The sequence below is a fragment of the Vibrio sp. B1REV9 genome (genome assembly GCF_905175395.2).
GTDB classification, from domain to species: Bacteria; Pseudomonadota; Gammaproteobacteria; order Enterobacterales; family Vibrionaceae; genus Vibrio; species Vibrio alfacsensis.
The window spans coordinates 1-53,077 of record NZ_CAJIMW020000687.1; the positions used below are offsets into that span (position 1 = coordinate 1).

Below are 53,077 nucleotides of genomic sequence, written 5' to 3' on the forward strand. Positions count from 1 at the left end.
AGTATGATCGTTAACCTGACATTCTCGAGTTTAGTGGGAAATCAATGAATGATATTGATTACTTATTTTCCATCAGGCAAATCAGTACATAATTTCAAACATTGTTAGACGGATTAAAGCGCCTAAAGATAAAGCGCCAAGTGATATTGTGAGTTTATACGGAAATCAAAGTAGTGCATCTATTCCTTGCGCCATCTCTCATACTTTAGGTGGAAAGGTGGTATCTGTGAATGATGTTGTACTCTCTGGTTTTGGTGTCGGCTTGTCTTGGGCAAGCGCGGTGCTGTCATTAAACAATGCATACGTGTCTGAAGTCGTAGTGTTATAAAAGAGAGAGAAAAAATGAATAAAGAGCAATTTCTTGAAGAGCTAACAGATGTTCTTCAGCTAGAAGACGCAATTAATGAATCGACAAATCTCAAAGAGCTTGAAGAATGGGATTCGATGGCTCATTTGGGTGTGATTTCGATGTTTGATATTGAGTTTTCAAAGAATATCACCAACGCTGAACTTAAAAACATTGAAACTGTGTCTGATTTGATGGCTCTAGCCGGTTTATAAGGCAGTATCGTGTCAAAATTGTATTTAGTCACAGGTGCAAGTTCGGGTATTGGATTAGCGATTTGTCAACAGCTATTGGCAGAAGGTCATCGTGTTATTGGTGTTGCTAGAAGTGAAAAGATCGATGTTAAGGTTCTTATAGAACGATACCCTAATAGATTCTTTTTTCACTCTAGGGATCTCTCTGAGCAAATAGATGATATTCCGAAGTGGATGAAAGAGCTCGCTACAACTTATGGGTGTTTTTCTGGCGTTGTATGCGCTGCTGGATTATCTAAAGTTATGCCAAATCGCTTTAATACCTATGAGCAAATGATAGAGGTATTCAACCTCAACCTATTCTCATCCCTAGCGGTAGCAAGAGGGTTAGCTCAGAGAAAAGTTATTGACGAAAGTGGAGCTAGCATCATCTTTATTGCTTCAGTGGCTGCAACTATCGGAACAAGTGGTTTAGTTAACTATGGTGCGTCTAAAGCTGGGCTGATCGGTGCGGTTAAATCTTTAGCTAAAGAGTTTGCACCTATGCTAACTCGAGTCAACAGTATTTCTCCTGGATTGATTAAGACTGATTTGACACAGAATATTTATGAGCCCGAGTACTTTGAAAAACTAGAAAAACTCTACCCGCTAGGGTTAGGTAATGTTGGTTATGTAGCTGATGCTGCATTGTTTTTATTGTCAGATAAAGCAAAGTGGATCACTGGCATCGATATGGTCGTTGATGGTGGTGTATCTCTTGGTTGTAATGAGTAGGTAGTTATAGATGGAAAAGTATATTGAGCTAGTTTTGTCCACTCTGCATGAAATGGGTGAGGATGAAGATAATGAGGCTTTAGTTGAAGCTCATGAAAAAACAAAACTGTTTGGTGCAAGCGGCGTTCTAGACAGTGTGGGTATCGTATTCTTGATCACTGAACTTGAAGAGAAGATTAGTGATGATTTTGACGTTGATGTCACGTTGGCAGATGAAAAGGCCATGAGTCAAGTGACCTCTCCTTTCCGAAATGTTGAAACGCTGGCGAAGTATATTGCACAGTTGGTAGAAGAGTAGAAACTAAATTATGCCGTTGAATATTGTTATTACAGGTTCTAGAAAAGGTCTGGGTAAAGCATTAGCAGAGCATTATCTGGCACAGGGGCATACCGTCATTGGTTGTAGCCGTCAGGAAAGCAGCGTTGAACATGAGCGTTACCATCATTTTGAATTGGATGTAACCGATGAAAAGGCGGTTGTTTCCATGGTGAGAAGTGTGAGAAAGCAATTTCGTACTGTTGATGTATTGGTGAACAACGCAGGCATGGCAGCGATGAACCATTTTCTGACAACGCCTTTGAGTAGTGCTGAGAAGGTGATGGCAACCAATGTGTTTGGTACCTTTTTGTTTTCTAGAGAAATAGCAAAATTAATGATGAAACAAAAATCGGGGTCTATCGTTAATTATTCAACGGTCGCTGTACCATTAGATCTTGAGGGTGAGGCGATCTACGCAGCAAGTAAAGCGGCAGTAGAATCATTGACCAAAATATCAGCTAAGGAGCTGTCTCCTTACGGTATTCGAGTTAATGCTGTTGGTCCAACCCCAGTACCAACAGACTTGATCAAAGCCGTGCCAAAAAAGAAGATTGAAGAGCTTATTGAAAGCCAAGCAATCAAACGACTTGGGAAAGAAGACGATGTCATTAATGTCGTTGATTTTTTCATCTCACCAAGAAGTGAATTTATTACTGGTCAGGTGATCTACTTGGGAGGGGTGTTCAAATAATGGAATATTTAGATAAGCTGTCAGGTTATTCTGATGAAGTCGCCTTGAGCTTCAACTCTGAACAACACAGTTACAGTGATCTCAATCAGAATATTAAGCGCTTTGGGAATGACCTAAAACAAATTACTCAAAGCCAAGTCGTTTGCATTGTTAGTGATTATTCATTTGATGCTATTTCTTTATTTTTTGCTCTAGTGAAGAAGAAGTGCATCATTGTCCCGATTGTGAGTGAGAACCAGGAAGAAGTTGAAAAACGAATTGCTGTGATAAAGCCTGACGTGGTGATTAACCTACGTAAGTCAACAGGCATTGCTTTTGAGCAGTTTGAGCAAGATACAGCTAATCGTCATCAATTGATACTGGATTTGATATTTCGCGAGCAGTCGGGTTTGGTTCTCTTTAGTAGCGGCAGTACTGGTGAGCCTAAAGCAATGATCCATAATTTAGATGTATTGCTGGCTACTTATGTAGATAAACGACCGAAGTCATTGTCTATTATGGTATTTCTGATGTTTGACCACATTGGGGGGTTAAATACGTTACTCAATTCTCTTTCGATGGGCGCTAAAATTGTTATCCCAGAAAAGAGAGAGCCAGAACATGTCGCGATGTTGATCGAGCGTGAGAAAGTCAATTTGCTTCCTGCCTCACCAACATTTTTAAATATGATGCTCATTGCTAATGTACATCAGCATTACGACCTTAAGTCTCTAAGAATGGTGACATATGGCACTGAAGCGATGCCTGAAAGCTTGTTGCTGCGTTTGAAAGCAACCTTACCTCGAGTTAAGTTGCTGCAAACATTTGGTACGAGCGAAACAGGAATTGCTCAAACGTCTAGCCGCTCTTCAAGCAGTCTAGAAATTAAGTTTGATGACCCAAATCAAGAGTACAAGATCGTCAATAATGAACTTTGGTTGCGCAGTAAAACGCAAATAATGGGTTATTTGAACCATGATATGAGTAGCTTTTCTGAAGATGGCTGGTTCCAAACAGGTGATTTGGTCGAGCAGTCGGAAGATGGTTACTTAAAAATTATCGGTCGAGCAAAAGAAGTCATTAATGTCGGCGGTGAAAAAGTGTTGCCGAGTGAGGTAGAGTCAGTACTACTTGGTATTGATGGTATCGAGGATTGTGTGGTTTATGCGGCAGCGAATGCAATTACAGGGCAAACCGTTGTAGCTAATGTTACACCTAGTGCAGGTACAGATCTAAAAGAGTTGAAAAAACAAATCCGTAAGTGCTGCAGAGCTCAGTTAGATACCTATAAAGTACCGACTAAGATTAATTTCAATACAGATACTGGTGTTAGTGAACGATTTAAAAAAGTTCGTATTAATAAATACAATAATTAATTATCTGAGCAAGGTAATCGAAGAATGATCCCTTTTAATAAGCCTCCAGTCGTGGGTACTGAGACTACATTTATTCAACAGGCACTTTGTAGTGGAAAACTGAGTGGTGATGGTGCATTTGGTCATCGATGCCAGGCATGGTTTGAACAGCAAACCGGTTGTCAAAAATCGCTACTCACCCCATCGTGTACTCATGCACTTGAGCTTGCTGCATTGCTAATAGATATTCAGCCTGGTGATGAAGTTATCATGCCAAGTTATACTTTTGTAAGCACAGCCAATGCGTTTGTGCTTCGTGGGGCTAAAGCGGTCTTTGTTGATGTTCGTCCTGACACTATGAACATTGATGAAACCAAAATTGAAGCAGCGATCACGAAGAAAACTAAAGCTATTGTGCCAGTTCACTATGCAGGGGTTGCCTGCGAGATGGATACAATTATGGCTATTGCGAAAAAGCATGGTTTATTTGTTGTTGAGGATGCCGCTCAAGGGGTAATGTCAACTTATAAAGGGAGACCTCTAGGTTCAATTGGTCATTTAGCAGCGTATAGTTTTCATGAGACTAAAAACTATACTTCTGGCGGCGAGGGTGGCTTATTGCTTATTAATGACAAAGCCTTTGTTGAGCGTGCGGAAATTCTTCGAGAGAAAGGCACCAATCGCAGCTTGTTCTTTAGAGGGATGGTTGATAAATACACTTGGGTTGATGTAGGAAGCAGCTTACTTCCGAGTGAGATTCAAGCTGCATATCTATGGGCACAATTAGAAAGTGCAGACGCAATTAATAAAAAAAGAATCCAACTCTGGAATAAGTACTATGATGAGTTGAGTGTATATACCACTACTCATGGTATCGAATTACCTACTATTCCATCTGATTGCCAGCATAATGCTCATATGTTTTATCTAAAGTTGAAAGACTTAGACCAAAGAATGCAATTTATTGACTTACTTAATAAACAGCTAGTCATGTCAGTATTTCATTATATTCCTTTACACTCTTCACCAGCAGGAAAGGAGTTCGGTGAGTTTATTGGAGAAGACGATTATACGACAAGAGAAAGTGAAAGGTTGGTTCGGTTGCCTCTCTATTTCAACATGGAAGATAAAGAGCAATCTGATGTTATTAAAGCAATAAAAGTTGTTTTAGACAAAGTGGAAAAGTAGTTATGTTATCTCATGATATTAAACATGTATTTTTGGTATCTAGTGCAGAAGTTTTTTCACCACTATATTTGGATGCATTACTATATAAGGCGAATATTCTACCGGAGTCAATATGCGTTGTATATTTTCAGAGTAACGCTAGCTTTGTTAAAGAGCCCAAGAGAATTGGTCATATTAATTATGTAAATTTTTCCGAAGTTGATCGTTCAATATTCATTAATGCTAAAACGATAACCTATTTCTCATTGAGTCCACTCAATTCTTCGCATGTAAAGGAAGTATTGGAAATTGATTCTAATATTAAAAATAAGTGTTATATGTTCATTACGGATGATGAAGTTGAACGTTGGTTAAAATGTATTGATAAATATGGATGCATCAAACCAGACGCGAAACTTTTGATTAGTGATAACGACGTATGGGTATTGGGCCGACAACAATATTTTATCGCTCTAGATACTACGTTTCGAAACAAGTTGAAAAGAGTCTTAGAACGATCAGATATTAAGATTGTTGATGCTGGTGTTATATTTGACACCTTACCAACACTTTGTTCGGAAAAATTAGAAAGTGCTATTAATTTAGAGTCAATTCATAAAGTAAAAAGAATAATGTTAGGTTCTAAGCCCAACGCTTTTAATTATAAGGAAATAAAATCTTTTCTTAGTGAATTTGTCTCGAGAGGAATTCACAAACAATACAAATTTATTGTTATGTGGCCGAGTCAACAGTGGCGAAAACGCGTTATTTTGGAACTCTACTTATTTTATTTACGAAAATTTAAGAAAGAGGTTGTTGACCTCTCTGTAATTACTTCGCTTTCTCCTTTGTCATATACAACTTTAGTTATGTCTAATACTCACTTAGTTCTTCAACCTCGTGGTGGTGCAAGTACGGCCAGACAATTCATGAAGTGGGGGCAAGGCGTGGTTTGTGTTGCCAGTGACAGCCATAATGATCAATTTTTTTGTGAGTCTCAGTCTGTCGATCTGATTCGCTACAGAACTTATAGTCAACTTATTGACCAATTAGAAAGAGACGTTGATATAGTAAGTAATGCTAATAAAATTAAAGCAGAAGAAAAGAGATCGTTGGATATGTTGATTGAACTTTATAGCTAAACAAGTTTAAAGCATCATTTAAAGAAAAGTGCTAAAGTAGATACAATTAAATCTAGGAAAATCAAGGTCTTTAGACTTTCTTAGATTCTATATTCAGAAAAAGAGCATATTATGTTGAATTATAAATCAATTTTAATCACTGGCGGCACCGGTTCGTTTGGTAAACAGTTCATCAAAACCATTCTGGAACGTTACCAGGATGTTAAAAAAATCATTATTTTTTCACGAGATGAGTTAAAGCAATTCGAACTCAAGCAACAGTATCCAGCCAAAGACTTCCCTCAATTGCGCTTCTTCATCGGCGATGTTCGCGATCAGCAACGAATGATCCAAGCTTGTGAGGGGGTTGATGTAATTATTCATGCCGCAGCTATCAAACAAGTTGATACAGCAGAATACAACCCAACAGAGTGTATCCGCACAAACATCACCGGTGCGGAGAACGTCATTAACGCAGCTCTACAATGTGGCGTGAAAGATGTGGTTGCTCTATCTACTGATAAAGCTTGTGCCCCTATTAACCTTTACGGTGCCACAAAGTTAGCGTCAGATAAGCTATTTACAGCCGCAAACAATATTAAAGGCTCTAAAGACATCCGTTTCAGTGTTGTTCGTTACGGCAATGTAATGGGCTCCCGAGGTTCTGTTATTCCATTTTTCTTGAATAAGCGAACTGAGGGTGTATTGCCTATTACTCATGACGAGATGACGCGTTTCAATATCTCACTGCAAGATGGCGTAAACATGGTGATGTACGCACTAGAAAACCATTTAGGCGGTGAAATCTTTGTACCAAAAATTCCATCGTACAAAATTTTGGATATTGCAGAAGCGGTTGCTCCTGAATGTGAAACTAAAGTTGTTGGTATCCGCCCTGGTGAAAAGTTGCACGAAGAAATGATCACGGATACTGACTCATTGAACACTATTGACTTAGGTAAATACTACGCAATTCTGCCATCTGTATCGTTCACTTACACAGAGCAAGAATATCTAGAACACCACAAAGCTGAAAAAGTACCGTTTGGTTTCAAATACAACTCAGGTACGAACACAGAGTGGGAAACAGTAGAAAGTTTACGTGCTCTAGTGAAAGAGCATGTCGATCCAAACTTTACAGTGTGAGAACAGCAGTGATTCCTTACGGTAAGCAAGACATTAATCAGCAAGATATTGATAGCGTTGTTGATGTATTGAATTCAGACTTTCTGACTCAGGGGCCTCAAGTCCCTGCGTTTGAACAAGCACTTATTGATCATACCGGTGCTCAATATGCACTAGCAGTTAATAGTGCGACATCAGCGTTGCACATTGCCTGCCTTGCACTTGGTTTAGGAGAGGGAGACTGGCTCTGGACCTCTCCGATTACTTTTGTTGCATCAGCAAACTGTGGTTTGTACTGCGGTGCTCAGGTCGATTTTGTTGATATTGACCCTGACACTTATAACATGTGCCCACAACGCCTAGAAGAAAAGCTCATCAAAGCGAAAGCTGAAGATAAACTTCCTAAAGTCGTTGTACCGGTACACCTGTGTGGCCAACCGTGTGATATGTCGGCGATTGCTAAACTGGCAAAAGAGTATGGCTTCAAAGTAATTGAAGATGCTTCCCATGCTATTGGCGGTAAATATCTGGGCTTACCGATAGGGAATTGTGAATACTCTGACATCACGGTATTTAGCTTCCATCCTGTCAAAATTGTAACCACAGCGGAAGGTGGTGCGGTAATGACTAACCAAAAAGCCTTATCTGACAAGATGGCTTTGCTTCGCAGCCATGGTATCACCCGAGACCCTGAGCAAATGGAAGGCGAGAGCCACGGTGGTTGGTACTACCAACAGATTGATTTGGGTTTTAACTACCGCATGACAGAGCTTCAAGCGGCATTGGGTGTTTCTCAGATGAAGCGTTTAGACGACTTTATTGCAGCACGTCATCACCTTGCTGATCGCTACAATGAGTTATTGAAGTCCCTACCAGTGGTATTGCCATATCAATTGGAGAATACTTACTCTGGTCTTCACCTTTATGTGATCCGTTTACAGTTAGAACAAATCTCTTTGACACACAAAGAGGTGTTTGACGCCTTGAGATATAGGGGGATTGGCGTGAACTTGCACTACATCCCTGTCCACACTCAACCGTATTATGAAAAAATGGGTTTCAGTGTGGGGGATTTCCCTGAGTCAGAGCGCTATTACAGTGAAGCGATTTCTCTTCCTATGTTCCATTGCATGACGGAAGCACAGCAAGATACGGTTGTTCAGGTACTTACTGAAATTTTGCAGGGGCGCTAATGAAAGTCGCGATTATTCCAGCTCGAGGTGGTAGTAAGCGCATACCGAGAAAAAATATCAAAGCGTTTCATGGTAAGCCTATGATTGCTTATTCTATTGAAGCAGCCATCGCCTCTGGCTGCTTCGATAAAGTGATCGTTTCAACAGATGATGAAGAAATTGCAGCTGTGGCTAGGGCTCATGGTGCTGAAGTACCGTTTCTACGCCCGGCAGAGATTTCTGATGATTACGCGACAACAATGGATGTCATGGCTCACGCTATCCATTGGTGTCAAAATGATGGTTGGGACGTAGAAGCGGTTTGCTGTTTATATGCAACGGCACCGTTTGTATTACCAGAGGACTTACAGCGAGGTTATGCTCTTTTACGAGACACTGGCGCACAATTTGTCTTTAGTGCAACCTCATTTCCATTCCCAATTCAGCGTGCTATTAAACTCGACGAGTTCGGCTCGGTTTCGATGTTTTCGCCTGAAAATGAACAAGTAAGATCGCAAGATCTAGAAGAAGCTTATCATGATGCTGGTCAGTTTTATTGGGGGAAAACCAGTGCATTTTTAGCAAGGCTTTCTATGTTCTCCCCTCACAGCAAAGCCGTGCTTTTACCTCGTAACCGAGTTCAAGATATTGATACTCCTGAAGATTGGGAGTTGGCAGAAGCCTTGTTTTCTGTACTAAAGCTAGCTAAGTAACAAATAGGTTGAGCCATGAAAGTTGTTTTCCGAGTTGACGCCTCTTTATTGATCGGAAGCGGTCATGTGATGCGTTGTCTCGTCCTTGCTGATGAGTTAGGCCAAAAAGGGTATGATATTGAGTTTGCCTGCTCCCCGCTTGATGGGGACATGCGGGCGTTTATTCGTGAGCGAGGATTTAATGTTATCACCCTTGCTAAGCCTCAACGTATCATCGCACCACAGCATGACGCTGATTATGAGGCTTGGCTTCAAAAGAGTGTCACAGAAGATGCACAAGACTTCTTAGCAGCGGTCAAGGCGGCAGATCTTGTTGTTACGGACCATTACGCTATTGGCGCTGAATGGCAAGAAAAAATTGTTGCAGTACTAGATTGTTGCTTACTTGCTATCGATGATTTAGGACGATGCCATAGAGCTGATTTAGTTCTAGATCAAACTTTAGGGCGAAGTGAAGTTGATTACGCTTCGTCCAATACCGAGGCTCTCGTTGGCAGTGAGTATGCGCTGTTGCGAATGGATTTTTCTAATAAGCGAGAAGCCGCTCTTTCTAGACAACTATCTGATGCGCCCCTTAAAGTGCTTGTCTCTATGGGGGGGATTGATGCACCAAATGCGACACTGAAAGTTTTAGAGAGTCTTTGTTGTCATATTAATGCCGACTTTACCGTTTTGTTGTCCCCTAGAGCGCCTCATTTTCAGCAGGTGAATGCATGGTGTTTAACGCAACCCAATGTTCGACATCAAGAATTTGTTTCTGATATGGCGAGTGTAATGCTAGAGCATGATATTGCGATCGGAGCACCAGGAACTACAAGTTGGGAAAGGGCTTGTCTTGGATTGCCAAATATTATTGTCCCTCTTGCCGAAAACCAACAACTTATTTGTGAGCAGCTCGTAAAGCATAATGCGGCTATCCATGTTGATATCAAAGATATTCCATCGACGTTGCATGGTGCTTTTCTGAAAGTGATCGAGGAATGGTCTCAATTTAGAGAGGCTAACCTTGCTCTTTGTGATGGACGAGGAGTTCGTCGAGTTATTTTTGAAATAGAGCAATTAATTAGCAAAAAGCGCGATGGTGTGTCTTTGCAATATGCATCTCAAGACGATATCGCACTTATCTACGAGTGGCAAAGTCACCCAGAGACCAGAAAATATGCACTGAGCCCAACTATTCCTACTTGGGATGAACATCAGGCTTGGATGCTGAGAAAGCTAAAGTCGACTTCTGATTACTTTTATATGGTCGTTGATCGAACAGATAGAAGTAAAGTTGCTGCTGTACGTTTAGATAGAGTAAAAGCAGGGCATTACCTTGTTTCTATATTTGTTGATCCTAAAAGTTATGGGAAGGGAATTGCACTTCAAGCGCTAAATGCAATTGATGCGATTCACCCTGATGTCACGTTGCATGCAACGGTATTGAAAGCAAATGTTGCATCTCAACGATTATTCAAAAAAGCTTGTTATCAACAAGTTGATCAAGAAACTTATATCCGACAACCATTTGATTGAGGCAAAAATGAAGCCATATATAACCATTGACGGCCGCAAAATCGGACCGGATCACCCTCCATATATTATTGCAGAGCTTTCCGCGAATCATAATGGTGATATCAACCGTGCTTTCCAAATTATGGAAGAAGCGAAAAAAGCGGGTGCGGATGCGATTAAATTACAAACTTATACCCATGAAACCATCACAATAGATTGTGACTCGGAAGAGTTTCAAATTCATGGGGGTCTATGGGATGGCCAGACTTTGTATGAATTGTACAAGGGTGCTCATATGCCATGGGAGTGGCACAAGCCATTGTTTGAAAAGGCGAAAGAGCTTGGTATTACTATCTTCAGTTCTCCATTTGATTTTACGGCTGTTGAACTTTTGGAAGAGCTTGACGCTCCAGCTTACAAAATCGCATCTTTTGAAGTGATTGATCTACCGCTTATTAAACGTGTTGCTCAGACCGGTAAGCCAATGATTATCTCAACGGGTATGGCCAATGAAGAAGAAATCGCTGAGGCAATTAAAACAGCGAAAGATAATGGCTGTCAGGAATTAGTCGTTCTTCATTGTGTCAGTGGCTACCCTGCTCCTGCAGAGCAATACAATCTAAGAACGATAGCCGATATTGCAGAGCGTTTTGATGTATTGTCTGGTCTATCGGATCATACAATTGATAACGCAACAGCAGTCGCATCAGTGGCAATTGGCGCTTGTTTAATCGAAAAACATGTCACAATGGATCGTAACGGGGGCGGCGCTGATGATAGCTTTTCTCTTGAACCGCAAGAGTTAAAAGCATTGTGCCAAGATGCAAAAACAGCGTGGCAGGCTCTTGGGCATGTTAGCTATGAACGGAGCGAAGCCGAAAAAGGCAATGTGAAATTTCGCCGCTCTTTATACATAGTGAAAGATATTCAAGCTGGTGAACGAGTCACGGAAGAGCATGTCCGCAGTATTCGTCCAGGTTTTGGTTTAGCACCAAAATATTTGGATGATGTGATTGGTATGAGTGCCAAAATAAACCTCTCAAAGGGTATGGCATTGTCGTGGGATATGTTGAAAAACGAATAATCCTTAAGGGTATGAATAATATAAACAAGTTGGAATATGAGGTTAATCCAACTTGTTTAATAGTACTTCGGTAGTTTTAGAAGTTGTAATTACCTAATTTCCAATCATATAAATCTTTATGCAGATCTGATAATAGAATATGAATATCTATATTACTATTAACTTCTTTTAGATTAAAAAGAGAAGTGGAGTTAAGAGTGAATAAACTTATATTTTCTCCATTAGGGCATATCATAGCTTCTGCAGGTATATACTTGTCAATAATATCACACTCAAAATATAAAGAGTAATCCGTGTAATCACGAGGGTGAGGTTTGATCATGTTTATCTTATATTTTTCTATAATCTCTCGATATACTTGAACCTTTTCAATCTCAGAAACAATGGCTGCCTCACTAATTGGCTGTGTGAACAAAATATTCTTATTGTTCAATTCTAATGTAAATTGTTCAAAAACTAGCGCTAAACCGTATGATCTAGTATAGGCAAGAAAATCAGGTATTGTGAATGGTACTACTTTATTACATAATAGAGGGTCGGCTTGTTCGGGTTTTGATAAATAGACGTGCTGTATTTTCTTGTCATAACCAAGAGGAGATATAACACGGCCTTTTATTGCGCGCTTAAATCTTTTAAGTATAGGTATTTGGCCATTATAGTTACCTATGCCATCCTCAAGTATAGAGCCATTTTTAAAGTCGAAAAGAAAAGCATAAGTGATATGGTCATGTCCGAAGAAAGTCTTGCCTTGGATAAACTCAGTAACGTCATACTTTAATAGGCCAAGTTTATATAGCAAAGAATCCCAATTGCCATTGAGTTTAGTGTTAACAATAATGACATTATCCAACTGACTGTTTTTAAGAAGTGCTTCAAAGTCGACGTGGCTGACAAAAACGGTATTTTTGCTACCTTTATTAATATAGAGGTAAAGAAATAGAGCAAAGATAGAGTTTACATAACATACGTTACTATAATCAGAGCGTATTCTTTTATACGTGATAATTTTTTTCATTTATTTATTCTAAAATAAGAGTTGCGAGTCTATTTGCAATGTTCGTGTAGTTGGATAAAAATTTGGACTTCTGAAATTTTTCTGTGTCGCTTGGTACTTCTGAAATAAAATGTTGAGATAGTTTATTAGTGATATCTTTAATGTTATCGCCCACTTCACACAGTGAATGCGCTACGAGTAAGTCGACAATCTCTTTGAAATTGTAATAACTTGGCCCAGTGATTACCGGCACACCAAGCGCTGCAGGCTCCAACACATTATGCCCACCAATTTTGTCTCCAGCTAGACTTCCACCCATAAAACAAACATCCGTGGCACCAATAAGAGTGAGCATTTCTCCCATTGTGTCCCCAAGGTAAACTTGAGTCGATTCCGTTACTTCGGTTTGGCTTGTTCTCCGAACGGTGTTGAACCCTTGCTTTTGGCAAAGTTCAAATACGTTGTCGAAACGTTCAGGATGGCGAGGAACAAGCACCAATAGTGCATCAGGGTGTGACACTAGAACTTGTCTATGCGCTTCAAGAACTTGCTCATCTTCGCCCTTGTGAGTGCTGGCAGCAATCCAAACAGGGCGGTCGTGGCCAAGCTCAGTACGAAGTGCTTTAGCTTTTTCTCTTACGTCCTGTGAGATCTGAATATCAAATTTAATCGAACCTGTAACTTCTAGTCTTTCTTTGCTAATACCTAAATGCTCAAAACGTTCGGCATCTGATTCGGTCTGACAAAGTACTTTATCTAGACAAGGGATGAATAGGTTAAACAGGGGCTGAACTTTGGCGTAGTTCTTACATGATTTTTCAGAAAGGCGAGCATTTACCACGCTGATTGGAATATCTGCTTTATGGACTTCGTTTAACGTATTTGGCCAAAGCTCAGTTTCAATGATTAACATTTGCTTTGGTTGGCTCGCCTTTAAAAAGCCTTTAACTGCAAAAGCGAAGTCAATCGGCATATAGCGATGTTCAATCAAGTCGCCTAATTTGGCAATTTGCTCTGCGCCAGTACTTGTCGTCGTCGTGACGAGGATCGGTTGCTCTGGTCTTTTCTCTTTCAAAGCTTTGATCAGAGGTATTGCCGCAATACTCTCACCGACTGATACCGCGTGTATCCAAATTGGTCGTTCAGTCGATTCTAACTTCGGCGTAAAGCCAAAGTGCTCTTTCCAGCGTTTGCCAAATTTAGGCTTGTTTGGTTTGCTTTTGTACAAGCCAAACAACAAAATTGGTGAGGCAAGTGCTAACAGTAATGTATAGATAATACGAATTAACATGGGCTTACGGTAATCGCTTCAAGTTTTTGGATACTGTTAAGAACTTGCTTTGGCGATAACTCCGTCAAACACTTTAAGTGTTTAAACTGACACTCGCGTTTAAAGCATGGACGGCAGTCAATGTCGGTATGAACAATTTCGACTTTTTCTGCCAGTGGCGGGGTGTATTTCGGTGATGTTGAACCATATACAGCCACAACGTTACATCCAACAGCCGCGGCTACATGCATTAGGCCTGAGTCATTAGCCACTACAGTTTGGCATGCGGCTAGAAGATCGACCGCTTCAATCAGGCTTGTTTGCCCAGCCAAAACATGAATTTGGTGCAGGTATTCTTGTGGGACAAGCATTTTGATGTTGTTGCAGGTCTCGAGATCTTTTTGTGATCCGAATAACCAGATTTGATGCCCAGATTTTGCCATTTGAGTCGCGACTTCTGCATAGTGCACTTCCGGCCATTTCTTGGCTGGACCAAACTCTGCTCCTGGACACAAACCAACAACAGGGGCGTTTTGGTCTAGATTAAATTTGTCGATAGTGGCGTGTTGTTCTTTTTTATCAATAAACAGACTTGGGCGAGGTAGGGTCTTTAGACCGCCTAAAGAAGAGGAATCGATCATCTCGGCTTCGGCGTACGCAAGTGCCACATAACGTTCAACCATGAACTGGAACGATTTCATGTTTGGACGCAAGTCATTGAGCAGACCGTAACGCATTTCACCTTTCCAACCAGTGCGAAGTGGGATATCAGCAAACCAAGGAATCAGCGCTGACTTTGCAGACTTCGGCAGGATGTAGGCGTGGTCGTACTGTTTTTCTTGTAATGATTTACCAATTTCTCGACGACCCAATAAGTTGAACTCACCATGACCAATAGGCATTTCAATGGCTTGGTGGATCTCTGGCATGCGCTCAAGAATTGGTTTACACCAACCTGGTGCAATTACATCAATTTGGCTTTCTGGATGAAGTTGCTTTAACACGATGTACAGTGATTGTGACATCACCATATCCCCCACCCAAGATGGGCCGATAATTAAGATTTTTTTCATTTATCTACTTGCCAGTCAGTAGTGTATCTCTGTTTAAAGAGATGGTAATAGTTATTGCGATCTTCTTGAGAGTGCAGCAGTTGTAATACCCACATGTATTGTTCAGGTTTACTTTCTACAAAATACTCAATGGCTTGATTGCAGGTACGTGCATCTTGTTCTTCACCTTGGTCTAGCTCAAATGCAGGTAGGATCTCAATATCAAATGACCCATCTTCGGTATTCATGGAAGCGAACATAGGTAACACTTTCGCACGTGATAACTTAGCTATTTTACCTAAACCCGGCAACGTTGCTTTTCTTGTCGCGAAAAAGTCGACAAACACACTGTGCTCCGGGCCGTGATCTTGATCCGGTAGGTAGTAACCGATGTAGCCATCGCGAATCGATTTTAAGAAAGGCTTAATGCCACCGGAGCGCTCATAGACTCGACCACCATATTGCACGCGTTGTCTGTGCATCAACCAGTCCGCTACTTCATTTTTCTGTTTTTTTGCCATTGCAGAGACGGGCATACCCATCGAAGCCAGCAAAATTGCAGGAATGTCGATTGCCCAAGAGTGGGGCACCATTAGGATGACGTTTTCATTGTTGTCGATGTGTTGTTGCAAAATATCAAGGCCACGGATCTGACAACGTTGCTGTAACCACTTTGGTGAACGTAAGCTGAGTAAACTAAAGCGGAAAAAGAATAGGGCTGCTGTATAAAGGGTTTTCTCAATAAGGGCTTCACGTTCTGCGAAAGTCTTTTCAGGAAAGCATAATTCAAAGTTCACACGAGCACGATGAGCAGGCCCTTTGTGGGATTTCGCCAGCTTTTTTGCGATGGTTTTTGCAAGCCATTGTTGAGCTCTTAAAGGCAATATCGCAAGCGGTAAAGAAAGCACTACACCTAACCATGTTCCCCAATATTTTGGCGCAAGAAAGTGACGCTCAAACTCAGGGTTATAAGCTTTAGGATCGAAATCATCACGTTGTTCAGTCATGAAATTTAAGCACCTATGGTTTGGATAGAGGCAAAAGAAGATGTTAGGAATGATACTAGTAATTGTATCAGAGTAAAGGCGGTAGATTTCTCTACCGCCTTTGAAAGGCATTAGCGGTTTTGAATGGCTAGGTATTCCGCCACACCCTCGGCAACGGTTTTAAATACCACATCACAGCCAGCAGCACGAAGCTTAGTCAGGTCTGCTTGAGTAAACTCTTGATATGCGCCTTTTAGGTGGTCAGGGAAAGGAATGGTTTGGATTTCACCTTTACCGTGGTGAGTGATCACCGCTTTCGCCACTTCTTCAAATGATTCTGCATTACCAGTACCACAGTTAAAGATGCCTGATACGCCATTTTCTAGGAACCATAAGTTAACTTTACTTACGTCACCCACGTACACAAAGTCACGCTTGAATGATTCACTGCCAGCGAACAATTTTGGATTCTCGCCCGCATTGATCTGATTGTTTAAGTGGAATGCAACTGATGCCATGCTGCCTTTGTGATCTTCACGTGGGCCGTAGACGTTAAAGTAACGGAAACCGGTAATTTGCGACAGCTTCTCGCCGTGCTCTTCGGCATCTTGCCATAGGCGACGTACATAGTTATCAAATTGCTGCTTTGAGTAACCGTACACATTTAGTGCACCCTCGTACTCGCGCTCTTCGATAAAGGTATCTGTCTCGCCGTAAGTCGCAGCAGATGAAGCGTATAGGAACGGAATTTCACGATCTAAACAGTAGTGAAGTAGCTCTTTAGAGTACTCATAGTTGTTTAGCATCATGTATTTGCCATCCCACTCGGTTGTTGCAGAGCAAGCACCTTCGTGGAAAACCGCTTCGATAGGTCCGAAATCATCACCAGCCATGATTTGGGTAAGGAAGTCGTCACGATCCATGTAATCAGTGATATCAAGATCAACTAAGTTTTTAAACTTCTTGCCATTTTTTAGGTTGTCGACAACCAGAATATCGTTAATACCTGCTTCATTCAGCGCTTTAACAATGTTGCTGCCGATCATGCCAGCACCACCAGTTACGATGATCATAAGACTTCCACCATAGATTAAAATTTTCTCAGGAATTTTAGCAAGAAACAGAAAATAGCGCTATGGATGGGGATAAAACAAGTTTATAGGTTTAAAGATAGGTTCTAGAGAAAAGCAAGGTCCTAGGTTCTAGGGCCTAAGCTTTTGGATTACGGCTTACACGCAATCGTTGTTTTTGAGTGGTAAGGAAATACTCGTTATTCTGAACAGTGAGGAACGAACGTGATTCAGAATCTACTGTAAGATAGTGATTCCACTAAGGTGATAAATTGAAATGAATCAGTCCGCTGGTAATAGATCCCTAGTCTCGCTAAAGCTTGCTGAAATGGCGCAATTGGTGAGTATGTATTTTTCCGTAAGCGAGGCGCTCCGTATTCACTATTCCTAACACTTTCTCAAAAACTAATGAAATCCACAAACTTCCAGCGCGTGCCACCTAGGACCTAGGCGCTAAAACCTAGGCCCTAGTTTCTTTATCCTCTAATACCAAACGTTGCGTGCGTTAGTCACATCAAACAGTTGGTATTTACGGTTCAGAGTTTGGCCGCCGTCACGTGTAATTGGTTGCCAAGCAACAGTACCGCGACTTGTGCTTGGTTTTACTGTCATCACATCAAACGGAATTGATACATAGAAGCCTTTGTTGTAGCTGCCTTCACCGTATTCTTCCGTCGTTAGGTCTGTCATTGTAGCAAACGCGCCCACAATCATGCCTGATTTGAATTGCTTAGAAAATTCAACACGAACGCCGTTATCACCACCTAGGAATTTACCCGCACTCACTTTAAACAGCGTATCTTCTAGCCAAGACCACTGTGGCATGTAGTAACCAGCAAGCTGCCCTGTTGTACCTTTATCTAAGACGTATGCTTGGCAGTGAACTTGTCCAGGTTTACAGTTTGAGGCATTGTAGCCATCGTAATAGAAGTACGGCTCATTAAATGTACCAAACCAGCTATCAGGATCTCGCTGAGAGATAAGGTTTGCGTCTAAACCAATCGCCCAGTTTGCGTTGAGTGGACGATAGAGAACCTCGCCACCCACACCTGCGAACATGCTTTCCAAGTAACCACCGTAAGCTTGGGTGTAAATGTTGTTTGCTGGCTGCTCGAACCAGGTTAATTGCAAACGGTTTAAGCGCACTGGATTATCATGTACATAAGCGCGGAAGAGCGTGCGCACACGAGGGACAGCAAAGTTAGAAATGTGTGGGTTTTGTTCAACATAGTTAAACTTGTCGTAGTTATCGACAAGGTTAAAGTAAATCGAACCACTTATTTCTAAATTGTCAGTCAACCAAGCATTCGCATCGGTATTAAACCCAAGATTAAATAAGTAAAAATCTTCTGGCCCACCAATTGATTGCGCGAGTACTGGAGAGATGCCTGCATTCCAACGGTGTTTGTTGGTTGCGAGGTGCATTGTGCTCTCTTCTGGTTCAGGATTGCTGACTTTAGTTGCATCATTTAAGTGTGCACCAATGTAATCGTTATTCACCACTTTTTTGTATTGGCTAGCATCAATATCGGTACTAGTTAACTCAATACCATTGCGGTTTTCAACGATGCGGTAAGTCGTTACATCTTCAGATGTATTATTCGCAAGAATACGAGCCGCACGATCCAGTGCTTCTTCGCGGTTGCGATACTTCACTTGCTCACCAGTTACCACAACGACACCATCAATTTGCTCAATAGTGCTTTGTTTATAACCCGCATTGGAGCGCAGTTCTTTTGCAACTTGCTCCCAATCGGTATTTTCACTCGACGGGCGCGCCATTACCGTTTGTTTTGGCTCATCACGCCAAATGGCTTTCATATCGTTAAAGTTGGTGTAGAGGTTAAAGCCAAAGGTTAGTGTATCACCACGTTGATAACTCAGTTTTGCATCACCCCAATCGCCAAGTTGATACAACACGCCTACGTTCCACGGTGTGTGCTGAGGCATTGGTTTTCCGCCGCGAGTGTACGGGAAATCCCCTGTATAATCGTTAGCATCGTATTCGAGTTTTAAGCGAAGTGGTTGATACGGCGTTTGGTATTCAATACCACCATAAATCGAGGCTGGGCCTTTAAACCAACGCTCAAAATCAACACTGCCGCCTTTGCCTTTATAAGCACCATCACGATCGCAGAATTTATCGCTGGCTTTACAGAATGGGTTGGTGATGTTGCCACTTTGGCCGATGTAGCCCCAACCAATACCCATAGTGAAGTCTACCGGACCAAAGCGTTTGGTTGCGGCAATAAATTCACCATCGAATAGGCCTGTACCGCCAAAGTCTCGAACACCAATGGACGTTTCAGGCAGCCAGTAGCTTTCTTCCAATAGACGGATCTTAAAATCGATGCCTTTATCGGTGTATATGTTGTCACCGCTATAATCTGGGTTTGAGTTGTACAGCATATCCGGTACGCGGGTGTAACGGATGGTTGTCTCTAACCAAGGCATTAATTGCAAAGAGGTGTAGTAGTGATGGTAATCATCATTGATGTTAACCCCAATATTGAACTCCCCCTCAGGAGCCATGCGACCAGATGGCATTTGCATGAGGCCAACACCGCCAAAATCGGTTTGCGAGGCGCGAAGCGTGACCGGTTCAAGTTTAGAAGCGAAACCCACCTGACTAAAAGGAAGTAAAGCGATACCAAAGAGCGCCGTACTGATATGAGATTTAGAAATATTGCGGCTCATTGTTAGCGTTTCACCATAGTTAGAAGAGAGATAATGTCTTGCTCTAAATCAGCAAGCTCACTGCTGCTTGAATCAAACCCAACAAAAATAATACTGCCAGGAATGACATGACTATGTTGGTTGTTCCAATATGCGATGCCGACTTTAGATGTCGTTCCGTTTGGCGCAATGACCCAAGCAAAACTTTGGCTTGCCTGATGAATGAGTTTGCCTTGCTCTAAATAGTTAGCAACATCATAAAAAGAAGAGAATGTCACAGGTTTTGGAGCCGCTAAGCCCGCCAAATAAACCACACTTGGGCGCTCACTGAGCGAAAGCTCATAGTCACCAGGCATTTTCGGGTTGCGTGATAAGTCCAATCGTACTTTGTCGATATCAAGTGAGGTAACGATTCGGTAAGCATATTGATAGGATTGAATTTGCTGTAATAACTGTTCTGCTGCAGTTGAGTAGTCATCATCTGCTGCAAGTTTTTTTAGACGCAGAACCACACTGTTGTAGAGTTCATCTGTAATCTCTTGCTTGTTGGTATCAAAAAGGCGATACCCCTCATCAAACGTGTTGGTTTGCTTTTGAATTGCAGTTTGTTTGAGAGCATCGCTCAGGACTTGATCTAAACGAACCGCCTCTTGATATTGAAGCTGTGCGTTGTGTTCAAGCAGTGTGACGTTGGTGGTCTCAGTTGCCCAAGCATGGGTGGAAGCACAAAGAAAAGAGAGAGTTAATGTCAGCAGTTGTTTTGCACGCATAGTCGATAAAAGAAGCATCAGGTTACTCCGTGTAAGGCTTTAAGATACTGAATTCAATGCGAGTCATCTTTGGTCCAATGTATTGAACGCTTTTTAATACGTTATTATCGGCATCGATCCAATAGCTGTTTTTTATGCTGTTATTCAATGCGGCAAAATTAACGCTTTCTTCCCAAACAGTGAGTTCTTTTGTCCAAATAGGTGTTTGGATGGTTTCTTTCCCTTGCAGGGCATACTCACTCTCTGCATTGAAACCGTAGTTGCTTGCGGGCCAATCGTATCGACTGCGTGAATGGTCCGTTTCTTGCCATGCACCATCTAAACTGGCTCGTTCTGCTAAATTGTATTCAGGAAGATTAAGTGTTTTAACGATACGGCCCTGTTCGGTCACGATCATGGCTTTATCTGAGGATACCCATTTAAGTTGAGTCTGATTATTTTCAGGGTTTACATCAGCAAATGCGAGCACCATAAAAATTTGTTGGCCGTCATTAATACGAAAATACGCACTAGCATAAGGTAATTGTTCAATTTGTTCCGTTGTCATATTGACGTCATCAAAGCCAAAAATGGCTTCTTTAAGCGTGTCGTTAACGGTTTCAAACCTTTGAGAGCATCCAGACAATAAAATAGTCATAGCGACTGCCGGAATCATTCCTAGTTTCATTCAAAAACCTTATTTGAGTGAGCAAATCGAAAAAATGATGGTTAGGTTAGCAGGAATTTACGTGTAAAAACAGATTGGGGGGAGAGAGGCATTATTTTGAAAAAGAATAAAATTAGGGCCTTACCGAGAAAGGTAAAGCCCTTGATTCAAACTTAGTTTGTACCAGTAGAACCAGTAGAACCAGTTGTACCGTCGTTGCTGTCGCTTGCTGCAACTGCTACCACTGTTACTGCTGCTGCTGCGCCAACTGCTACTGCTGTTGTTGTTGCAGAGCCTGCTGCTGCGCCTGATGCTGCAGTTGTGCTGCCAGCTTCAGTTGCTGCAAATGCAGTAGATGCGCTTAGTGCCATAAGAATAGCTAGAGCTGTATTCTTCATTATTAATCCTTGTATTTCTAATTTTAAAACATCGATGTTTGATGCATTTTAGGTGCATCACGTAACATTTTAGTTAAAAAACAACCAGCATGTAAATAGTTTCGTATGAAAAAGAGAGGAAGAAACTGCTGGTCCTAGGGGAGAAGAGATAGGTCCTAGGTAAAAAGCAGGTCCTAGGATCCTAGGTTCTAGGGCTCAATGTTTTGGATTACGGATTACGCACAAACGTTTTATGCAGTGTAAAAATACTTTCTCAGGAACTAATGAAATCCACAAACTTCCAGCACACGCCACCTAGGATCTAGGCCCTAAAACCTAGGCCCTTTATTCAAGTATTCCGTAAGCGAAGCGTTCCGTATTCGGTATTCAACAACATACGTAAATAGTCATTGAGGTACACTAAAGTCCCAACAAACTCCCCTAGGACCTAGGTCCCTAATCCTTTTTTCTTCCGCCTAAAAACTGCGCGTTTTACCGCACATTCACACAATTCCAATCAGCCGCCTCTTGCCGTTTGACGCCAATCCATGCATAATTTGCCAAATTTTTTGACTTTATTCGCTCCGTTTTTTGAAGCGAGTCATCAAATTTAGGCTTAATAAAACATATTCATAATAAACCGACTTATCGGTGACCAGCGAACAGTGGCTAACGCGTAATGCCGCCGGGCGGTAGCGTGGGAACGCACAAGAAAGTTAACAAATAATCACTGAACGCGTCTTCTCTATTATAGTTCAGTCGATACCCAAGGGATAATTTCGTGATCAACAAACGACCATGGCTAGGGGCGTTGAGTGCGATAAGCGTAGGCTTGTGCTCATTTTCTGCTTCAGCAAACTTCTATTCCGGCGCATTGGTTAGTTACTCTAACGCCGAATATCACCACACCTCATCTCAAAACACCCAGTCTACAGTAAGTGAAGGCAATCCATTTTTATTGCAAGCACAAGCTGGTTACTTCTTCAATGATTACCTCGCTTTAGAAGCGCGCTACGGCACCTCTGTCCAACGTGATAGTGGTCTTGCTGTCGACAGTCTAGCTAGCGGCTTTGTTAAGCTAAACATGCCAGTAGCTGAGCGTATCGCGTTATATGGATTGGCGGGTTACTCTAGCGTTCAGATCGATAAACAAGGTGTTGGCTCACTCAAAGAGCAAGGCTTTAGCTTTGGCTTGGGTATGCACTATGCGCTTGATAAGCACAATGCCGTTGTGTTTGAGTTTATTGACAGTGCCTCTGAAGACCAAGTTCGTTTAAACGCGCTTACCATCGGTTTTCAACACCGCTTCTAACATCGAGATCGAGCGCAATCGCGACGATTTTTCACTTCACTCTTTTTATAGCGAATGACCATGCTTAAAGGAACTTTTTCCATTGCCGCTTTTGCATTGGCAAGTATGTTTGCGCCATTCTCGTATGCGCAAACTCCAACCCCCGCTCAGATCCAAATGTTTAAGAGCTTACCGGCTGACCAGCAACAAGCATTGGCAAGTCAGTACGGAGTATCTTTACCATCTGGCGCTTCTCAACCAAGCAGTTATGAAAACCCACAAGTAGTGGATGCTCGCCCAGCAACGAACGAAACAGAAGAAAGCACCAGAGGCCCAGAGGACGATGCACAAGCTAAAACAGGCTTGAAACGTTTTGGTTTGGACCTGTTTGCGGGCTCGCCAAGTACATTTGCTCCGATCAGTGATGTACCTGTTCCTGCGGATTACACGGTAGGTCCAGGGGATGAGATCGTTATTCAGCTATTTGGTAAAGAGAATACCACTAACCGTTTACGAGTAAGTCGTGAGGGCGTGATAAACTTCCCATCACTTGGTCCAGTTCAAGTGGCGGGTATGACGTTCTCAGAAGTGCGTGATTCTTTAAACCAACGCGTGAGAGAACAAATGATTGGCGTGCGCAGTGATATCTCACTGGGTGAAATGCGCACTATGCAAATCTTTGTGATGGGTGATGCTTACAAGCCAGGTGCTTACACGGTGAGTGCGTTAACCACTATCTCTCAAGCGATCTATTACAGCGGCGGTTTTAGCGAAAGTGGTGCACTGCGTAATGTACAGCTAAAGCGAAATGGCCAAGTGATCCGCAAGTTAGACATGTATGACTTACTGCTGCGTGGCGATGCCCGTAATGATGTTCGTCTATTACCGGGTGATGTGGTGTTCATTGGCGCGGTCGGTAATACCATTTCGATTGATGGTGAAGTGAACCGCCCTGCGATTTATGAAATCAAATCAGGCGAGACCTACAAGCAAGCATTTCAGCTAGCGGGTGGCTTTACCGCCAATGCTTACCGCGATCAAATTGAAGTAAAACGTTACGCAGCAAAAGGCGGACGTGATTTAGTGACACTTAACTTCACTCAATCTCATGACCAACAAATTAAAGTCAAAGATGGTGATACAGTGAGCGTACCAACGAAGAGTGAAGAGTTAACGCGCTTTGTTCAAGTTGAGGGTGATGTTCGTCATTCAGGCTTTTTAGAGTGGAAACCAGGCTTACGCATTGCGGATCTATTCCAATCTGTTGATACCGCGTTTAAATCGACTGCAGATGTCAATTACGCGGTTGTGGTACGTGAGGTCAACGCTCAGCGTGATATTGAAGTTTTCCAACTTAACTTGGCGAAAGCGATTTTAGCACCAAACAGTGAAGACAACTTGCAACTGCATTCTCGTGACCGAGTGTTGGTGTTTAACCGCTTAAGTAATAAAGGCATCGACTCTTTATTAGAAGTGGATGAAAAAGCCAAGAGCTTTGAGCAAGCACAGCAACAAGCACAAGAGCAAATTCAACAAGAAGAGCAAGACCTCAGCGCAGCAACCAGCACGGTAACCGGCAAAGAAGTCCGTATGATGTGGCAAGGTGAAGAGGTGACTCCTGAACAAATCCAAGACCTCAAGCAGAACACACGTTCTTCATTACTGGCACCAGTACTGCTTAAACTTCAACAGCAATCTCGTTTAGGCTTAGCACCACAAATTGCTGAAGTCACAGGTGAGGTGAAATACCCTGGCCGTTACCCAATTACGCCGCGTATGAAAGTGTCTGATTTGTTAGAGGCTGCGGGGGGGTTAACTTACGGTGCATTTACGATTAACGCAGAACTTGCACGCTCGGTGATTAATAACATTGATGAGCGTGCGTCTATTGATATCGAGCGTATTGATCTTCGCAAAGCGATTCAAGGTGATGTGAATAACGATGTGATCATTGTTGGCCGTGACAGATTGAACGTATTGCAAAAGCCGAACGTGAAGCTACAAAGCACAGTCATGCTGCAAGGTGAAGTTCGCTTCCCTGGTTCGTACACGGTTCGCCAAGGCGAGACAATGAGTGAGTTACTAGAACGTGCTGGTGGCTTAACCGAATTTGCTCACCCAATGGGCGCAATCTTTACTCGTGAAGCGCTGCGCTTGCAAGAGCAAAAACTGCTAAACCAATACGCCGCAGATATGCGAGCAGAAACGGCGAAGAAGACATTCCGCGCAGACAGCAATCTTGGTTCTGTCATCTCTGATCCGGATAAAACGTTAGCCTTTGTTGAGGAGGCAAGCCGCAGCAAAGCCCTTGGCCGTATGGTGGTGCAACTTAACCGTATCTTGAAGCATGATCGCTCGGCAGACTTTATGCTGGAAGACGGTGACTTCCTGTTTGTACCAACGTTCCGCAATACAGTATCCGTCATGGGTGAGGTACAAGTACCGATCACTTACTTACTTGATAACAAGTTAGATGTGGACGATTACCTAAACAAAGCGGGCGGCGCGAAGAAGCAAGCCGATGAAGATCGCATCTTTGTTGTGCGCGCAGATGGCTCGGTTTACAAACCAACCTCTGGCTACTGGTTCGGCAACAATAACCAAGAACTCCAAGCTGGCGACACAATCGTTGTTCCAATCGACACCGATTACCGCGATGCGCTAAGTACCTGGACAGCCGCAACACAGATCCTATACCAAACTGGTGTAGCGATTAACGCGTTGAAATAACGGGAAAGAAAGGCCCTAGGAAAACACAGGTCCTAGGGCCTAGAATTTTGGAATATAGATTACGGAACGCTTCGCTTATGGAATACAGGCTCTTGCACGTTTTTCCAGCGAGCAAAGCGAGACTAGGAATCTACTTGCAGCGAGTACTTAGTTAAGTAGGAATACAGAATACTTCGCTTACTGAATACGGGCTCTTGTCTGTTATTCCAGCGAGTCGAAGCGAGACTAGGAATCTACTTACTGCGGGTACTCAGTTAAGTAGGAATACCGAGTGCTTCGCTGACAGATTACAGAAATGTAGATTTGGAATATCGAAATCATAAAATTCCGTATTCCGTATTCCGTATTCCGTATTCCGTATTCCGTATTCCGTATTCCGTATTCTGCAACCTTTAGATAAGGATATCTGTTGAGGTTTAAGCAACTTAGAGTATGGCAACAAGCTTGCCGACTGTCTTGTGATATATACAAGATGATGGAAACATGCCGAGACTTTGGTTTTAAAGATCAAATCACCCGTTCTGGATTATCAATCCCATCGAATATTGCTGAGGGAGAAGAACGGGAATCAATTAAAGACCAAATTCGGTTTTTAAATATTGCAAAGTCGTCAACGGCAGAGTTCATTACTCAAGTCTATATCGGCATTGAAATTGGATACATCGAGAAAGCGTCCGGTTTGGGTCTCATTCAAGAGGCTGAATCCATCGCAGCGACTCTTGGACGGTTGATTAAAACAAAGAGAAACCGTTTAAATGAAGATGCTGCAGAGTACGATGTCCGTAATCCGTAATCCGTAATCCGTAATCCGTAATCCGTAATTATTTTTTCGATCCTAGAACCTAGGATCCTAGGACCTTATACACCAATGGAACCACAAAAAGAACACCCACAACATTACCTACCGTACCCACCACACAGCCAACAACCTGCGGATGACGAAATCGACTTGCGCGAACTGTTCGTTGCATTGTGGAAAGGTAAGTGGATCATCATAGCAACCACATTTGTCTTCGCCGTTGGTGCGGCACTTTACGCACTAAGCCTACCAAATATCTACAAATCGGATGCGTTGCTTGCTCCTGCAGAAAGCTCGGGTGGTGGTGGCCTTTCAAAAATGGCAGGGCAACTGGGCGGACTAGCGGCTCTAGCTGGTGTGAACTTGGGGGCAGGTGAATCCTCTCAAACCGATTTAGCTGTTCAAGTAATGAAGTCTCGCCAGTTTGTTGAAGCATTCATCAACAAACATGATTTACTTGTGCCATTAATGGCAGCTAAAGATTGGGATTTAGCGAACAATAAGCTGATTCTGGATGAAGAGCTTTATAACCCAACTACAGGTGAGTGGTTGCGTGAGGCAAAAGGCCTACGTGGTGCAACACCAACGGCACAAGAAGCGTTTGAAGTGTTCAGTAAAGAGGTCTTGAGCGTTAGCCAAGACAAAGAAAGCGGCTTGTATACGGTCTCAGTTAAAAACTACTCACCATATATAGCGCAGCAATGGGTTAATTGGTTAATTGAAGACATCAATAAAGTAATGCGTGAACGCACGATTGCGGAAACCTCACAAAACCTAGCTTACCTAAATACCCAGTTACAAAAAACAGCCGTGGCTGACATGCAGAGCACGTTTTATAAACTGATTGAAGAGCAAACCAAGAGCCTGATGCTAGCTGAAGTACAAGAAGAGTTCATCTTTAAAGTCGTTGATCCGGCAGTGGTCCCTGAGCTGAAAGATGGGCCGAAACGCGCACTGATTTGTGTGTTAGGTACATTGCTTGGTGGCATGTTGGGTGTGGCGATTGTTCTAGTACGCTTTGCGTTTCGAAAAGAAGATACAGAGGGCTGAGAACCTAGGACCTAGGCTTTGCATTACCTATTGGGGCTAGTTTGGCAAGATGTTTGAAATCAAACAATTACAACGAGATGGCTAAGTCTGGTTGTCTCATTTTGAATAAAAAGTGTCTCAGGTGGTTTTGAATATCTGAGATGGAAAATGGAAGTTTTGAAGCACTCTAAGTAGTGTTGTATAACGTTGGTAAGTTAAAAAATGAAAATACTTGTGACTGGCGGTGCGGGCTTTATTGGCTCTGCAGTAGTGCGCCACATCATCGAAAACACCTCGGATAGTGTTGTTAATGTCGATTGTCTAACCTATGCAGGCAACCTTGAATCTTTAGCTTCAGTAGAATCAAGCGAGCGTTACGCGTTTGAGCAAGTAAACATTTGCGATAGAGCAGAGCTTAACCGAGTGTTTGACAGTCACAAGCCGGATGCAGTGATGCACTTAGCGGCAGAATCACACGTTGACCGTTCAATCACAGGCCCAGCTGCTTTCATTGAAACCAATATTATCGGTACGTATACACTACTTGAAGCGACGCGCGAATACTGGAATAAGCTCGATGAGACGGCGAAACAAGCATTCCGCTTCCACCACATTTCTACGGATGAAGTGTATGGTGATTTGCCACATCCAGATGAAGTTGAAGCGGGCACGGTGCTACCGATGTTCTTGGAAACCACTCCGTATGCGCCATCAAGCCCTTACTCCGCATCAAAAGCATCCAGTGACCATTTAGTTCGTGCATGGCTGCGCACTTATGGTATGCCGACCATCGTGACTAACTGCTCGAACAACTACGGTCCTTATCACTTTCCTGAGAAATTGATCCCACTCGTTATTCTTAATGCCCTAGAAGGTAAAGACCTTCCGATTTATGGTAAAGGTGACCAAATCCGTGATTGGCTATTTGTGGAAGACCACGCCCGTGCACTATACAAAGTAGTAACCGAAGGTAAGGTTGGTGAGACATACAACATTGGCGGTCATAACGAGAAGAAAAACATCGAAGTGGTGAACACAATTTGTGACATTTTGGACGCGCTAGTACCAAAAGATACCAAGTACGCTGAGCAAATTACCTACGTTCAGGACCGTCCTGGCCATGACCGTCGCTATGCGATTGATTCAAGTAAAATGCAAAAAGAGCTCGGTTGGGCACCGGTTGAAACGTTTGAAACCGGACTTCGAAAGACCGTTCAATGGTATCTAGATAACCAACAGTGGTGCCAAAACGTTCAAGACGGCAGCTACCAACGCGAACGTTTAGGTATTAACTGATCGCACTCTATCTTCTACAAATATTTGTGGCTCTAGATCCTAGTTTTTCCTAGGAACTATGCCCTACCAACCAAGGATCTATTTCTAATGAAAGGTATTGTACTTGCGGGCGGTTCTGGTACTCGTCTTTACCCATTAACGCGCGGTGTATCTAAACAGCTTTTGCCGATTTACGATAAACCAATGGTGTTCTACCCAATTTCAACTCTGATGCTGGCGGCTATTCGCGATATCTTGATCATTACCACGCCAGAAGACCAAGCTGGCTTCAAGCGTTTGTTGGGTGATGGGACTGATTTTGGTATCAATTTAGAGTATGCGATTCAACCAAACCCTGATGGTTTAGCACAAGCGTTTATTATTGGTGAAGAATTCATTGGTGATGACAGTGTGTGTTTGGTGCTGGGCGATAACATCTTCTATGGCCAATCATTTTCAGACACGTTAAAGCGCGCAGCAGCGCGCGAATCTGGTGCGACGGTGTTTGGTTATCAAGTAAAAGATCCAGAGCGTTTTGGCGTCGTGGAGTTTGATGCCAACATGAAAGCCGTGTCGATTGAAGAAAAGCCATTAACACCAAAGTCAAACTATGCGGTTACGGGGTTGTACTTTTACGATAACCGTGTGGTAGAAATGGCTAAGCAAGTGAAGCCTTCTCATCGTGGTGAGTTAGAAATCACCACGCTCAACGAACTGTATCTAAATGATGGTTCACTCAATGTGGAACTTTTAGGTCGCGGTTTCGCGTGGTTAGATACAGGCACTCACGAAAGTCTGCATGAAGCCTCTTCTTTTGTTCAAACCATAGAGCATGTACAGGGCTTGAAAGTCGCATGTTTGGAAGAAATCGCATGGCGCAATGGCTGGTTATCGGATGAACAAGTGTTAACACTTGCAGAGCCGATGATGAAAAATGATTACGGACAGTATTTAGCCCGCTTGGTGAATGAAAGAAAAATTAAGGCGAATGTATAATGCGAGTTTTAGTCACAGGTTGTAACGGGCAGGTAGGTCATTGCCTAACAGAAATTCTTTCCAACACTGAAAACGTTGTCTTGTTGGCTGTTGATAGAGAAGAGCTTGATATCACCAATCAAGAAGTGGTGAATGCAGCAGTAAAAGCTTTTAAGCCGACAATCATCATCAACGCAGCAGCGCATACGGCGGTTGATAAAGCCGAACAAGAAGTGGAACTTTCATTCGCAATTAACCGTGATGGTCCTAAATATCTAGCTGTGGCAGGGCAAGGAGTTGGTGCTGCAATCCTTCATATTTCGACAGATTATGTTTTTGAAGGTAACAAAGTCGGCGAGTATGTAGAGAGCGACGCGACCAATCCTCAAACTGTTTACGGTGCTAGCAAGCTAGCAGGAGAGGTTGCAGTTGCTGAGGCGTGTGATCAGCATGTTATTTTACGCACTGCATGGGTGTTTGGCGAGCATGGCAACAACTTTGTTAAGACCATGCTTCGTCTAGCAGCAAATCGTGATGAGTTAAGTATTGTTGGTGACCAATTTGGCGGTCCTACCTACGCAGGCGACATTGCTAAAGTACTTGTTGAAATAGCCAAAACCATATCAAATGATAAACCAGTAGAGTATGGAGTATACCATTATTCGGGGTTGCCACATGTAAGCTGGTATGAATTCGCGAATGCAATTTTTGATACCGCAGTTGAACATGGCGTCTTAGAAAATAAGCCAACTCTATCCAGCATTGCGACAGAACAATACCCAACGCCAGCCAAGCGTCCTAGCAACTCGAAACTAAGTACGAGAAAAATCGACGAGGCGTTTGCCATCGAAGCAAGTGATTGGCAAATCGCATTAACAAGCATTAAAGCATACGCGGAATAATACTATGAAAGTTATCGATACAAACATTCCAGATGTGAAGATCATCGAACCTACAGTATTTGGTGATGAGCGTGGTTTTTTTATGGAAACCTGGAACCAAAAGCGATTCGAAGAATTAGTCACAGGAAAACCAACGAGGTTTGTACAAGATAATCATTCCAAATCTAAGAAAGGGATTTTGAGAGGACTACACTACCAAACAGAAAATACACAAGGTAAACTGGTTCGTGTAGTTTCAGGGGAGGTATTTGATGTCGCAGTGGACATCCGTAAAGATTCACCAACCTTTGGGATGTGGATCGGTGAGTATCTTTCGGCTGAAAACAAACGGCAGTTATGGATACCAGAAGGTTTTGCTCATGGGTTTTATGTTACTAGTGATGAAGCTGAATTTGTATACAAGTGTACAGATTATTATAATCCTGAATATGAACTCTCAATTAAATGGAATGATGAAACCTTAAGAGTTAATTGGCCTATAATCAAATCCCCGATATTATCGGAAAAAGATACCAAAGGAGTTTCATTTTTATTGAGTGCTACACTTTAAGTGTATTGTGATACCTCAAATAAATTATGAAAAACTCAATTTTTAACTTAATTAGTTTTGTTATCCCCGCTTTGTTTATGTTTATCTCAATGGGGGTTTTATCAAGATATTTAGATGCGGAAGTTCTAGGTTTATATGTGCTTATTGTTACATTTTTAAACTATGGAATGATATTTGATTTTGGGCTCTCTCAATCAGCCATTTGGAGATTGTCTTCTAAAGATAGAGTGGAAAGCATAAACGAAATATTTACAACATTACTCTATGCTATGTGTATATTATCGATTATACCATCTACTATTATTTTAGTATTCTCTGAACATCTTGTTGATTTGGTAAATGTAAGCGAAGGCTATATTGATGATGCAAGTCTGTCGTTTAAAATTATTGGTGTAATAATTCCTTTAGTGACAACTCTAAACTTAATGCAAGCAGTTTTAGAAGGGTTTTCTAAATATAAATTATTGATGTATATAAGAGTGTTTAATAATGTGCTAACGGCTCTAATGCCATGCTTTATGATTTCGTTAGGCATATATTCGTTAAGTGATTTGATATTTGCTTTTGCAATAACAAAGATATTCTTTTTTCTTGTTCTTATCTTTGTGTTTTATATAGAGAAAATCACATTATTTCCAACTCCAAATTTCTTTGATAAAAATATACTTGTGAAGTTATTTTCTTTTGGAAAGTGGATTGGATTGAGTAATTTGATAAATCAAGGCCTCCTTTATTCAGATCGATTTATTATATCAAGCGTGCTCGGTGCAAACGTAGTGGTTTATTATACAATGGCGTTGGATCTTGTTGGTAAAATGGCAATTCTTCCTCAATCAATATATCGTGTCATATTTACGGAAATAAATGGTGGCAAAAAAATTGATGAAAGATTATATATATCGATAGCGATGCTATTTTTGACGGTTAGTGGATTTGTTTTCTTTTTATCACCCACAATAGTTAAAATTTGGCTTGGTGATGCTTATGTTGAGAAAACATCCAATATAATACAATGGCTATTAATTGGTTTTTGGTTTAATGCCTTATCCCAAAAACCCTATACAGAGTTATTATCAAAAGGCAAAACCGCAATAATATCTAAGATCCACTTGTTTGAAATTTTACCTTATATTTTTGCGTTGTTTCTTGCTGTTAATAGTTTTGGGATCGTCGGCGCTGCTATCGTTTGGAGTTTAAGGATGATATTGGATTATGCTTTGATGAAGTATTTTAATAATGGGTGAGTATTTATATATATCTGTACTAGTCTTGCTTTTCTTTATTTTTATAGAATTGTATCTTGCTAAATACAGAACAATACATTTGGTATCACCAGTAGTTATTAATAGTTTATGTTGGCTTATACCAATTTTCTTTGGTCTAACAAAGATTGATGATTTTAATGAAATTGAATCTTGGGTGATAATAACCATATCTGTTTGGTGTGTTGGGCTAAACTTATTTTTCCTAACTGGGTCTTTTTTTACTAAAAAAAGCAGATCAACAGATAGTTACCATTTGAACAAATATGCCCCTATATTATTGTTGTTTAGTGTTTTATTGGTATTAAAGATAACTTATGATATTTATGTTATAGGAAATACTGCTTCTAGTTCGTCTTTTTTTCTAAATTTGAGAATGGTGGCTATTGGTTCAATTAAAAGCAATCAGTTATCAATAGTTAGCGCATTCTATCCCCTCATGTATGCCTTATTGCTTTGGACATTCTATATTAGTTTGGAGAGTAGGAGTTACTCTAAAATATTCTTGTTCTGCTTAACTTTCTCTATATTGTATGTCCTAGCAACTATGAGTAAGTTTTGGTTGCTGAATTATGTTGTTAGCTTATCTGTTATTTATGTTAATAATAAGGGTTTTAAGTCATTAAAAAAATTGTTTTTTGGTTCAATCATAATTCTCTTCATGTTTTTTATAATGACTCAGGCTCGTATTAATAACGCCGGAAATGCTTCTGTTATTGAAGATATGATCGTTTCGTACTTATTTGCTCCTATAGTTGCTCTTAACGATGTTACGATAACAACTGTAGATAAAAATCAATTAGGAGAATATACTTTTTCTTCTTTCTATAATATCTTGAGATTTTTTGGTTTAAGCTCATCTGAACCTATATCAGGAATCTTGCCATATACGTTTACCCCCGAGGAAACCAATATTTACACAGCTCTTCAGCCTTTTATCTCTGACTTTGGAAAAGGAGGGATTATATTAGGTGGAGTGATATATGTGTTATTTTATTGTGTGACATTTATTATGTCGTCTAAATATACTACTATGTTTATTATTTATGCATCAATGACAGGATCTTTATTTCTACAGTTTCTAACTGAAACGCTGATGATGAATTTGACGGGGAATGTTAAAATAATTTTTTGTGTTATCTTGATTAGAATTTTCTTTTTAAATAAGCAAAAGTTTGAGAAATTTAATGTTTAGTGTTGTGATTGTTACTTATAACCCAAGTGAAACATTGCTTAGGTTTGTTGATGAATTGTTTACGGTTGATGGGATTCAAATAATTATTGTTGATAATGCAAGTTCAAGTTTTGACTTTTCCACAGTTATGGATAAGGTGAAATTAATACGGCTGAAATTCAATGAAGGTATTGCTAAGGCTCAAAACATAGGTGTTGAGTATTCCACTAAGAACGAAATTTTCTTTTTTGATCAAGATAGTTTTATTTCTGCAAAAAGCTTAATTGGAATTTTAGAATATAAGAAAATAAACAATAACGTTAATTTTGGTGTGATTGCCCCTTTTGTGGATAAATTAGCCATAAAAGACAAATATATATATGAAGCTTCTGATGTTTTTATTGATACCGATATTATACAATCATCAGGATGTTTGATTTCAAAAGATGTTTATTTGGCGATGGGGGGTATGGATGAAAAGTTATTTATCGACTGTGTTGAATATGATTTCCATTTCCGCTTGAGGGCATCGGGCTACAAAAATTTAATATTAAAGAATATAAAAATGAAGCACGAGTTTGGTAAGCCAGGAGTTAAGCGAAATAATAAAGAATATGTGAGACACACACCCATTCGATATTTCTACTCCTCTAGGAATGGTGTTTTTTTGGCAAGGCAGGGATATATACCAAGGCGATATCGGGCTGATTTTGCGTTATCTTTTTTGAGGGGGATCAAGTCATTGCTGTTGAACGGTAGCTTAAGTATCAAGAGTTATTTTTATTGTTTTAAAGGTTTTTTTTATGGACTATTCTTATGATTTAACAGTTGCAATATGCACATATAATCGATGTGATATTTTAAATCAAACTTTGAGTGTTTTAAATAAGCAAATTAAAAATTGTGAATTTGACATTCAAGTAATTATTATTGATAACAACTCCTCGGATAATACTAAAAATGTCGTAAAATTCAATAATTTATTGGAATGTTATCATTTCGAAGAAAAAGCTGGATTATCGCACGCCAGAAACGCTGCTTTAGATTTATCCGAAGGTCGCTATATATGTTTCATCGATGACGATGCAGTACCATGTGAGAATTGGCTAAATAATGTAGTAACTGCAACTAAGAATAATCCTGACATTGAATTTTTTGGTGGACGAATAATTCCTGATCCTGAGGTCGATCTTCCTCTTTGGTTTGATAGCGCTTTTTGGGGACTTTACTCGTTACAAGACTTTGGAACGGATTTGAAAGTTTATCCGACAAGAGTTGGACCAGTGGGCGCTAATATGATTCTCTCGATGAAAGCGGTAGGATCGGAACGTTTTGACCCTAGATTGGGAAGAATTGGAAACAACTTATTATCTGGTGAAGAAACCGAGTTCTTAATAAGGTTGGGTTTTTTAGATAAAAAATCTATGTACTTGGGAAATGCAAGTGTTATACATAAATTTCCTCGTACTCGTTATGAAAAAAAATGGGCTGTCGAACGCTTTAAGGCTGATGGTATATCTACAAGAGTAATGTTACGTGTGACACCATCATTTCGAGGCTTTCTTTCTCCAATGTATAACTTATTGATTTCTTTGAAATGGAAGAATTCGTTTTATACATATTGTCATATTGTTAAGGTTGTTGGGTTCTTTAGAGGAAAGTGATGAATATTCTTTTTGTTGTTACAGGGCTCGGAATGGGAGGTGCAGAAAATTTAGTTATAAATTTAGCTGATTTTTATGTAGATAAAGGATACCGAGTTACAATCGTTTATTTGACAGGAGATATTTTTCTTAGACCTAACTCTAAAGAAGTGGATATTGTTTCTTTAGAAATGTTTGGCTATAAAGATATATTTTCGGGTTATATGAAGCTAAGGCGTTTGATTTTTGAGTTAAAACCGGATGTTGTACACAGTCATATGATTCATGCCAATTTATTATCACGATTAGTTAACGTTTTTCCATTAGGGCCTAAGTTGATTTGTACGGCTCATAGTACAAATGAGGGGGGGTATATTAGAATGTTAGCCTATCGGTTTACTGACCGTTTTTGCGATATGTTTACAAATGTAAGCAATGAGGCTGCAGATGTTTTTATTGCTAAAGGTGCAGCCAGGAAGGGGCGAATCATCGCTATTCCGAACGGAATAAATGCTAATATTTTTTACCCACGACACTCTCCTAATAGACACGATAAAATTCGATTAATAGCTGTTGGAAGACTGTGTAAAGAAAAGGACTATCCTAATTTATTGAGAGCTATTTCTAAACTTAAAATTGTATATCCCCAAATTCATCTAAAAATAGTTGGGGATGGCTCACTGAAATCTGAATTGAATTCTCTTGTTGATACGCTGGAAATTAAAACCCATGTGTCATTTTTGGGCACAAGAAAGGATGTTGCTGAACTGATTTCAGATAGCGATATTTTTGTTCTGTCATCTGAGTTTGAAGGATTCGGGCTCGCTGTTGCTGAGGCTATGGCTTGTGAAAAAGTGGTTGTAGCCACTGATTGTGGTGGTGTAAGGGAAGTTGTTGGGGATTGTGGCTTTTTGGTTGAGCCTAAGAATTCTGTATGGCTTGCAGAAAAAATAACTGAAGCGATCGAATTAAGTAGCGCTTCTAAGAAAGAAATGGGCATAAATGCGAGGCGTAGAGTTTTGGCACATTACTCTTTAGACTCTGCTGCAGAAAAGTATATAGCACTATATAGTAATTTAGTTAAAGGTGATAGTCCCAACTTTTATTGATTCTACTGTTTGAATGACATTAATAATTGGTTATTGAATGAAGTATTCCGATGAGTTGAGAGTGAAAAGGCAGACTGTGCTTGCTGGATAATCGCATGAACGAGCCCTTTCTTTAAGGGCTTACGTCAAATTGGCATCTTCTAATTTACAAGCCATTTCTTCAACATTCATCACAACACTGGAAACTCATTTTAGCTCAATTTGTACATCATTCTGACTGATGTTTAATGTTTCTGTACTTAATCGGAGCCAGATTGTGATGACAATAACGAACCCATTTATGTATTTCGAACTGATAAAAGATTATCGATCTTTTACGATCTGTGGTGAGCTATCTGGTTTTGATACGTGGGAAAGAACCTTTGATTTTGTTGAATGCTGAACCGAATTTCTTAAACCCCTTTGTGATATTGAGAATAGTATATTATCGCTTGCGTCATGGGCATGGTGAGCCCATCAGCGACGCAAAAGGGGCTGAAAGATTGTAATCAAATTACAGATGGTGAAGTGGTGGCGATAAATTGTAAAACCGTTCGCGGCCTTTATAATAAATCTGAAGAACGTTCTGCAATTCATATGGTCAGTGCATTTAGCGCAGTAAATCAAACTGTTTTAGGGCAAGTCAAAACAGGAGATAAGACCAATGAGATTAAAGCGATTCCAGAGCTATTAGAGTTACTCTCAATCAGAGGATGCCTTGTCACCATTGATGCCATGGGCTGCCAAAAAAACATTGCTAATAAAATCAGGGACAAAGGTTCTGACTACCTCTTAGCAGTAAAGGGTAATCAAAAAGCGCTAAACCAAGTGTTCCATTCAGGCATGTTACAGCAGTTTGATGGTGACCAATATGTCACCCAAGAGAAAGGCCATGGACGCTTAGAAACTCGATTGAGTTTAGTAGAGCACGATATGTCTTTACTTGGAGATATCGCACTTGAATGGCCGGGATTGAAAACTGTCGGTGTCGTGGTGTCGATAAGACAAGAAGGCAGTAGGCCAGCAGAGACGTGCAGATAAAGAGTTATATTAGCTCAGCGGAATTGTCTGCTAAAAACTTATTGGAAAGTACTCGGGCTCATTGGAGTATCGAGAACCAAATGCACTGGCGTTGGATGTCGGCTTCAATGAAGATAGTTGTAGGATACGTCGAGAACTGGCAGGAGAGAATTTTGCAGTTGTTAGGCACATTGCTCTCAATCTGTTAACGGCAGAAACTAGCTTTAAAGCAGGTATTAAGCGGAAGCAAAAGAAAGCGAATAGAAATAACGCTTATCTATCGCAAGTCCTTGCAGGGTAAGGGGTCATAATCTTGCCCTACAAGAGTGTTTATGGATAGTGCTTAGTTAGTAGTTTTTGAGAATTTGGTTTAAGGCAGTGTAGGGTAATATGAAAATCATTCAATTAATAACTAGATCAGATACTGTAGGCGGGGCTCAAAAGTATATTCTAGAAACATCTGATAGGTTTCAGCAAGATGGTCATGAAGTCACGATAGTTGCTGGTGGATACGGTGTTTTTAGTAAAGAAGTTGAGAGAATAGGTTTAAAATATATAAGGTTAGACACTATTGTTCGAGAGTTCTCTTTTTTTAATGATCTGAAAAGTGTATTTTCTTTTCGTGATCTTGTTAAATCTTTACAACCTGAAGTCGTTGTTATTCATTCAGCTAAAGCTGGTCTTGTAGGGCGACTTGCACTAATCGGTGTTAACACCAAAGTCATATTTATTGCTCACGGGTGGTCACACATTCGCTCATCTCGTCTATTTGGGCGAAAATTATACAGCGTTATCGAGAATGTAATGTCATTCTTTTGTGATAAGGTAATCTGTATTTCAAAGCAAGACTTGGACTTCGCCAATGAACAATTGATGATATCTAAAAAGAAAACAAGTCTCATATATAGTGGTGTGCGTGATCCACTTACATGTAAAAAAATGTCATGCAATGCTGAGTATAATCTATTAACTGTCACCCGTTTTCAGCATCCCAAAGATTTTAGTACGCTTCTAACTGCAATGAAAGAGGTTGAGCTAGTTCATAGTAATTGGATTATTACAGTCTTGGGAGATGGTGACCAGTTTGAATATTATATGCATAAAACTGCTGAATTAGGCCTTTCGGGAAAAATTAAATTTTTAGGTTTTAAAGAAAAGTTGGGTGAATTTTATAAAGAGTGTGATTTGGTTTTTCTTATTTCAAAGTCTGAAGGATTGCCTTTGTCTCTCATCGAATCAATGTCTTATCGAAAACCGATTATAGCATCAAATGTTGGTGGCGTTTGTGAGTTAATTGAAGATGGAGTTACTGGTTATTTGGTTCCCCCATCAGACCCTAAAGCGTTATCTCAGGTTATTGTGGATGTGCTTTCCAAAACCAAAACAGAACTCGCAATTATGGGTGACAATTCTTATGAAAAATACAGAAATGAATTTAACTTCGAACAAATGATTAACAAGTTATATGAACATTTCAAATCTTAGGCTATAGAATGAAAATTTTACTGACAGGGGCCACAGGTTTTGTTGGTCAACGGTTAGCTCTGATACATAGTGATTGCCGTTGTGTTGTGCGTAAAGGTGAGGATTATGAATTTGAAGATAAATTTATAGTCGATAGTATTGATGCGAATACGAATTGGGTTCAGTGTTTTTATGATGTCAATGCGATAGTACATTTAGCAGGCATTGCCCATAAGATAGGGACATCAAGCAAAGACTACATCAATGTAAATACAGAAGGAACTTTGCGTTTAGCAAGTGAGGCCGCCAAATTTGGCGTAAAACGCTTTGTTTTTGTTAGTTCTATTGGTGTGAATGGAGTCACAACACAGCTTGAACGGTTCGCTCCTGACTCGACATTTAATCCGCATAATGATTATGCCCAATCTAAATATGAAGCAGAGCTAGGACTTAAGAAAATAGCGGAAGAAACAGGCCTAGAAGTCGTTATAGTCAGGCCTACTTTAGTTTATGGCCCTAACGCACCAGGTAATTTTGGGATGATAACGAAGTTAGTTAATAAATTACCGGTATTACCTTTTGGCTTGGCTAATAACCGAAGAGATTTCATCGCCGTCCAAAACTTAGCGGATTTACTGGTTACCTGTGCAACCCACCCAGACGCTACGGGACATACTTTTTTAGCGAGTGATGGTGAGACAGTTTCGATTAAAGAGTTTACTAATGCCATTGCTGATGGACTAGATAAAAACGTGATTCAACTGCCAGTGCCTGTGAGTCTAATGCGCTTAGTAGGTAAACTTACCGGTAAATCGGCCATGATTGAGCAGCTTTATGGTAACTTAGAAGTGGATTCTTCTAACATCAAAGAGGTGTTGGGTTGGACGCCTCCTTTAACAATGAAGCATGCAATGGCGACTTTGCGTGACTCAGGAGTAAAATAGTAAATGATCCGTTTAATTGATTTCCTAGCAGCCTTTTTTGGTTTGCTTTTTTTATGGCCAGTATTACTCATCGTTACCATCATTGGTCTATTTGATACGGGCTCACCAATTTTTGTTCAAGAGCGTGTTGGTCGTAATAAAAAACCGTTTAAACTGATCAAGTTCCGCACTATGTCGGTAGAAACCAAGTCAGTGGCGAGCCACTTAGCGAGCAATGCTTCTATTACCAAACTTGGCGGCTTTCTGCGTAAAACTAAGATTGATGAACTCCCACAATTGATTAATGTGGTAAAAGGTGAAATGAGTTTGGTCGGACCGCGCCCGAATTTGTTCAATCAAGAAGAGCTCATTGCAGAGCGTGATGCGAAGGGAGTCTATGAAGTATTGCCAGGCATTACGGGTTTAGCACAAGTACAAAACATTGATATGTCGACACCAGCGTTGCTTGCAAAAACAGATAAGCAAATGATCGATACGCTCACAGTCAAAGATTACTTCAAATACATCATGATGACGGTAACAGGAAGCGGCTCTGGGGACGCGGTTAAATAACCTCTCAAGCTATTGAACATTGAGTGGTATATCTGCCACTCTTTTTCCTATATCTTTCTAAGAATTCACGATATCAATTTGCAATCTACTGCGCTCGTGCATTACGCTTCACTGAAAACTTTCCTAGTTACGACGCTCTAAAATTCAAAACAATATGAATTGTAGATCTAAACTTACTAGGTTTATCGCTGATACTTACTAAAACTAATAATACTATGCAACGTCTACAATTTTTATGGCAACTTTCTCGAACAAATAAGCGAATAGTCAGTGTCTTGATTGATACGGTGCTGATTTTTCTTGCTTTTCATCTTGCAATTTTGGTCCGTTCAGGTGAAACCAATTACTTTACCTACCCTGCAGTATGGGGAATACAAGTGGTTGTCACCTTGATCACCGTGATTGTGTTTGCGCGGTTAGGGCTCTATCGTGCAGTACTGCGTTATCTCACTTTTCAAGCTCTGTTTGTTGTCACCGCTGGTGCATTAGTTTCTGCTACTGTTGTTGCAGCATTGAGCTTTTACATGAGTGATCCGTTCCCAAGAACGGTGCCGATCATTTATGGCGCATTCTTAGCGCTGTTCTGCGGTGGTCCTCGGGTGATCGTACGTTCTCTTGTCGCGCAAAGTTATGCGAATAACCAGAACAAAGAGGTACTCATCTACGGCGCAGGTTCCGGTGGTCGTCAACTCGCTATGGCATTAAGAAGCTCCGGCGAATATCGCGTTCGTGCTTTTGTTGATGGCGATCCGACACTGTGCAATACCATGATTTTAGGTTTGCCGGTGTTTGCAATAGAAGATGTCATGCCTGTCATCAATAAATACGACATTTCACAGATATTGCTAGCAGTACCCAGCGCGAAGCGTTCTCGAAGAAAGTTGATTTTAGATGATCTTGCTAAGTTACCCGTAGAGGTGCTCACTGTGCCAGATATGACGGATATTGTATCCGGTAAGGCACAAATTGATGAGCTTAAAGATGTCGCGATTGAAGATTTGCTAGGACGAGATCCTGTAGCACCACAACAAGTGCTTCTTGAGGCGAACATCAAAGATAAAGTGGTTATGGTGACAGGTGCCGGAGGCTCTATCGGTTCCGAGCTTTGTCGTCAGATTGTGGAGCAAAACCCAACATCGATCATTTTGTTTGAGTTATCGGAATTCGGTTTGTATCAAATTGACCGTGAGCTTAATCTGCTTAAGCAACAAAAAGGGTTGAGCTGCGATATCATTCCGCTGTTAGGCTCGGTACAAAGGCAGCATCGTCTAGAAACCATCATGGCATCGTTTAAAGTACAAACTGTGTATCATGCCGCCGCTTATAAGCACGTCCCGTTGGTGGAATACAATGTCATCGAAGGCGTGCGTAACAATGTTTACGGTACCTACTATACGGCTACTGCGGCCATTAAAGCAGGCGTCGAATCATTTGTTCTAATTTCTACCGACAAAGCGGTGCGCCCAACCAATGTAATGGGCACAACGAAGCGAATGGCGGAGCTTGGCTTACAAGCTTTGGCTGAGCAAGAGAACGAGAAAGCGAATGGCACTCGTTTTTGCATGGTGCGCTTTGGTAACGTGCTTGGCTCGTCTGGTTCTGTAATCCCATTATTTAAAAAGCAAATCGCAGCAGGTGGCCCAGTAACGGTAACGCATCCAGATATCACGCGTTACTTTATGACCATTCCAGAGGCTGCCCAACTTGTGATTCAAGCGGGTGCGATGGGCAAAGGTGGGGATGTGTTCGTACTTGATATGGGCGAATCCGTAAAAATTACCGATCTAGCATGCAATCTTATTCAGCTTTCGGGTTTAGAAGTTAAATCACATGAAAACCCACATGGTGATATTGAAATCCAGTTTGCAGGGCTTCGACCGGGTGAGAAGTTGTATGAAGAGTTGCTGATTGGCGATAATGTCAAGCAAACCGCTCATGAGCGTATTATGACGGCGCATGAAGTACACTTATCGTTGTCAGATTATGAATCGCTCATCAATGAACTTGATTTAGCCTGCCACGGAATGGACCATGAAAAAATTCGTTCATTGCTACTAAGCGCACCAACAGGTTTTAATCCAACTGATGGCATTGGCGATTTGGTTTGGAAGCATAACCATATTGATGAAGAGGTAATAAATATTCATCAAGCGGTCAATGAGTAAAGGATGGGCACCTAGTATGGTGCCCATTTTTGTATATGCGGTAAGCCTCGTAAAGGCATAGAGAATGCGGAACATTAACTCTAAATCGTTGCTGGTCAGCGTGTAGCTAATAGATTCCTAGTCTCGCCAAGGCTCGCAGGCATGACGATGTTGCGTATGGCGCTTTTTCTGTCATCGAGAAGCGAAGCGTTCTGTACTCTCACAACTACCATCAAGCCTTTAACGATCGCAAAACTATCAACAAACTCCCTCTAGGACCTAGGACCTAGGACCCTAAAAACCTAAAACCCCATCAATCAACAACCTTAACCCCATTCTGTTCAATCATTTCCCCTAATTCTCGCTTCGCGTTTGTTTCTCCATGAATCAAGTGTACGCCTTTCGGTTTGGTTGGTATGCCTGTAATAAAACGCAGTAAATCTGCTTGGTCTGCATGGGCCGAGTAACCAGACATGGTGTGTATTTGCGCATTGACCTCAACACGTTGTTCGCCAATGGATATCTCCGGGTCTCCCTGTTGAATCGCTCGCCCTAACGTACCTTGTGCTTGGTAGCCAGCAAATAACACATCATTTTTCTCATCGGGTAACAGAGCCTCTAAATAGTTAACGATACGCCCGCCCTCACACATGCCAGATGCCGCAACGACAATAGCAGGCTCATCCGTTGAGGCTAGGCGGTTAACCAAGGCTAGATGTGCTCGATGGTTATCTACCGTGATGCATTGCTCAAAAGAAAGTGGGTGGCGTTGATGGTTTAGCTTGTTTTTTGCCTCTGTGCTCCATAGCTTTTTAAAGCGGCGATAAGTTTTAGTCACTTGCTTAGCAAGAGGAGAGTCTAAGATGATCGGCAGAGAGGAATGTAAGTCACGTTGATGAATCAACTGCTCGATATCAAAAAGCAGTTCTTGAGTTCTCCCCACACTGAACGCAGGAATAAGGATCACGCCACCATCTTTAAGTGCATGGTCAATGATGTGGTTTAAGCGCGCAGTACGTGTAGAAACGTCTTCATGTTGTTTGTACCCATAGGTGCATTCAATAAACAAATAGTCCGCCTGTTTTGGTGATTTAGGATCGGGCAGCAGAGGTGTATTGCTAGGGCCAAGATCACCAGAGAAGACAATCACTTCACTGTTGGGCAGTTTGAACTCCACATAGGCAGAACCAAGAATATGACCAGCCGGTTGAAAGCGTAAATAGTGCTGCCCACCTAATGGCAGCCACTGTTGGTAGAGACAGGGCTTGAGCTGCTTTTTGATAACATTGAGTACTTGCTGGCGTTGATGGTAATTGAGTCCAAGTTGCAGCTTTAATCCATCTTCCAGCATCAATGGCACTAACTCTGCAGTCGCTTTGGTGCAATAGATAGGGCCTTTAAAACCTGCCGCAAGTAACCAGGGCAAGCGTCCAATATGGTCAATGTGTGCATGGGTCAATACTAGGGCTTTGACCTGTTTTATTGAGAACTCAATATTCAGTGAAGCATTGCGTCCACCAAACTGAATATCCTTTCCTTGGAAAAGCCCACAATCAACCAGAATACTTCCGAAAGAAAGTTTTAGCTCATGGCAAGATCCCGTCACAGTATGTTTACCACCGTGATGGATAACACTAGCAAGGTCGCAGATGGTTGTTGTCATGGTTCGTCCTTAAGAAATGATGTCAATTATATGGTACTGATTTAATGCATTGGGGTGGTGGATATTTAGTCAGTGTGCGAGGGGAGTTAAAGAAAGGGCCTAGGTAAAAAGCAGGTCCTAGGTTCTAGGACCTAATGTTTTGGTTTTTGGATTATGCACAAACTTTGCTCTTGAATTATAAGAAGAATACTTGTCATTCTAAACAGTGAGGGACGAACGTGATTCAGAATCTACTGACCAGTTTTGAAAGAGTTAAGGTGATAACCTCAGATTAAATTGCGTGTGGGTAGTAGATTCCTAATTTCGCTGGAATGACATAATTGGTGATGATGTGCTTTGAAGCGTTCTGTAATCAAATAACTTCCTCAAAAAGCCGTAGAAATACACAGAGAGACCAACAAACTCGCCTCTAGGAACTAGGACCTATTATCCTAGGCCCTTGGTTTCCATAAGCGAAGCGTCCCGTATTCAAATAACTTCCTCAAAACCCATTGAAATACTCAAACCTCCAACAAACTCTTTCTAGGACCCTAGGACCCTAGGACCCTAGGACCCTAGGACCTAACTTCCCTATTGCCCAAAATCTAAAGCCTAAGATCTAGTTCAGTTTTCTTGATTCTGCTATGCTTTTGTAAAAGTTGAACTTAAGGATTCACCCATGAAAATCGCAGTTGCGGGGACCGGCTATGTAGGGCTTTCTAACGCTATGTTGTTAGCTCAAAATCATGAAGTGGTTGCGGTTGATATCATCCCAGAAAAAGTTGAATTGCTGAACAATAAGCAATCGCCAATTGTGGATGCAGAGATTGAGCACTTTCTTGCAAACAAGTCGCTAAACTTTGTTGCAACAACAGACAAAGCGTTGGCATACCTCAATGCTGATTATGTGGTTATTGCAACCCCAACCGATTATGACCCTATCACCAACTACTTCAATACCTCTTCTGTAGAAGCGGTGATCAGAGATGTCATGGCGATTAACCCAGATGCGGTCATGGTGATCAAATCAACGGTGCCAGTTGGCTATACGGCACGCATCAAACAAGAGTTGGATTGCGAGAATATTATATTCTCTCCAGAATTCTTGCGAGAGGGTAAAGCGCTTTACGATAACCTTTACCCATCACGTGTTATCGTTGGTGAGCGCAGTGAGCGTGCAGAAATGTTTGCAGGCCTGTTGGTTGAAGGGGCGATCAAAGAGGACATTCAAGTCCTATTTACCGATTCGACAGAAGCGGAAGCCGTAAAACTGTTCTCGAATACGTACCTTGCGATGCGTGTGGCTTATTTTAATGAGCTGGATTCTTACGCAGAAGCTCATGGCTTGGATGCTCGCCAAATCATTGAGGGGGTTGGTTTAGACCCACGTATTGGCAATCACTACAACAACCCATCATTTGGTTATGGTGGTTACTGTTTGCCGAAAGATACGAAGCAGCTTCTTGCTAACTACCAAAGTGTGCCAAATAACATCATTGGTGCAATTGTAGAAGCAAACCGTACTCGCAAAGATTTTGTCGCAGAATCGATTATTAAGCGTCAGCCAAAAGTGGTCGGTATTTACCGCTTGATCATGAAAGCAGGTTCAGATAATTTCCGTGCCTCTTCCATCCAAGGTATCATGAAACGTATTAAAGCCAAAGGGATTGAAGTGGTGGTGTACGAGCCAGTACTTAAAGAGCAAGAATTCTTTAATTCGCGCGTGATCCAAGATTTGAATGAGTTTAAACAAACGGCGGATGTGATCGTATCTAACCGTATGGTAGAAGAGTTAACGGACGTTACAGAAAAAGTCTATACCCGTGACTTATTTGGTAGTGATTAAATCCACACCTATACTTCATAAAGCCAGTGAATATTCACTGGCTTTTTTATTCCAAGGAAAGGAATGCTATGAAGTATCTTGTAACAGGTGCGGCTGGCTTTATTGGAAGCGCGACCGCAGAAAAACTCAATACAGCAGGTCATGAGGTTGTTGGTATTGATAACCTTAACGATTACTACGATGTGAACCTAAAACACGCACGGCTAGCCCGTATTGAAAATCCATTGTTCAAATTTGTGAATGTGGATATCGCAGACCGCGAAGCAATGGCGCAATTGTTTGCTGCAGAAAAGTTTGATCGAGTCATTCATTTAGCCGCGCAAGCCGGCGTTCGCTACTCATTAGAGAACCCGCACGCGTACGCTGATTCAAACTTGGTTGGTCATCTCAATATTCTTGAGGGATGTCGCCAGAATCAAGTGCAGCATTTGGTGTATGCATCATCGAGTTCTGTGTACGGTTTAAACGCCAAAGTGCCATTTGCAACATCAAATACAGTTGATCATCCTGTTTCTTTGTACGCTGCGACAAAGAAATCCAATGAGCTGATGGCTCACAGCTATTCTCACCTTTATGATATTCCGACCACGGGCCTGCGTTTCTTTACCGTGTATGGATCTTGGGGTCGCCCAGATATGGCACCGTTCATCTTTACCAAGAAGATTCTGGATGGTGACACTATCGACATTAATAACAATGGTGATATGTGGCGAGATTTCACGCACGTCGATGATATCGTTGAGGGCGTGGTGCGTATCGCAGATGTGATCCCACAACAAGATGAGGCTTGGACGGTTGAAACGGGCACGCCAGCAAGCAGCTCTGCCCCGTATGCGGTGTACAACATCGGCCACGGTTCACCAATCAATTTGATGGATTTTGTAAAAGCCATTGAAGATGAGTTAGGTATTGAGGCCAAGAAAAATTTCCGAGAAATGCAGCCAGGTGATGTATACCAAACCTACGCAGATACAGAAGATCTGTTTGCCGCAACAGGCTACAAGCCACAAGTCAGCGTGAAAGAGGGCGTAGCAGAGTTTGTCGCTTGGTATAAGGACTTTTATGGGAAATAGATAGGGTTTAGGTTTAAAAGATAGGTCCTAGGATCCTAGGGCCTAATGTTTTGGATTACGGATTACGGATTACGGATTACGGATTACGGATTACGGATTACGGATTACGGATTACGGATTACGGATTACGGATTACGGATTACGGATTACGGATTACGGATTACGCGCAATCGTTAGCTTTCTGTGTTCTGTGTTCTGTGTTCTGTATTCCTACCGCTTTCTCAAGAGCTAATGAAATGCACAAACTTCCAGCACACTCCATCTAGGACCTAGGCCCTAAAACCTATAATCTTTTTCAAAAACCAAAAAGGCCGATGTGTTCACATCGGCCTTTTGATTATCTATCGTCTATTACGAGACAGATTAAGCTTTAGCGGCTGCCGCTGCTTTAGCGATAGCGACGAAGCTCTTAGCGTCTAGCGAAGCACCGCCAACTAGAGCACCGTCGATGTCTGGTTGTGAGAAGTAAGCTTCAGCGTTTTCTGGTTTAACAGAACCGCCGTATTGGATGATTACTTGCTCTGCAACTGCTTCGTCTTTCGCTGCTATGAGTGCGCGGATAGATGCGTGGATGCGTTGTGCATCTTCAGCTGTTGCTGCTTTACCAGTACCGATAGCCCAGATTGGTTCGTAAGCGATGATCGCACCGTTTAGCGCTTCAACACCGTAAGTGTCAATAACAGCGTTGATTTGACGTGCACATACTGCTTCAGTTTCGCCAGCTTCGTTTTGCGCTTCAGATTCACCGATACAGAAAACAGGCGTTAGGCCGTTTTCTTTTAGGAAGTTGAATTTCTTCGCGATGAACTCGTCAGATTCGTTGTGGTATTCACGACGCTCTGAGTGACCGATGATGATGTGAGTTGCACCAAAGTCTTTCAGCATTTCTGGAGACATATCGCCAGTGAATGCACCGCTGTTGTTTAGGTCAGTGTTTTGAGCACCTAGGATAATTTTGTTATCGCCTTCTGCGATGACACACTCAGCTAGACCGATGTAAAGAGCTGGTGGAGCTACTGCTACGTCAACGCCTTCAACGCCTTCAAGTTCAGCGTTAATACCCGCTAGTAGCTCAGTTACCATTGCTTTGCTACCGTTTAGTTTCCAGTTACCCATCACTACAGGACGACGCATAGGAATATCTCCCTTATCTTTAATGTCAAATAATCAATTAATGTAAAAAATCTACGTAGGAATATAACAGAATAATGCGAACAGATCATGATTGGTGTCATGTCTTATTCGGCTTTCTTTATCTGCTCAATGCGGAATGTGTTCTGTTATTTTTGTCAAAAGCAATCGATTGGTGATCACGTAGACAGAATGATAGCTCAATCCTCGGAAATTGCCGCTCAGGTTGGTATTACTAAGGGTGAAAAGTTCGCCATAAACAGAAAGGAATCACAATGCCAAACTTAGTTTTAGAATATTCCAACTCGGTGGATGAGCGTGTCAATGTTCAAGGTTTATTAGAAGACTTACACAAAGCGGCCATTGGAACCGGATTGTTCGACGTTGCATCGGTTAAGTCCAGAGCATTGCGCTGTCATCATTGGCTAGTCGGCGATGAGGGTGATAGTGTGGACTTCATTCATCTTAACTTTGATTTACTCTCAGGCCGAACACCAGAGCAAAAGCGAGACTTGTCGAGAGCATTAATGACGGTGCTGCAAGAGCAAGCCAGCCATGTACGCAGCCTAACGGTGAATGTTCGTGATATGGATATTGATTGCTTCCAGAAAGTGGTGAATAGATAAAAGGACCAACAACCTTTTTTCATTCCTTTTCTTTGCCCTTTATTGTGCTCTTCGTTACTCTATACCCATTCTGGTTTTTGGATAAAAGTCGATGTCAATTAAAGAGTTATTATTTTCGTTTCAAGGGCGTATAGGCCGAAAAACATATTGGGCCTGGAATATTGTTTACTATATTTCGATACTCGGTTTTGGCGTAGGTATCAACAAGCTGTTTCCTGCGTTTTCTTACATCATTCTGCCGGTGTTTCTGCTTATTTTACTTATTCCTGATCTGGCGATTACGACCAAACGCTGGCATGACCGTAATAAGTCAATCTACTGGCTGGCATTAAACATTCCTTTGATTATTGGCCGAATTGCTACGCCAATGACAAACCCAGATGCTCAGGCAGCATCGACACCGCAAATGTTGATTGCTTCTGTCTCATTGATTTGTGGTGTATGGATTTTGGTAGAGTGTGGCTTCTTGAAAGGAACCGCAGGCCAGAACCAATACGGACCAGAGCCGGAGTAAAAGGAAAAGAAAGGCCCTAGGTAAAAAGCAGGTCCTAGGATCCTAGGGCCTAAAATCTTGGGTTACTGATTACGCGCAATCGTGGTTTTTTCTGTATTCTGTAAGCGAAGCGCCCAGTATTCCAACAGCTTTCTCAATAACTCATTGAAACGTATAAACGTCTAGCGCGCTCCAACTAGGGTTTAGGACTTAAAAACCTATGGCCTAAGAACGTTCAATAAAAACCATCTCTATCTTTAAACGTCTTTAAACTCACCACATCTGCTTTTTGCGCCGGTGTCGTTTCCCCTTGCAGCGCTTCTCTAAACTTCGCGACTTGTTTTTGCAGTTCGTTCATTAGCACCACATTAGTATGGTTGGGGTTCTTACAATTATGTATAACTCGGTCGATATGGCTTTGTTGTGCCCATAAGCGTGGTTGCATTTCTTCTGAGGCACTTTCAATCATCTCTTTTGCCATTTCATGGCGGAACTGCTCAAAGGCTTCCGGATCGCGTTTGGCCATTTTGACCATATCATCGAACGAGGGTAAAACTTGTGGCTTGTGAGGGGCAGTCATGTTGTCTCCCAATCCATAGGACGCTGCTTTTACTAATAAAAGCGTAATCCACTGAGAAAGGGAGGATAGGGGGATTTGGTTATAGTCTCATTTGTAAGAAACTTAGATCGGAGTCTTTGGCGCAGAGTTCTCGGCATCGATAGCCATTTGCTAACGATGGCCATTCGGTACAGATAGCCGTAGAGAAATCAGCCTGAGATGGGCTCTTGAATGCGATAAACGCAGCGGCGCTGACCGTTGATAATGTGTTCTGTGCGCTCTATGAGCGTGTCGCTACCTAACAGTGATTGAAACACGTTGAGTTCAGATTGGCACAAGCTAGGGCAACGAGTTGCGGCTTTACAAATTGGGCAGTGGTTCTCGATGAGGATGAAGCCTTGCTCGTCTTGCTCCAACTCCGCCATGTAACCCTCTTTCTCGCGAAGCGTAACCAACGTATTGAGCTTGCTTTCCAGTGAAGCGCATTGTGCAAGATGCCATTGGTAGTGTTTCAGCGTGAGCTTTTCTCGCTCTGATGTGACTTTATCGAGCCCGTCTTTACCGAAAATGTGCTCAACGGCTTCAATAAATTGGATGGTCAATTCGCCATGGCGATCAGCAAACTGCTCATGCCCTTTTTGAGTTAATGACCAATGACGAGTAGGGCGACCCACTTTCACTTTCACATCATGAATCGATAGGATGCCGTCATCTTCTAAACCTTGTAGGTGCTGACGAGCCCCCATGGTTGTCATGTTCAGTTCGGAAGAGAGTTGTTTCGCAGTGACAGAGCCATCACGCTTAACGATTTGCAAAATCCTATCTACGGTCTTCATATACCCACCATCTATACATCAGTACATATTATGCGCGATAGGATTAGTAAAGAGAAGAGTTGACTTAGTTTTGGGGGAAACAAGGTTTAAAAGATAGATCCTAGGGAAAACAGAGAGGTCCTAGGAGAAAGGCAAGTTCCTAGGATCCTAGGCCCTAGGAACTTTGTATCTGTTTAAAGAATAATATCGCGTACTTCAGGGTCTTTACGATCTAGGTAGTGCGTAGACTTGATACGACGGATAGTACGACAGCGGCCACGAATAAGCAGAGTTTCTGTTGTTGCGATGTTACCTTGGCGAGTAATCCCTTCAAGTAGATCGCCCTTAGTAATACCTGTCGCGGAGAAGATAACATTGTCGCTGCGAGCCATGTCTTCCATCTTAAGAACGATGTTCGCTTGCACGCCCATCTCTTCACAGCGTTGAAGTTCTGCCGCGCCGTAAATGCGGTTTTCTTCGGTATCGCCTTTGACTTCGTGACGAGGAAGAAGTCGGCCATGCATATCGCCATCTAGCGCGCGAATAACCGCCGCTGAAACCACACCCTCTGGTGCGCCACCAATGCAGTACATTAAGTCCACTTCGCTGTCAGGCATACAAGTTAGAATAGAAGCCGCTACATCACCATCAGGCACAGCAAATACGCGTACACCCATCGCTTGCATTTCTGCAATCACGTCATCATGACGAGGTTTTGCTAGTGTGATAACAACCAACGTATCAAGTGATTTGTTTAATGCTTTTGCTACGTTTTCTAGGTTTTCTTTGAGCGGTTTATTGAGGTCAATCGCGCCTTTCGCGCCAGGGCCTACCACTAACTTTTCCATGTACATGTCTGGCGCTTTCAAGAAGCTGCCTTTTTCACCGGCCGCCAACACCGCTAATGCGTTTGATTGGCCCATTGCCGTCATGCGAGTACCCTCGATAGGATCTACCGCGATATCGACAGCATCACCACCTGTACCCACTTGCTCACCGATGTAAAGCATAGGAGCATCATCAATTTCACCCTCACCGATAACGATTTCACCGCTAATGTCGGTTTTGTTTAGTAGGGTACGCATCACTTCAACGGCAGCACCGTCAGCTGCGTTTTTGTCACCACGGCCAAGCCATTTGTAGCCAGCCAGAGCGGCACCTTCAGTAACACGGGAAAATGCCATTGCTAAATCGCGTTTCATGATGTCTCCAAGTAACAAGAGGGAAGAAAAATTTGCGCGGCGATTCTACCACATTGCAAGTTAAACGTTTGCCTTTTTGCTGAGCTTTAACTCTAACTATCTTGAATTCGATCAATTATTGGGTGAGTTTTTAATGTGAAGAAGCCAAAAATAGAGCGCAAAAATACAACCATGTTCAGAAAAGTCAGAGTTTAGTGAGATTGCGCTGATTTTTTGACCGAATGATGCAAAATATCGAATATAGTAAGTGTTTCTCGTCGCTACGCTGAGTAGAATGAATCTTATAGGTTAGGTGCCGACGATTTGTCGAGTATCGTCCCCACGGAACAATAAAGGTAGGCCAAGATGTCTTTTGAAGTACTAGAAAAACTAGAAGCAAAAATTCAAACAGCAGTTGATACAATCACTCTTCTTCAGATGGAAGTTGAAGAGCTGAAAGAAGACAAAGTAAAGCTAGAAGCAGAAGCAAACGAGCTTCGCTCTCAGCGTGAAGATCTAGAGCAGAAATCTCAACAAGCTCAACAAGAGCATGCTCAATGGCAAGAGCGCATTCGTGCACTACTTGGCAAAATGGACGAAGTGGAATAATTCACTCCATATCCAGAATTAACAACACCCGCTTCGGCGGGTGTTTGTGTATTTGGGTAAAAGAAAGGTTCTAGGGAAAGACAGTTCCTAGGATCCTAGGCTCTAACACCTAAGATCTATTCTTCTTCACCCAGCTCGAGATCCACATTAAGTGGTTCAGGAGATAGGATAATGCCTGTGCTGTCAGCGTAGACGTAATCTTCCGGCAAGAAGCTAACGCTGCCAAAGTTTACTGGTACATCATGCTCACCAATACCTTGACTTGCTGCGCCTACAGGAATAGAGGCAAGGGCTTGAATGCCTAAGTTCATGTCTTCGAGTACGTCAACTTCGCGAACGCAGCCATAAACAATAATGCCTTCCCATTCATTTTCTTCGGCTAGCGCTGCAATTTCTGCATCAATTAGCGCTTTACGTAAGGAACCGCCACCGTCAATCAGCAGTACACGCCCGATGCCGTCTTGTTCGAGAGTTTCACGGATCAATGCATTGTCTTCAAAGCATTTTATTGTCGTGATCTGGCCTGCAAACGATGCGCGACCACCAAAGTTACTGAACATCGGTTCGACAACATCTACCTGATCGAGGTAAATATCGCAAAGTGCTGAAGTGTTGTATTCCATGGCGTACCTTTCTTAAACAGAAAACGTTGTCTTTGAGTATATCTAGGCATTAAGCCATTGCAACGAGATTCCTTTTTTAACTTATCAGAGTTTGAGCTACCACAATTTCTGAGGCGCGTGAAATTGGTTCACGTCAGTCTTTGGTGTATTGGCGTATATACAATAAGAAGATACAGCAAAAAATTGAAAAGGATGATTTCCTTTGGCGTCCAAATGCCAACGGTCAGCATTGTGGTATTTAGGAGAAATGCCGCGAGAA

The 53,077-nt window shown here is 41.8% G+C and carries 49 protein-coding genes and 3 pseudogenes; 37 read left to right on the plus strand and 15 right to left on the minus strand.

From position 1 onward, the window contains the following. The first annotated feature begins 112 nt into the window (after window positions 1–112). From KHN78_RS05135 to pseI, 13 genes are all read left to right on the plus strand, one after another. Complete coding sequence (locus KHN78_RS05135) at window positions 113–328, plus strand: 3-oxoacyl-[acyl-carrier-protein] synthase III C-terminal domain-containing protein (protein ID WP_263422512.1); 216 nt, start codon at window positions 113–115, stop codon at window positions 326–328. 14 nt (window positions 329–342) lie between these two features. Continuing rightward, window positions 343–561, plus strand: coding sequence for an acyl carrier protein (locus tag KHN78_RS05140; RefSeq protein ID WP_128811930.1), 219 nt, complete (start codon window positions 343–345; stop codon window positions 559–561). Between the two features lie 9 nt (window positions 562–570). Next, entirely contained in the window at window positions 571–1,314 is a 744-nt protein-coding gene (locus KHN78_RS05145; RefSeq protein WP_211915555.1) for an SDR family NAD(P)-dependent oxidoreductase, read from the plus strand. A gap of 10 nt (window positions 1,315–1,324) precedes the next feature. Beyond that, complete coding sequence (locus tag KHN78_RS05150) at window positions 1,325–1,612, plus strand: hypothetical protein (RefSeq protein WP_128811926.1); 288 nt, start codon at window positions 1,325–1,327, stop codon at window positions 1,610–1,612. Between the two features lie 10 nt (window positions 1,613–1,622). Beyond that, window positions 1,623–2,324 (plus strand): SDR family NAD(P)-dependent oxidoreductase, encoded by a 702-nt coding sequence (locus tag KHN78_RS05155; RefSeq protein WP_211915554.1) that lies wholly within the window; start codon window positions 1,623–1,625, stop codon window positions 2,322–2,324. Further along, on the plus strand, window positions 2,324–3,679 hold the full coding sequence (locus KHN78_RS05160) for an ANL family adenylate-forming protein (RefSeq protein WP_223917773.1): 1,356 nt from the start codon (window positions 2,324–2,326) through the stop codon (window positions 3,677–3,679). The genes KHN78_RS05155 and KHN78_RS05160 overlap by 1 nt, the downstream gene beginning before the upstream one ends. 24 nt (window positions 3,680–3,703) lie before the next feature. After that, the gene (gene rffA, locus KHN78_RS05165; protein ID WP_211915553.1) at window positions 3,704–4,846 is read left to right on the plus strand and encodes a dTDP-4-amino-4,6-dideoxygalactose transaminase; all 1,143 of its coding nucleotides are present in this window, start codon (window positions 3,704–3,706) and stop codon (window positions 4,844–4,846) included. A 2-nt stretch (window positions 4,847–4,848) separates the two neighbouring features. Then, complete coding sequence (locus tag KHN78_RS05170) at window positions 4,849–5,967, plus strand: hypothetical protein (RefSeq protein WP_211915552.1); 1,119 nt, start codon at window positions 4,849–4,851, stop codon at window positions 5,965–5,967. A gap of 111 nt (window positions 5,968–6,078) precedes the next feature. After that, window positions 6,079–7,092, plus strand: coding sequence for a UDP-N-acetylglucosamine 4,6-dehydratase (inverting) (gene pseB, locus KHN78_RS05175; RefSeq protein WP_211915551.1), 1,014 nt, complete (start codon window positions 6,079–6,081; stop codon window positions 7,090–7,092). Then, window positions 7,089–8,264 carry a UDP-4-amino-4,6-dideoxy-N-acetyl-beta-L-altrosamine transaminase gene (gene pseC / locus KHN78_RS05180; protein ID WP_211915550.1) on the plus strand — a complete coding sequence of 392 codons (1,176 nt, stop codon included), beginning with the start codon at window positions 7,089–7,091 and terminating at the stop codon, window positions 8,262–8,264. Before pseB ends, pseC begins: the two co-directional genes overlap by 4 nt. Then, window positions 8,264–8,956 carry a pseudaminic acid cytidylyltransferase gene (gene pseF, locus KHN78_RS05185; protein ID WP_211915549.1) on the plus strand — a complete coding sequence of 231 codons (693 nt, stop codon included), beginning with the start codon at window positions 8,264–8,266 and terminating at the stop codon, window positions 8,954–8,956. Before pseC ends, pseF begins: the two co-directional genes overlap by 1 nt. A 15-nt stretch (window positions 8,957–8,971) precedes the next feature. Further along, on the plus strand, window positions 8,972–10,474 hold the full coding sequence (gene pseG / locus KHN78_RS05190; protein ID WP_211915548.1) for a UDP-2,4-diacetamido-2,4,6-trideoxy-beta-L-altropyranose hydrolase: 1,503 nt from the start codon (window positions 8,972–8,974) through the stop codon (window positions 10,472–10,474). Between the two features lie 7 nt (window positions 10,475–10,481). Further along, the gene (gene pseI / locus KHN78_RS05195) at window positions 10,482–11,537 is read left to right on the plus strand and encodes a pseudaminic acid synthase (RefSeq protein ID WP_211915547.1); all 1,056 of its coding nucleotides are present in this window, start codon (window positions 10,482–10,484) and stop codon (window positions 11,535–11,537) included. A gap of 76 nt (window positions 11,538–11,613) precedes the next feature. On the opposite strand, the gene KHN78_RS05200 is transcribed toward pseI, so the two are convergent. The 9 genes from KHN78_RS05200 to KHN78_RS05240 all read right to left on the minus strand — a co-directional run bounded on the left by KHN78_RS05200 (window position 11,614) and on the right by KHN78_RS05240 (window position 21,399). Further along, window positions 11,614–12,552 carry a glycosyltransferase family 52 gene (locus KHN78_RS05200; protein ID WP_211915546.1) on the minus strand — a complete coding sequence of 313 codons (939 nt, stop codon included), beginning with the start codon at window positions 12,550–12,552 and terminating at the stop codon, window positions 11,614–11,616. Between the two features lie 4 nt (window positions 12,553–12,556). Further along, a complete protein-coding gene (gene waaA / locus KHN78_RS05205; RefSeq protein WP_211915545.1) occupies window positions 12,557–13,822 on the minus strand; it encodes a lipid IV(A) 3-deoxy-D-manno-octulosonic acid transferase in 1,266 nt (421 codons plus the stop codon). Beyond that, entirely contained in the window at window positions 13,816–14,874 is a 1,059-nt protein-coding gene (waaF, locus tag KHN78_RS05210) for a lipopolysaccharide heptosyltransferase II (RefSeq protein WP_211915544.1), read from the minus strand. The genes waaA and waaF overlap by 7 nt, the downstream gene beginning before the upstream one ends. Then, window positions 14,871–15,860 carry a lauroyl-Kdo(2)-lipid IV(A) myristoyltransferase gene (lpxM, locus tag KHN78_RS05215; RefSeq protein WP_211915543.1) on the minus strand — a complete coding sequence of 330 codons (990 nt, stop codon included), beginning with the start codon at window positions 15,858–15,860 and terminating at the stop codon, window positions 14,871–14,873. The genes waaF and lpxM overlap by 4 nt, the downstream gene beginning before the upstream one ends. A 110-nt stretch (window positions 15,861–15,970) precedes the next feature. Then, window positions 15,971–16,912, minus strand: coding sequence for an ADP-glyceromanno-heptose 6-epimerase (gene rfaD / locus KHN78_RS05220; RefSeq protein ID WP_211915542.1), 942 nt, complete (start codon window positions 16,910–16,912; stop codon window positions 15,971–15,973). Between the two features lie 480 nt (window positions 16,913–17,392). Then, entirely contained in the window at window positions 17,393–19,606 is a 2,214-nt protein-coding gene (locus KHN78_RS05225; protein WP_211915541.1) for a YjbH domain-containing protein, read from the minus strand. Between the two features lie 2 nt (window positions 19,607–19,608). Further along, window positions 19,609–20,373 carry a capsule biosynthesis GfcC family protein gene (locus tag KHN78_RS05230; RefSeq protein ID WP_211915540.1) on the minus strand — a complete coding sequence of 255 codons (765 nt, stop codon included), beginning with the start codon at window positions 20,371–20,373 and terminating at the stop codon, window positions 19,609–19,611. 4 nt (window positions 20,374–20,377) lie between these two features. Continuing rightward, on the minus strand, window positions 20,378–21,022 hold the full coding sequence (locus KHN78_RS05235; RefSeq protein ID WP_211915539.1) for a YjbF family lipoprotein: 645 nt from the start codon (window positions 21,020–21,022) through the stop codon (window positions 20,378–20,380). A 152-nt stretch (window positions 21,023–21,174) separates the two neighbouring features. Continuing rightward, window positions 21,175–21,399, minus strand: coding sequence for a hypothetical protein (locus KHN78_RS05240; RefSeq protein WP_211915538.1), 225 nt, complete (start codon window positions 21,397–21,399; stop codon window positions 21,175–21,177). A 760-nt stretch (window positions 21,400–22,159) separates the two neighbouring features. Between KHN78_RS05240 and KHN78_RS05245 the strand changes: the two genes are divergently transcribed. The 19 genes and pseudogenes from KHN78_RS05245 (at window position 22,160) to KHN78_RS05330 (ending at window position 42,241) form a co-directional block, all read left to right on the plus strand. Beyond that, window positions 22,160–22,690 (plus strand): outer membrane beta-barrel protein, encoded by a 531-nt coding sequence (locus KHN78_RS05245; RefSeq protein WP_211915537.1) that lies wholly within the window; start codon window positions 22,160–22,162, stop codon window positions 22,688–22,690. A 60-nt stretch (window positions 22,691–22,750) separates the two neighbouring features. Next, a pseudogene (locus KHN78_RS22115) lies at window positions 22,751–24,194 on the plus strand (SLBB domain-containing protein); the annotation flags it as partial. Between the two features lie 107 nt (window positions 24,195–24,301). Continuing rightward, a pseudogene (locus tag KHN78_RS22120) lies at window positions 24,302–25,399 on the plus strand (SLBB domain-containing protein); the annotation flags it as partial. 409 nt (window positions 25,400–25,808) lie between these two features. Then, a complete protein-coding gene (locus KHN78_RS05255) occupies window positions 25,809–26,192 on the plus strand; it encodes a four helix bundle protein (protein ID WP_211915535.1) in 384 nt (127 codons plus the stop codon). Window positions 26,193–26,267: 75 nt separating this feature from the next. Next, on the plus strand, window positions 26,268–27,248 hold the full coding sequence (locus tag KHN78_RS05260; protein ID WP_211915534.1) for a Wzz/FepE/Etk N-terminal domain-containing protein: 981 nt from the start codon (window positions 26,268–26,270) through the stop codon (window positions 27,246–27,248). A 201-nt stretch (window positions 27,249–27,449) separates the two neighbouring features. Next, window positions 27,450–28,523 (plus strand): dTDP-glucose 4,6-dehydratase, encoded by a 1,074-nt coding sequence (rfbB, locus tag KHN78_RS05265; protein WP_211915533.1) that lies wholly within the window; start codon window positions 27,450–27,452, stop codon window positions 28,521–28,523. 87 nt (window positions 28,524–28,610) lie between these two features. Next, window positions 28,611–29,498: a glucose-1-phosphate thymidylyltransferase RfbA gene (rfbA, locus tag KHN78_RS05270; protein ID WP_211915532.1), complete on the plus strand. Its 888-nt coding sequence runs from the start codon at window positions 28,611–28,613 to the stop codon at window positions 29,496–29,498. After that, a complete protein-coding gene (rfbD, locus tag KHN78_RS05275) occupies window positions 29,498–30,379 on the plus strand; it encodes a dTDP-4-dehydrorhamnose reductase (protein ID WP_211915531.1) in 882 nt (293 codons plus the stop codon). Before rfbA ends, rfbD begins: the two co-directional genes overlap by 1 nt. 4 nt (window positions 30,380–30,383) lie before the next feature. Beyond that, window positions 30,384–30,929 carry a dTDP-4-dehydrorhamnose 3,5-epimerase gene (rfbC, locus tag KHN78_RS05280; RefSeq protein WP_211915530.1) on the plus strand — a complete coding sequence of 182 codons (546 nt, stop codon included), beginning with the start codon at window positions 30,384–30,386 and terminating at the stop codon, window positions 30,927–30,929. A gap of 26 nt (window positions 30,930–30,955) precedes the next feature. Beyond that, window positions 30,956–32,173 carry a flippase gene (locus tag KHN78_RS05285; RefSeq protein WP_211915529.1) on the plus strand — a complete coding sequence of 406 codons (1,218 nt, stop codon included), beginning with the start codon at window positions 30,956–30,958 and terminating at the stop codon, window positions 32,171–32,173. After that, a complete protein-coding gene (locus KHN78_RS05290; protein ID WP_211915528.1) occupies window positions 32,166–33,386 on the plus strand; it encodes an O-antigen polymerase in 1,221 nt (406 codons plus the stop codon). Before KHN78_RS05285 ends, KHN78_RS05290 begins: the two co-directional genes overlap by 8 nt. Then, window positions 33,379–34,185: a glycosyltransferase gene (locus KHN78_RS05295; RefSeq protein ID WP_211915527.1), complete on the plus strand. Its 807-nt coding sequence runs from the start codon at window positions 33,379–33,381 to the stop codon at window positions 34,183–34,185. Before KHN78_RS05290 ends, KHN78_RS05295 begins: the two co-directional genes overlap by 8 nt. Continuing rightward, complete coding sequence (locus KHN78_RS05300) at window positions 34,169–35,029, plus strand: glycosyltransferase (protein ID WP_211915526.1); 861 nt, start codon at window positions 34,169–34,171, stop codon at window positions 35,027–35,029. Before KHN78_RS05295 ends, KHN78_RS05300 begins: the two co-directional genes overlap by 17 nt. After that, a complete protein-coding gene (locus KHN78_RS05305) occupies window positions 35,029–36,117 on the plus strand; it encodes a glycosyltransferase (RefSeq protein ID WP_211915525.1) in 1,089 nt (362 codons plus the stop codon). Before KHN78_RS05300 ends, KHN78_RS05305 begins: the two co-directional genes overlap by 1 nt. A gap of 256 nt (window positions 36,118–36,373) precedes the next feature. Then, window positions 36,374–37,417: pseudogene (locus KHN78_RS05310) on the plus strand (ISAs1 family transposase). 89 nt (window positions 37,418–37,506) lie between these two features. Then, on the plus strand, window positions 37,507–38,601 hold the full coding sequence (locus KHN78_RS05315; RefSeq protein WP_211915524.1) for a glycosyltransferase family 4 protein: 1,095 nt from the start codon (window positions 37,507–37,509) through the stop codon (window positions 38,599–38,601). A gap of 8 nt (window positions 38,602–38,609) precedes the next feature. Then, complete coding sequence (locus KHN78_RS05320; RefSeq protein WP_211915523.1) at window positions 38,610–39,524, plus strand: NAD-dependent epimerase/dehydratase family protein; 915 nt, start codon at window positions 38,610–38,612, stop codon at window positions 39,522–39,524. A gap of 3 nt (window positions 39,525–39,527) precedes the next feature. After that, complete coding sequence (locus tag KHN78_RS05325) at window positions 39,528–40,076, plus strand: sugar transferase (RefSeq protein WP_211915522.1); 549 nt, start codon at window positions 39,528–39,530, stop codon at window positions 40,074–40,076. Window positions 40,077–40,291: 215 nt separating this feature from the next. Beyond that, a complete protein-coding gene (locus KHN78_RS05330) occupies window positions 40,292–42,241 on the plus strand; it encodes a polysaccharide biosynthesis protein (protein WP_211915521.1) in 1,950 nt (649 codons plus the stop codon). Window positions 42,242–42,533: 292 nt separating this feature from the next. Here KHN78_RS05330 and KHN78_RS05335 read toward each other — a convergent pair whose 3' ends face one another. After that, complete coding sequence (locus KHN78_RS05335) at window positions 42,534–43,883, minus strand: MBL fold metallo-hydrolase RNA specificity domain-containing protein (protein WP_211915520.1); 1,350 nt, start codon at window positions 43,881–43,883, stop codon at window positions 42,534–42,536. Between the two features lie 658 nt (window positions 43,884–44,541). On the opposite strand from KHN78_RS05335, the gene KHN78_RS05340 reads away from it, so the two are divergent. Beyond that, a complete protein-coding gene (locus KHN78_RS05340) occupies window positions 44,542–45,708 on the plus strand; it encodes a nucleotide sugar dehydrogenase (RefSeq protein ID WP_211915519.1) in 1,167 nt (388 codons plus the stop codon). Window positions 45,709–45,776: 68 nt separating this feature from the next. Next, window positions 45,777–46,781, plus strand: a complete 1,005-nt coding sequence (locus KHN78_RS05345) for an NAD-dependent epimerase (RefSeq protein WP_211915518.1) — start codon at window positions 45,777–45,779, stop codon at window positions 46,779–46,781. A 363-nt stretch (window positions 46,782–47,144) separates the two neighbouring features. Here KHN78_RS05345 and tpiA read toward each other — a convergent pair whose 3' ends face one another. After that, a complete protein-coding gene (gene tpiA, locus KHN78_RS05350) occupies window positions 47,145–47,915 on the minus strand; it encodes a triose-phosphate isomerase (RefSeq protein ID WP_128811859.1) in 771 nt (256 codons plus the stop codon). A 272-nt stretch (window positions 47,916–48,187) separates the two neighbouring features. Here tpiA and KHN78_RS05355 point away from each other — a divergent pair, with 272 nt between their 5' ends. After that, window positions 48,188–48,538, plus strand: coding sequence for a 5-carboxymethyl-2-hydroxymuconate Delta-isomerase (locus tag KHN78_RS05355; RefSeq protein WP_211915517.1), 351 nt, complete (start codon window positions 48,188–48,190; stop codon window positions 48,536–48,538). Between the two features lie 91 nt (window positions 48,539–48,629). Beyond that, a complete protein-coding gene (locus KHN78_RS05360) occupies window positions 48,630–49,052 on the plus strand; it encodes a DUF805 domain-containing protein (protein WP_128811855.1) in 423 nt (140 codons plus the stop codon). A gap of 214 nt (window positions 49,053–49,266) precedes the next feature. Here the strand turns inward: KHN78_RS05360 and KHN78_RS05365 are convergent, their stop codons facing one another. From KHN78_RS05365 to glpX, 3 genes are all read right to left on the minus strand, one after another. Then, the gene (locus KHN78_RS05365; RefSeq protein ID WP_211915516.1) at window positions 49,267–49,611 is read right to left on the minus strand and encodes a DUF3135 domain-containing protein; all 345 of its coding nucleotides are present in this window, start codon (window positions 49,609–49,611) and stop codon (window positions 49,267–49,269) included. A 188-nt stretch (window positions 49,612–49,799) separates the two neighbouring features. Beyond that, a complete protein-coding gene (locus KHN78_RS05370) occupies window positions 49,800–50,426 on the minus strand; it encodes a helix-turn-helix transcriptional regulator (protein ID WP_211915515.1) in 627 nt (208 codons plus the stop codon). A gap of 173 nt (window positions 50,427–50,599) precedes the next feature. Then, a complete protein-coding gene (glpX, locus tag KHN78_RS05375) occupies window positions 50,600–51,607 on the minus strand; it encodes a class II fructose-bisphosphatase (RefSeq protein ID WP_211915514.1) in 1,008 nt (335 codons plus the stop codon). Window positions 51,608–51,952: 345 nt separating this feature from the next. On the opposite strand from glpX, the gene zapB reads away from it, so the two are divergent. Continuing rightward, window positions 51,953–52,195 (plus strand): cell division protein ZapB, encoded by a 243-nt coding sequence (gene zapB, locus KHN78_RS05380; RefSeq protein ID WP_211915513.1) that lies wholly within the window; start codon window positions 51,953–51,955, stop codon window positions 52,193–52,195. Window positions 52,196–52,311: 116 nt separating this feature from the next. Here zapB and rraA read toward each other — a convergent pair whose 3' ends face one another. Next, complete coding sequence (gene rraA / locus KHN78_RS05385; RefSeq protein ID WP_128811845.1) at window positions 52,312–52,818, minus strand: ribonuclease E activity regulator RraA; 507 nt, start codon at window positions 52,816–52,818, stop codon at window positions 52,312–52,314. Window positions 52,819–53,077: the final 259 nt, after the last annotated feature.

Excerpts from the sequence above, each read along its gene's own strand:
- KHN78_RS05170 (WP_211915552.1), top strand. The coding sequence starts at position 4,849 with ATGTTATCTCATGATATTAAACATGTATTTTTGGTATCTAGTGCAGAA.
- KHN78_RS05330 (WP_211915521.1), top strand. The coding sequence starts at position 40,292 with ATGCAACGTCTACAATTTTTATGGCAACTTTCTCGAACAAATAAGCGA.
- KHN78_RS05200 (WP_211915546.1), bottom strand. The coding sequence starts at position 12,552 with ATGAAAAAAATTATCACGTATAAAAGAATACGCTCTGATTATAGTAAC.
- KHN78_RS05320 (WP_211915523.1), top strand. The coding sequence starts at position 38,610 with ATGAAAATTTTACTGACAGGGGCCACAGGTTTTGTTGGTCAACGGTTA.
- KHN78_RS05360 (WP_128811855.1), top strand. The coding sequence starts at position 48,630 with ATGTCAATTAAAGAGTTATTATTTTCGTTTCAAGGGCGTATAGGCCGA.
- KHN78_RS05365 (WP_211915516.1), bottom strand. The coding sequence starts at position 49,611 with ATGACTGCCCCTCACAAGCCACAAGTTTTACCCTCGTTCGATGATATG.
- KHN78_RS05325 (WP_211915522.1), top strand. The coding sequence starts at position 39,528 with ATGATCCGTTTAATTGATTTCCTAGCAGCCTTTTTTGGTTTGCTTTTT.
- KHN78_RS05140 (WP_128811930.1), top strand. The coding sequence starts at position 343 with ATGAATAAAGAGCAATTTCTTGAAGAGCTAACAGATGTTCTTCAGCTA.
- KHN78_RS05155 (WP_211915554.1), top strand. The coding sequence starts at position 1,623 with ATGCCGTTGAATATTGTTATTACAGGTTCTAGAAAAGGTCTGGGTAAA.
- KHN78_RS05240 (WP_211915538.1), bottom strand. The coding sequence starts at position 21,399 with ATGAAGAATACAGCTCTAGCTATTCTTATGGCACTAAGCGCATCTACT.
- KHN78_RS05150 (WP_128811926.1), top strand. The coding sequence starts at position 1,325 with ATGGAAAAGTATATTGAGCTAGTTTTGTCCACTCTGCATGAAATGGGT.
- KHN78_RS05160 (WP_223917773.1), top strand. The coding sequence starts at position 2,324 with ATGGAATATTTAGATAAGCTGTCAGGTTATTCTGATGAAGTCGCCTTG.
- zapB (WP_211915513.1), top strand. The coding sequence starts at position 51,953 with ATGTCTTTTGAAGTACTAGAAAAACTAGAAGCAAAAATTCAAACAGCA.
- waaF (WP_211915544.1), bottom strand. The coding sequence starts at position 14,874 with ATGAAAAAAATCTTAATTATCGGCCCATCTTGGGTGGGGGATATGGTG.
- KHN78_RS05295 (WP_211915527.1), top strand. The coding sequence starts at position 33,379 with ATGTTTAGTGTTGTGATTGTTACTTATAACCCAAGTGAAACATTGCTT.
- KHN78_RS05355 (WP_211915517.1), top strand. The coding sequence starts at position 48,188 with ATGCCAAACTTAGTTTTAGAATATTCCAACTCGGTGGATGAGCGTGTC.
- pseB (WP_211915551.1), top strand. The coding sequence starts at position 6,079 with ATGTTGAATTATAAATCAATTTTAATCACTGGCGGCACCGGTTCGTTT.
- waaA (WP_211915545.1), bottom strand. The coding sequence starts at position 13,822 with ATGTTAATTCGTATTATCTATACATTACTGTTAGCACTTGCCTCACCA.
- rfbB (WP_211915533.1), top strand. The coding sequence starts at position 27,450 with ATGAAAATACTTGTGACTGGCGGTGCGGGCTTTATTGGCTCTGCAGTA.
- rfbC (WP_211915530.1), top strand. The coding sequence starts at position 30,384 with ATGAAAGTTATCGATACAAACATTCCAGATGTGAAGATCATCGAACCT.
- lpxM (WP_211915543.1), bottom strand. The coding sequence starts at position 15,860 with ATGACTGAACAACGTGATGATTTCGATCCTAAAGCTTATAACCCTGAG.
- glpX (WP_211915514.1), bottom strand. The coding sequence starts at position 51,607 with ATGAAACGCGATTTAGCAATGGCATTTTCCCGTGTTACTGAAGGTGCC.
- KHN78_RS05225 (WP_211915541.1), bottom strand. The coding sequence starts at position 19,606 with ATGAGCCGCAATATTTCTAAATCTCATATCAGTACGGCGCTCTTTGGT.
- KHN78_RS05305 (WP_211915525.1), top strand. The coding sequence starts at position 35,029 with ATGAATATTCTTTTTGTTGTTACAGGGCTCGGAATGGGAGGTGCAGAA.
- KHN78_RS05345 (WP_211915518.1), top strand. The coding sequence starts at position 45,777 with ATGAAGTATCTTGTAACAGGTGCGGCTGGCTTTATTGGAAGCGCGACC.
- KHN78_RS05340 (WP_211915519.1), top strand. The coding sequence starts at position 44,542 with ATGAAAATCGCAGTTGCGGGGACCGGCTATGTAGGGCTTTCTAACGCT.
- KHN78_RS05300 (WP_211915526.1), top strand. The coding sequence starts at position 34,169 with ATGGACTATTCTTATGATTTAACAGTTGCAATATGCACATATAATCGA.
- pseI (WP_211915547.1), top strand. The coding sequence starts at position 10,482 with ATGAAGCCATATATAACCATTGACGGCCGCAAAATCGGACCGGATCAC.
- KHN78_RS05230 (WP_211915540.1), bottom strand. The coding sequence starts at position 20,373 with ATGCTTCTTTTATCGACTATGCGTGCAAAACAACTGCTGACATTAACT.
- KHN78_RS05260 (WP_211915534.1), top strand. The coding sequence starts at position 26,268 with ATGGAACCACAAAAAGAACACCCACAACATTACCTACCGTACCCACCA.
- KHN78_RS05315 (WP_211915524.1), top strand. The coding sequence starts at position 37,507 with ATGAAAATCATTCAATTAATAACTAGATCAGATACTGTAGGCGGGGCT.
- pseG (WP_211915548.1), top strand. The coding sequence starts at position 8,972 with ATGAAAGTTGTTTTCCGAGTTGACGCCTCTTTATTGATCGGAAGCGGT.
- KHN78_RS05370 (WP_211915515.1), bottom strand. The coding sequence starts at position 50,426 with ATGAAGACCGTAGATAGGATTTTGCAAATCGTTAAGCGTGATGGCTCT.
- rfbD (WP_211915531.1), top strand. The coding sequence starts at position 29,498 with ATGCGAGTTTTAGTCACAGGTTGTAACGGGCAGGTAGGTCATTGCCTA.
- pseF (WP_211915549.1), top strand. The coding sequence starts at position 8,264 with ATGAAAGTCGCGATTATTCCAGCTCGAGGTGGTAGTAAGCGCATACCG.
- rfaD (WP_211915542.1), bottom strand. The coding sequence starts at position 16,912 with ATGATCATCGTAACTGGTGGTGCTGGCATGATCGGCAGCAACATTGTT.
- KHN78_RS05335 (WP_211915520.1), bottom strand. The coding sequence starts at position 43,883 with ATGACAACAACCATCTGCGACCTTGCTAGTGTTATCCATCACGGTGGT.
- KHN78_RS05290 (WP_211915528.1), top strand. The coding sequence starts at position 32,166 with ATGGGTGAGTATTTATATATATCTGTACTAGTCTTGCTTTTCTTTATT.
- KHN78_RS05235 (WP_211915539.1), bottom strand. The coding sequence starts at position 21,022 with ATGAAACTAGGAATGATTCCGGCAGTCGCTATGACTATTTTATTGTCT.
- tpiA (WP_128811859.1), bottom strand. The coding sequence starts at position 47,915 with ATGCGTCGTCCTGTAGTGATGGGTAACTGGAAACTAAACGGTAGCAAA.
- rfbA (WP_211915532.1), top strand. The coding sequence starts at position 28,611 with ATGAAAGGTATTGTACTTGCGGGCGGTTCTGGTACTCGTCTTTACCCA.
- rraA (WP_128811845.1), bottom strand. The coding sequence starts at position 52,818 with ATGGAATACAACACTTCAGCACTTTGCGATATTTACCTCGATCAGGTA.
- rffA (WP_211915553.1), top strand. The coding sequence starts at position 3,704 with ATGATCCCTTTTAATAAGCCTCCAGTCGTGGGTACTGAGACTACATTT.
- KHN78_RS05285 (WP_211915529.1), top strand. The coding sequence starts at position 30,956 with ATGAAAAACTCAATTTTTAACTTAATTAGTTTTGTTATCCCCGCTTTG.